The 54870-nt window shown below is 69.6% G+C and carries 52 protein-coding genes, 11 tRNA genes and 1 other RNA gene (1 of these 64 only partly in view); 42 read left to right on the plus strand and 22 right to left on the minus strand.

From position 1 onward, the window contains the following. Positions 1-623 (minus strand): SDR family NAD(P)-dependent oxidoreductase (locus tag KXR53_RS28025; protein ID WP_437378602.1); only part of this gene is annotated, 623 nt, incomplete at its 3' end. 145 nt (positions 624-768) lie between these two features. Here KXR53_RS28025 and KXR53_RS28030 point away from each other — a divergent pair. The 13 genes from KXR53_RS28030 to KXR53_RS28090 all read left to right on the plus strand — a co-directional run bounded on the left by KXR53_RS28030 (position 769) and on the right by KXR53_RS28090 (position 4285). Further along, positions 769-2439 (plus strand): DEAD/DEAH box helicase, encoded by a 1671-nt coding sequence (locus tag KXR53_RS28030; protein ID WP_437378603.1) that lies wholly within the window; start codon positions 769-771, stop codon positions 2437-2439. A gap of 442 nt (positions 2440-2881) precedes the next feature. Beyond that, positions 2882-2958, plus strand: a tRNA-Met gene (locus KXR53_RS28035). Between the two features lie 16 nt (positions 2959-2974). Continuing rightward, positions 2975-3259: RNase P RNA component class A (gene rnpB / locus KXR53_RS28040), an RNA gene on the plus strand. Between the two features lie 13 nt (positions 3260-3272). Continuing rightward, a tRNA-Leu gene (locus tag KXR53_RS28045) sits at positions 3273-3357 on the plus strand. 8 nt (positions 3358-3365) lie between these two features. Beyond that, a tRNA-Gly gene (locus tag KXR53_RS28050) sits at positions 3366-3440 on the plus strand. Positions 3441-3485: 45 nt separating this feature from the next. Beyond that, a tRNA-Pro gene (locus tag KXR53_RS28055) sits at positions 3486-3562 on the plus strand. Between the two features lie 15 nt (positions 3563-3577). Further along, positions 3578-3671: transfer RNA gene (locus KXR53_RS28060), tRNA-Ser, on the plus strand. Positions 3672-3707: 36 nt separating this feature from the next. Next, a tRNA-Gln gene (locus tag KXR53_RS28065) sits at positions 3708-3781 on the plus strand. A 23-nt stretch (positions 3782-3804) separates the two neighbouring features. Then, positions 3805-3890 (plus strand) — tRNA-Tyr (locus tag KXR53_RS28070). A gap of 18 nt (positions 3891-3908) precedes the next feature. Continuing rightward, a tRNA-Leu gene (locus KXR53_RS28075) sits at positions 3909-3995 on the plus strand. A 12-nt stretch (positions 3996-4007) separates the two neighbouring features. Further along, positions 4008-4091, plus strand: a tRNA-Leu gene (locus KXR53_RS28080). A gap of 24 nt (positions 4092-4115) precedes the next feature. Next, positions 4116-4189, plus strand: a tRNA-Cys gene (locus KXR53_RS28085). A gap of 1 nt (position 4190) precedes the next feature. Continuing rightward, positions 4191-4285: transfer RNA gene (locus KXR53_RS28090), tRNA-Ser, on the plus strand. A gap of 86 nt (positions 4286-4371) precedes the next feature. On the opposite strand, the gene KXR53_RS28095 is transcribed toward KXR53_RS28090, so the two are convergent. Further along, positions 4372-4902: a dihydrofolate reductase family protein gene (locus tag KXR53_RS28095; RefSeq protein WP_437378604.1), complete on the minus strand. Its 531-nt coding sequence runs from the start codon at positions 4900-4902 to the stop codon at positions 4372-4374. Between the two features lie 630 nt (positions 4903-5532). Here KXR53_RS28095 and KXR53_RS28100 point away from each other — a divergent pair. The 5 genes from KXR53_RS28100 (at position 5533) to KXR53_RS28120 (ending at position 11584) form a co-directional block, all read left to right on the plus strand. Next, complete coding sequence (locus tag KXR53_RS28100; protein WP_437378605.1) at positions 5533-6405, plus strand: alpha/beta fold hydrolase; 873 nt, start codon at positions 5533-5535, stop codon at positions 6403-6405. After that, positions 6405-7763: a dihydrolipoyl dehydrogenase family protein gene (locus KXR53_RS28105; RefSeq protein WP_437378606.1), complete on the plus strand. Its 1359-nt coding sequence runs from the start codon at positions 6405-6407 to the stop codon at positions 7761-7763. Before KXR53_RS28100 ends, KXR53_RS28105 begins: the two co-directional genes overlap by 1 nt. Before the next feature lie 256 nt (positions 7764-8019). After that, complete coding sequence (locus KXR53_RS28110; RefSeq protein WP_437378607.1) at positions 8020-8487, plus strand: YbhB/YbcL family Raf kinase inhibitor-like protein; 468 nt, start codon at positions 8020-8022, stop codon at positions 8485-8487. Between the two features lie 3 nt (positions 8488-8490). Further along, positions 8491-9963: an FAD-dependent oxidoreductase gene (locus KXR53_RS28115; protein WP_437378608.1), complete on the plus strand. Its 1473-nt coding sequence runs from the start codon at positions 8491-8493 to the stop codon at positions 9961-9963. 40 nt (positions 9964-10003) lie between these two features. After that, entirely contained in the window at positions 10004-11584 is a 1581-nt protein-coding gene (locus tag KXR53_RS28120) for an aldehyde dehydrogenase (NADP(+)) (RefSeq protein WP_437378609.1), read from the plus strand. Here KXR53_RS28120 and KXR53_RS28125 read toward each other — a convergent pair. The 4 genes from KXR53_RS28125 to KXR53_RS28140 all read right to left on the minus strand — a co-directional run bounded on the left by KXR53_RS28125 (position 11491) and on the right by KXR53_RS28140 (position 15215). After that, positions 11491-12522: a Clp1/GlmU family protein gene (locus KXR53_RS28125; RefSeq protein WP_437378699.1), complete on the minus strand. Its 1032-nt coding sequence runs from the start codon at positions 12520-12522 to the stop codon at positions 11491-11493. The two genes, KXR53_RS28120 and KXR53_RS28125, sit on opposite strands and share 94 nt — an antisense overlap. A 15-nt stretch (positions 12523-12537) precedes the next feature. Beyond that, entirely contained in the window at positions 12538-12819 is a 282-nt protein-coding gene (locus KXR53_RS28130; protein ID WP_437378610.1) for a hypothetical protein, read from the minus strand. A 138-nt stretch (positions 12820-12957) separates the two neighbouring features. Continuing rightward, complete coding sequence (locus KXR53_RS28135; protein ID WP_437378611.1) at positions 12958-14463, minus strand: GMC family oxidoreductase; 1506 nt, start codon at positions 14461-14463, stop codon at positions 12958-12960. Positions 14464-14498: 35 nt separating this feature from the next. After that, the gene (locus KXR53_RS28140; RefSeq protein WP_437378612.1) at positions 14499-15215 is read right to left on the minus strand and encodes a FadR/GntR family transcriptional regulator; all 717 of its coding nucleotides are present in this window, start codon (positions 15213-15215) and stop codon (positions 14499-14501) included. A gap of 244 nt (positions 15216-15459) precedes the next feature. On the opposite strand from KXR53_RS28140, the gene KXR53_RS28145 reads away from it, so the two are divergent. The 9 genes from KXR53_RS28145 (at position 15460) to fhmpcd1 (ending at position 24281) form a co-directional block, all read left to right on the plus strand. Beyond that, the gene (locus tag KXR53_RS28145; RefSeq protein ID WP_437378613.1) at positions 15460-17199 is read left to right on the plus strand and encodes a GMC family oxidoreductase; all 1740 of its coding nucleotides are present in this window, start codon (positions 15460-15462) and stop codon (positions 17197-17199) included. 33 nt (positions 17200-17232) lie between these two features. Beyond that, positions 17233-18375, plus strand: coding sequence for a cupin domain-containing protein (locus KXR53_RS28150; protein WP_437378614.1), 1143 nt, complete (start codon positions 17233-17235; stop codon positions 18373-18375). Positions 18376-18417: 42 nt separating this feature from the next. Beyond that, a complete protein-coding gene (locus tag KXR53_RS28155) occupies positions 18418-19545 on the plus strand; it encodes an LVIVD repeat-containing protein (protein WP_437378615.1) in 1128 nt (375 codons plus the stop codon). 11 nt (positions 19546-19556) lie between these two features. Then, positions 19557-19955: a RidA family protein gene (locus KXR53_RS28160; protein ID WP_437378616.1), complete on the plus strand. Its 399-nt coding sequence runs from the start codon at positions 19557-19559 to the stop codon at positions 19953-19955. A 22-nt stretch (positions 19956-19977) separates the two neighbouring features. Beyond that, entirely contained in the window at positions 19978-20580 is a 603-nt protein-coding gene (locus KXR53_RS28165) for a glutathione S-transferase family protein (RefSeq protein ID WP_437378617.1), read from the plus strand. 71 nt (positions 20581-20651) lie between these two features. Continuing rightward, positions 20652-21488, plus strand: a complete 837-nt coding sequence (locus KXR53_RS28170; RefSeq protein ID WP_437378618.1) for an ABC transporter ATP-binding protein — start codon at positions 20652-20654, stop codon at positions 21486-21488. Beyond that, positions 21485-22288: an ABC transporter permease gene (locus KXR53_RS28175; protein ID WP_437378619.1), complete on the plus strand. Its 804-nt coding sequence runs from the start codon at positions 21485-21487 to the stop codon at positions 22286-22288. The genes KXR53_RS28170 and KXR53_RS28175 overlap by 4 nt, the downstream gene beginning before the upstream one ends. Positions 22289-22323: 35 nt before the next feature. Further along, a complete protein-coding gene (locus tag KXR53_RS28180; protein ID WP_437378620.1) occupies positions 22324-23322 on the plus strand; it encodes an ABC transporter substrate-binding protein in 999 nt (332 codons plus the stop codon). A 17-nt stretch (positions 23323-23339) separates the two neighbouring features. Further along, the gene (gene fhmpcd1, locus KXR53_RS28185; RefSeq protein WP_437378621.1) at positions 23340-24281 is read left to right on the plus strand and encodes a 5-formyl-3-hydroxy-2-methylpyridine 4-carboxylate 5-dehydrogenase; all 942 of its coding nucleotides are present in this window, start codon (positions 23340-23342) and stop codon (positions 24279-24281) included. A gap of 1 nt (position 24282) precedes the next feature. On the opposite strand, the gene KXR53_RS28190 is transcribed toward fhmpcd1, so the two are convergent. Next, positions 24283-24705: a hypothetical protein gene (locus tag KXR53_RS28190; protein ID WP_437378622.1), complete on the minus strand. Its 423-nt coding sequence runs from the start codon at positions 24703-24705 to the stop codon at positions 24283-24285. 113 nt (positions 24706-24818) lie between these two features. Here KXR53_RS28190 and KXR53_RS28195 point away from each other — a divergent pair, with 113 nt between their 5' ends. Genes KXR53_RS28195 through pldH form a run of 7 tightly spaced genes read left to right on the plus strand, consistent with a single transcriptional unit; the run spans position 24819 to position 32296 of the window. Continuing rightward, positions 24819-25859: a putative B6 ABC transporter substrate-binding protein gene (locus KXR53_RS28195; RefSeq protein ID WP_437378623.1), complete on the plus strand. Its 1041-nt coding sequence runs from the start codon at positions 24819-24821 to the stop codon at positions 25857-25859. A gap of 60 nt (positions 25860-25919) precedes the next feature. Further along, positions 25920-27482, plus strand: coding sequence for a putative B6 ABC transporter ATP-binding protein (locus KXR53_RS28200; protein ID WP_437378624.1), 1563 nt, complete (start codon positions 25920-25922; stop codon positions 27480-27482). Further along, a complete protein-coding gene (locus KXR53_RS28205) occupies positions 27479-28567 on the plus strand; it encodes a putative B6 ABC transporter permease subunit 2 (RefSeq protein WP_437378625.1) in 1089 nt (362 codons plus the stop codon). The genes KXR53_RS28200 and KXR53_RS28205 overlap by 4 nt, the downstream gene beginning before the upstream one ends. 2 nt (positions 28568-28569) lie before the next feature. After that, complete coding sequence (locus KXR53_RS28210; protein ID WP_437378626.1) at positions 28570-29505, plus strand: putative B6 ABC transporter permease subunit 1; 936 nt, start codon at positions 28570-28572, stop codon at positions 29503-29505. Positions 29506-29527: 22 nt separating this feature from the next. Continuing rightward, positions 29528-30334 (plus strand): 4-pyridoxolactonase, encoded by an 807-nt coding sequence (pldA, locus tag KXR53_RS28215; protein WP_437378627.1) that lies wholly within the window; start codon positions 29528-29530, stop codon positions 30332-30334. Between the two features lie 10 nt (positions 30335-30344). Next, entirely contained in the window at positions 30345-31520 is a 1176-nt protein-coding gene (gene ppaT / locus KXR53_RS28220) for a pyridoxamine--pyruvate transaminase (RefSeq protein WP_437378628.1), read from the plus strand. A 29-nt stretch (positions 31521-31549) separates the two neighbouring features. Further along, complete coding sequence (pldH, locus tag KXR53_RS28225; RefSeq protein ID WP_437378629.1) at positions 31550-32296, plus strand: pyridoxal 4-dehydrogenase, SDR-type; 747 nt, start codon at positions 31550-31552, stop codon at positions 32294-32296. 35 nt (positions 32297-32331) lie between these two features. Here the strand turns inward: pldH and KXR53_RS28230 are convergent, their stop codons facing one another. Genes KXR53_RS28230 through KXR53_RS28265 form a run of 8 tightly spaced genes read right to left on the minus strand, consistent with a single transcriptional unit; the run spans position 32332 to position 39734 of the window. Then, complete coding sequence (locus KXR53_RS28230) at positions 32332-32646, minus strand: L-rhamnose mutarotase (RefSeq protein WP_437378630.1); 315 nt, start codon at positions 32644-32646, stop codon at positions 32332-32334. 14 nt (positions 32647-32660) lie between these two features. Further along, positions 32661-33425: an acetoacetate decarboxylase gene (locus KXR53_RS28235; protein WP_437378631.1), complete on the minus strand. Its 765-nt coding sequence runs from the start codon at positions 33423-33425 to the stop codon at positions 32661-32663. Continuing rightward, entirely contained in the window at positions 33422-34234 is an 813-nt protein-coding gene (locus tag KXR53_RS28240) for a sugar phosphate isomerase/epimerase family protein (protein ID WP_437378632.1), read from the minus strand. The genes KXR53_RS28235 and KXR53_RS28240 overlap by 4 nt, the downstream gene beginning before the upstream one ends. Positions 34235-34237: 3 nt before the next feature. Further along, entirely contained in the window at positions 34238-35284 is a 1047-nt protein-coding gene (locus KXR53_RS28245; RefSeq protein ID WP_437378633.1) for a Gfo/Idh/MocA family protein, read from the minus strand. After that, on the minus strand, positions 35281-36000 hold the full coding sequence (locus KXR53_RS28250; protein WP_437378634.1) for a FadR/GntR family transcriptional regulator: 720 nt from the start codon (positions 35998-36000) through the stop codon (positions 35281-35283). Before KXR53_RS28250 ends, KXR53_RS28245 begins: the two co-directional genes overlap by 4 nt. A gap of 2 nt (positions 36001-36002) precedes the next feature. Beyond that, on the minus strand, positions 36003-36989 hold the full coding sequence (locus tag KXR53_RS28255; protein ID WP_437378635.1) for an ABC transporter permease: 987 nt from the start codon (positions 36987-36989) through the stop codon (positions 36003-36005). After that, a complete protein-coding gene (locus KXR53_RS28260) occupies positions 36986-38533 on the minus strand; it encodes a sugar ABC transporter ATP-binding protein (RefSeq protein ID WP_437378636.1) in 1548 nt (515 codons plus the stop codon). Before KXR53_RS28260 ends, KXR53_RS28255 begins: the two co-directional genes overlap by 4 nt. Positions 38534-38540: 7 nt before the next feature. After that, complete coding sequence (locus tag KXR53_RS28265; protein ID WP_437378637.1) at positions 38541-39734, minus strand: sugar ABC transporter substrate-binding protein; 1194 nt, start codon at positions 39732-39734, stop codon at positions 38541-38543. Between the two features lie 153 nt (positions 39735-39887). On the opposite strand from KXR53_RS28265, the gene KXR53_RS28270 reads away from it, so the two are divergent. From KXR53_RS28270 to rhmD, 3 genes are read left to right on the plus strand one after another with little or no spacing between them, the layout of a single operon-like run. Further along, positions 39888-41015 carry a mandelate racemase/muconate lactonizing enzyme family protein gene (locus tag KXR53_RS28270; protein ID WP_437378638.1) on the plus strand — a complete coding sequence of 376 codons (1128 nt, stop codon included), beginning with the start codon at positions 39888-39890 and terminating at the stop codon, positions 41013-41015. A gap of 14 nt (positions 41016-41029) precedes the next feature. After that, positions 41030-41785 carry an SDR family NAD(P)-dependent oxidoreductase gene (locus KXR53_RS28275; protein WP_437378639.1) on the plus strand — a complete coding sequence of 252 codons (756 nt, stop codon included), beginning with the start codon at positions 41030-41032 and terminating at the stop codon, positions 41783-41785. A 29-nt stretch (positions 41786-41814) separates the two neighbouring features. Further along, positions 41815-43005, plus strand: coding sequence for an L-rhamnonate dehydratase (gene rhmD / locus KXR53_RS28280; RefSeq protein WP_437378640.1), 1191 nt, complete (start codon positions 41815-41817; stop codon positions 43003-43005). Positions 43006-43032: 27 nt separating this feature from the next. On the opposite strand, the gene KXR53_RS28285 is transcribed toward rhmD, so the two are convergent. Genes KXR53_RS28285 through KXR53_RS28300 form a run of 4 tightly spaced genes read right to left on the minus strand, consistent with a single transcriptional unit; the run spans position 43033 to position 46514 of the window. After that, positions 43033-43797, minus strand: a complete 765-nt coding sequence (locus KXR53_RS28285) for an SDR family NAD(P)-dependent oxidoreductase (protein WP_437378641.1) — start codon at positions 43795-43797, stop codon at positions 43033-43035. 13 nt (positions 43798-43810) lie between these two features. Then, on the minus strand, positions 43811-44836 hold the full coding sequence (locus KXR53_RS28290; protein WP_437378642.1) for a ketopantoate reductase family protein: 1026 nt from the start codon (positions 44834-44836) through the stop codon (positions 43811-43813). After that, on the minus strand, positions 44833-45534 hold the full coding sequence (locus tag KXR53_RS28295; protein WP_437378643.1) for a creatininase family protein: 702 nt from the start codon (positions 45532-45534) through the stop codon (positions 44833-44835). Before KXR53_RS28295 ends, KXR53_RS28290 begins: the two co-directional genes overlap by 4 nt. Next, positions 45531-46514 (minus strand): GntR family transcriptional regulator, encoded by a 984-nt coding sequence (locus KXR53_RS28300; RefSeq protein ID WP_437378644.1) that lies wholly within the window; start codon positions 46512-46514, stop codon positions 45531-45533. The genes KXR53_RS28295 and KXR53_RS28300 overlap by 4 nt, the downstream gene beginning before the upstream one ends. Positions 46515-46723: 209 nt before the next feature. On the opposite strand from KXR53_RS28300, the gene KXR53_RS28305 reads away from it, so the two are divergent. Genes KXR53_RS28305 through KXR53_RS28325 form a run of 5 tightly spaced genes read left to right on the plus strand, consistent with a single transcriptional unit; the run spans position 46724 to position 52142 of the window. After that, positions 46724-48304, plus strand: a complete 1581-nt coding sequence (locus KXR53_RS28305) for an ABC transporter substrate-binding protein (RefSeq protein WP_437378645.1) — start codon at positions 46724-46726, stop codon at positions 48302-48304. 46 nt (positions 48305-48350) lie between these two features. Next, positions 48351-49289, plus strand: coding sequence for an ABC transporter permease (locus KXR53_RS28310; RefSeq protein ID WP_437378646.1), 939 nt, complete (start codon positions 48351-48353; stop codon positions 49287-49289). After that, positions 49286-50125, plus strand: coding sequence for an ABC transporter permease (locus KXR53_RS28315; protein ID WP_437378647.1), 840 nt, complete (start codon positions 49286-49288; stop codon positions 50123-50125). Before KXR53_RS28310 ends, KXR53_RS28315 begins: the two co-directional genes overlap by 4 nt. Continuing rightward, positions 50122-51111, plus strand: coding sequence for an ABC transporter ATP-binding protein (locus KXR53_RS28320; protein ID WP_437378648.1), 990 nt, complete (start codon positions 50122-50124; stop codon positions 51109-51111). The genes KXR53_RS28315 and KXR53_RS28320 overlap by 4 nt, the downstream gene beginning before the upstream one ends. Continuing rightward, on the plus strand, positions 51108-52142 hold the full coding sequence (locus KXR53_RS28325; RefSeq protein WP_437378649.1) for an ABC transporter ATP-binding protein: 1035 nt from the start codon (positions 51108-51110) through the stop codon (positions 52140-52142). The genes KXR53_RS28320 and KXR53_RS28325 overlap by 4 nt, the downstream gene beginning before the upstream one ends. A gap of 131 nt (positions 52143-52273) precedes the next feature. Here KXR53_RS28325 and KXR53_RS28330 read toward each other — a convergent pair whose 3' ends face one another. The 3 genes in view from KXR53_RS28330 to KXR53_RS28340 are tightly spaced (at most 14 nt apart) and all read right to left on the minus strand, a layout consistent with a single transcriptional unit that may run on beyond the window. Continuing rightward, the gene (locus KXR53_RS28330; RefSeq protein ID WP_437378650.1) at positions 52274-53935 is read right to left on the minus strand and encodes a serine hydrolase domain-containing protein; all 1662 of its coding nucleotides are present in this window, start codon (positions 53933-53935) and stop codon (positions 52274-52276) included. Between the two features lie 14 nt (positions 53936-53949). Further along, positions 53950-54822: an ABC transporter permease gene (locus tag KXR53_RS28335; RefSeq protein ID WP_437378651.1), complete on the minus strand. Its 873-nt coding sequence runs from the start codon at positions 54820-54822 to the stop codon at positions 53950-53952. After that, positions 54819-54870, minus strand: partial view of an ABC transporter permease gene (locus tag KXR53_RS28340; protein WP_437378652.1) — the 3' end only. It continues 986 nt past the right edge of the window; only the last 52 of its 1038 coding nucleotides appear in the window; the start codon falls outside the window, past its right edge; the stop codon is at positions 54819-54821. Before KXR53_RS28340 ends, KXR53_RS28335 begins: the two co-directional genes overlap by 4 nt.

Here is a 54870-nt window from a genome sequence, read left to right on the forward strand (position 1 = left end):
ATCGACGCGTTGTTGATGAGGACGCCGTGGCCCTGTTCGCGGAAATGGGGCAGCGCTGCACGAGCGCCATGGATATACCCGAACAGATTCGTCTCGATCACGCGCCGATAGGCGTCCATCGGCGCCTCCTCGAAACGCGCGAAGAGCGTCACGGCGGCGTTGTTCACCCACACGTCGATCCGCCCGAAATTCTCGATGGCCGCACGGGCGAGGGCCTGCACGGCCTGTGGATCCGTCACGTCGGTCGGCACCGCGATCGCCCGCGCGCCGAAATTGCGGCTTTCCTGGGCCGCCTCCTCCAATGCCCGTTCCCGCCGCGCCGCCAGGACCAGGGCGGCGCCGCGCTTGGCGAAGGCATGTGCAGCGGCGCGGCCGATGCCGCTCGAGGCTCCGGTGATAACGACGACCGCATCCTGGAGTTTCCGTGCCATCGACCGCCCCGAGAACACCGTTTCCCGGCGTAAGTGCTGCCGGATGAAAGCTTGCAAAGGGTTCAATCGGATCGTCGCGATCGAAGTTCCGCCTTCTGCGCCGGTCGTCAGGATCTTTTGGCCCGGCTCGTGGTAGCGGGCGTCGCCACCTTCCCGGCGCGGCGAAGGCCTGTGACGTCGCACGACCGGCACCGCTCGAAGCTCCCGTGATCACGACTATCTTCTTGCAGAGCCCTGGTTCCAGACTCCTTCACGTCGGCCGGGCCGCCGCATGGTACATGATGCCGTGGCCCATGAGTTCGCCATGGATGCCGCATATCCGAGGATCAGGCGCGACATGCCGTTTTCCAATGCCCCCGCCAGCCTTCTCCGCGCCCTGTCCGAGCGCGGCTACGCCGAGCCGACCCCGGTCCAGGCCGCGGTGCTTCAGCCCGACAGCATGGACCGGGACCTGCTGGTCTCGGCGCAAACCGGCTCCGGCAAGACCGTCGCCTACGGCCTCGCGCTCGGCGCCACGCTGCTCGGCCTGCCATCGGCCGACGGCGCCGAGCGGTTCGGACCCGCCAAGGCTCCGGTCGCTCTGGCGATCGCCCCGACCCGCGAGCTCGCGCTCCAGGTCCAGCGTGAGCTCGACTGGCTCTACCAGCCCGCCGGCGCCCGCGTCCTCGCCTGCGTCGGCGGTATGGATGCGCGCCGCGAGCAGCGCCTGCTCGCGGCGGGATGCCATATCGTCGTTGGCACGCCCGGGCGCCTGCGCGACCATATCGAACGCGGCCAGCTCGACCTCTCGGAACTGCGCGCCGTGGTGCTGGACGAGGCCGACGAAATGCTCGATCTCGGCTTCCGGGAGGATCTCGAGGCGATCCTCGACACCGCGCCGGCGCAGCGCCGGACCCTGCTCTTCTCGGCGACCCTGCCGAAGGAGATCACCGCGCTCGCGCGGCGCTATCAGCATGACGCGCTGCGCATCGCCATGTCGCCGCGGGACGAGCCGCATGGCGACATCGAATACCGGGCGATGCCGGTCGCGCCGCACGAGGCGGAGCGCGCGGTGGTCAACATCCTCCGCTTCTTCGAGGCGCGCGGCGCCATCGTGTTCTGCTCGACCCGGGAGGCGGTCCGCCGCCTCCAGGGCAATCTCCTCGAACGCGGCTTCGCCGTCGTGGCGCTTTCGGGCGAGCTCAGCCAGATCGAGCGCAATCGGGCGCTGCAGGCGCTGCGCGACGGCCGCGCCCGGGTCTGCGTTGCCACCGATGTCGCGGCGCGCGGGCTCGATCTTCCCGATCTCGGCCTTGTCATCCACGCCGAGCTACCGCACGACCGTCAGGTCCTCCTGCACCGCAGCGGCCGCACCGGCCGGGCCGGCCGCAAGGGGGTCTGCGTGGTGCTGGTGCCCTACAACCGCCGGCGCCAGGCCGAACGGCTGCTCGCCGCGGCGCAGATCGAGGCGGTCTGGTCGCCGCCGCCGGCAGCGGACGAGATCCGCGGCCGCGATCAGCAGCGCCTCGCCGGGGACATCGGCCCGACCGAGCCGGCGACGGAGGAGGATCTGGCCGGGGCCCGGGCGCTGCTGGCCGAGCACGGCGCGGAGAACCTCGCTCTGGCGCTGGTCCGCCTGCATCGCAGCCTTCTGCCCGCTCCTGAGGAGCTCACGCCGCAGCCCGAGCGCGTGCCGTCGGCCGAGCGCCGCCCGTCGCGCCAGGCGAAGGAGGGCGGCGACGGTTCGGCCTGGTTCCGGCTGAATGTGGGCCGCAGCAACAACGCGGATCCTCGCTGGCTGCTGCCCTTCCTGTGCCGGCGCGGCCATGTCACCAAGGCCGAGATCGGCCGGATCGAGATCGCCGAGCGGCAGACCCGGGTCGAGATCGCGCGCCACGCCGCCGGCCGCTTCGCCGCCTCGATCCGTCGGCCGGACACTCAGGACGACCATATCCGGATCGAGGAGGAGCGAGCCTTCCGCCCCGCGCCGAAAGGCAGGTCTCCCCGGCCGAAGCCGGCTAGGCACTGAACGGGCAGACCGCCGGGCAGCCCTCGCAGGCGGCAAGCTCGCCAGTATAGGAGTGATGAGAAGCTCCGGCCTCACTTCCCTTGACTGACCCCCAGCAGACCCCATATTGGACCTTGCAATCCTCGCACCGGAAAACTTTGACTCCCCTGCCCTCTTGACTGAAGGTGGGCAGCACCGACATGAGAGTGGCGAGGATGATCGCTCTCCTTGAAACGTGGGAAGTGATCACCATATTTGATGCCAGGCACCGATGCTTGAATCCGGCGCCGCCGCTTCTCAGACAGCGCAAAGATCTGCAATCCCGGCTCCAGCCAGGCGACGATCCTTGTCCGTGAAGCAAATGGTTCTTGCACAGGTGAAGAAGAAGGAGAAACGCGCTGCTCGGTGCGCGTCGTCGTTTTTCTTTCCTCTTGCCCGGGCTGGCATCCTGCCCGGGCATTGTCGCGGGGTGGAGCAGCCCGGTAGCTCGTCAGGCTCATAACCTGAAGGTCGCAGGTTCAAATCCTGCCCCCGCAACCAAATTGAACATCGTACATCGGATTTCCGGACTGCCGCGCCACGCGCGAGGAAAGTCCGGGCTTCACCGGCACACCCCAGCAGGTAACGCCTGCCCGCCGCAAGGCGAGTCACGGCAACAGAGACGAGCCGTTCCGACCGGAACGGGTGAAACGGGCGACAGGATGGGGGAAGCGACCGCAAGAAAGGCCCTGTGACCCGTGTCGGGGAGGGCCATGGTGGCGGGCAAGGAGACGGCTGGCGACAGCGGTCCAAGAGGAATGGCAGTCCTAGACAGAACCCGGCTTACAGGAAATCCGATACCCGATCTCGATTCCGCGCCCGTGGCGGAACTGGCAGACGCGCATGGTTCAGGTCCATGTGCCGCGAGGCGTGGGGGTTCGACTCCCTCCGGGCGCACCAACTGGAGTGCGGGCGTAGCTCAGTGGTAGAGTACGACCTTGCCAAGGTCGGGGTCGTGGGTTCGATCCCCATCGCCCGCTCCATCGGTCGGAAAGCTCGAGCGCGAACCGGTTTGCGCGCGTGAGAGGCGGAGTGTGGCGCAGCCTGGCAGCGCACCTCGTTCGGGACGAGGGGGTCGCAGGTTCGAATCCTGCCACTCCGACCAGCGCGAAACCATCACGGAGGGGTGGCGGAGTCCGGCTGAACGCGCCCGCCTCGAAAGCGGGAAGGCCCGGCAAAGGGCCTCGGGGGTTCGAATCCCTCCCCCTCCGCCACCCTCCGCCTTCGGCTTCGGGTGGCAAGCCACGCGGTCGGGGCTCGTCTAACGGCAGGACGCCTGGCTTTGGCCCAGGTGATCGAGGTTCGAATCCTCGGCCCCGAGCCAAAGCGTCTTCTCGAAGTGACATTGGAGGGGTGGCCGAGCGGTTAAAGGCAGCAGTCTGTAAAACTGCCCTCACCTGAGTTCGTAGGTTCGAATCCTACCCCCTCCACCATCGTCATCCAGCTCCCTTGCGACCGTGGCGGAACCGGTAGACGCGCAGCGTTGAGGGCGCTGTGGGCGAGAGCTCGTGGGAGTTCGACTCTCCCCGGTCGCACCAACGCTAGGCTCTGCGGCCGTGGCGGAATTGGCAGACGCACCGCACTCAAAATGCGGCGCCCATGGCGTGCCGGTTCGAGTCCGGCCGGCCGCACCAGATCTAGCGATACATTCACGTCAAGGCGCTGTGGGAGAACGGCTATCCAGCGGACTGCAACTCCGCCTATGCCGGTTCGAGTCCGGCCGGCGCCTCCATGGAAGGGTGGCCGAGCGGCTGAAGGCGGCGGTTTGCTAAACCGCTATAGGGGCCGAAAGCCCCTATCGAGGGTTCGAATCCCTCCCCTTCCGCCATAAACCGCCGGTTCTACGCTATAGCGCGATATACGACCCCAAAGCGATCTGACCCGTCGGCGCAGTCCGTCGGACGAGTCGCGCGATTAAGCAGGAACGTACGTCAGCCTAACCGTGTCCTCGCCAACGAGATCGGTGGAAACAAGGCGGAGCGGCGGCCGTGGGCCGGCAAAGAATGGCTTGCCGCGACCAAGCACGATAGGGTGGAAGTAGAGTCGATACTCATCGATAAGACCAAGGTCAGCTAAGCTTCGTGCTAGGTCTGGTCCGGAAACTGCAATCTCCCCAACGAGCCGAGCCTTCAGGCTTCGTATCACCGCCTCGACGTCATCCTCGACAAGAGTCGCGTTGGGGCCGACCGACTTCAATGAGCGCGACACGACCCACTTCGGTTGGCGCCGCCACGCCGCCGCGAACTCGTGTTGCTCCGCACTCCACTCAGGACGGTCTTCGTCCCAATAACGCATGACCTCGTACATGCGCCGACCATACACACTGCCGGTCAGGTCGCGCACGTGCTCTATCCAGTGGCGAAAGAGCGCGGGGCCTGTCTGGATTTCCATGTGGTCGACGTAGCCGTCCAGAGATAGGTTCATTCCAAAGACAAGCTTCGCCATGCTACTAAATCTCCACCCCGAGATCTTCAGAATAGCTCAAATCGCCGTTTCGCTGAAGTGAGGTTGGCCGCAAACTGCGCGTCGCGTTGTCGGTTTGACGAACAGCCAGATGCCCGCTTGCCATCCAGTATTGCCGTTCGCTCGTAGGTATATCCAGGAGTGATGGAGGGCTATGGCGTAGGTATAGTTCTCATCGCTATCCCGTAGGCCCGCCACCCTGCGCCTTCGGCTTCGGGTGGCAGGCCCTATCTCGGTCTGATCGCCCTCTCGCACGCCTCCTTCGCTGCGCGGATCACATCGCCGTAGTCTTGTCCCGGCCCCGGTCCATTCTCCCAGGTGATCTGCACCACGCCGGCCCGGTCCACCTCGAACCGCCCTTTGTACGCGCCGCATGAAAGCGTCCCGCTGTTGCCGGCGAATTCGACAGTCCAATCAATCGGGGTACGGCACGTGGTCATGTCATGCCTCTCGCATTCGGCCGCTGCAGCTCGACGGGCCTTTCCGCCGAAGCAACGGCGGCTGCCGCCCAGGAGTTTCCCCTGAGCGCCTGTTCTCCGCCGCCCCTGCCCCATTCCGTTGAAACCATCCTCGGGCCGCCCGAGTTGACCTGCCGGGGGTCAGGCCTCGCAGATGATGTGCCCGCCGGAGCTTCAGGAGCGAGACTCGAACCGTTCGAACCGTGACCAGGTCCGGTTCCGCAGCGCGGCGGTGGACGTGAACGGCCTGTCGGTTCACATGATGGTGTCGGATCGCGAGCTTCCGCCCGAGGCGCCGCTTCTGGTTCTGGTGCATGGGCTCGGGCTGTCGCATCGCTACATGATGCCCGTGGCCAGCGAGCTCGCCATGGATTGCCGCGTCTACGTTCCGGACCTGCCGGGGTTCGGAAACAGCGGCCACCCCGAGCAGGTTCTGGACATGATGGGCCTGGGCGACGCCCTGGCCGATTGGATGCGCACGGTCGGGCTCGCCCGGGCAGCCATCCTCGGCAATTCGCAGGCATGCCAGGTCATCGGCCATCTGGCTGTCCGCCACCCCGACCTCGTCGGCCGGGCTATCCTGCAGGGTCCGACGACGCCGCCGGAGGAGCGGTCGTGGTTCTGGCAGTTCGTCCGCTGGCGTCAGAACGGAAAATACAATCCGAAGTCGCTGGACCCGATCTGCTGGGATGACTACCGGAGATGTGGCTTTCTCCGGGTATTGCGGACCTTCCAGCATTCGCTGAACGATCATCTCGAGGATCAGGCGCCGCACATCCGGGCGCCGACGCTGGTCGTGCGCGGGGAGTGCGACCCGATCTGCCGATCGGGCTGGACCCGGCAATTGGTGGATCTCCTGCCGGACGGGCACTTCGTCGAGATCCCGCGCGTCGCCCACACTCTGGTGTATACCGCCCCCCGGGAGTTGGCGGACGTCACCCGTTCATTCATCCCCGAGCATACGGGTCTGCTGAGGTGGCCGGCCGGTCAGGAACCGTCCCCGGGCCTGCGCTATTGGTCGCGGTAATGGTCGAGCGATACCATCTCACCTACGACCTCGTGGTCATCGGCACCGGCGTTGCGGCGACGACCGTGGCGACGGCCTGCCGCGCCGCCGGCTGGCGGGTCGCCGTGATCGATCATCGCCCGTTCGGCGGCACCTGCGCGCTCAGGGGGTGCGATCCGAAGAAGATGCTGGTGAGCGGCGCCGAGACCTTCGACCGGGCGCGGCGCATGCACGGCAACGGCGTCGCGGGAGATCTGCGCATCGGCTGGCCCGAGCTGGTCGCCTTCAAGCGGAGCTTCACCGATCCCGTTCCCGCAAGTCGCGAGCAGCAATATGTCGATGCCGGGATCGACGCCTTCCACGGCCTTGCCCGGTTTACCGGCCGGAACAAGCTGGAGGTCGACGGCAACGATCTCGAATCCCGGCACGTTCTGATCGCTGCCGGCGCCGAGCCGGTGCGGCTCGGCATTCCGGGCGAGGAGCACCTCGTGACCCATGAGGCGTTCATGACGCTCGACGAGCTGCCGCCGCGCATCCTGCTGGTCGGGGGCGGCTATATCGCCGCGGAGTTCTCGCACATCGCGGCCCGGGCCGGCGCGCGGGTGACGGTCCTGCAGCGGGGCGACCGCATGCTGAAGCGCTTCGATCCGGACCTGGTCGCCTGGCTGATGCAGAAGTTCCGGGACATCGGCATCGACGTGCATACGAACACGGCGGTCGAGGCCATCGAGAGGACCGAGACGGGCTTCTCGATCCTGACCCGGTCGCAAGGCGCGACCGAGCGCTTCCAGGCCGACCTCGTGGTCCATGCCGCCGGACGGGCGCCGGCGATCGATGCGCTCGATCTCGCCGCCACCGGGGTGGAGACGCAGGACGGCCGGATCCGGCTCGACGACCATCTGCGCAGCGTCTCGAACCCCACGATCTATGCGGCGGGCGATGCCGCCAATGTGGGGCCGCCGCTGACCCCGGTGTCGAGCCACGACGCCGAGGTCGTCGCCGCCAACCTGCTGGAGGGCAATCGGCGGAAGCCGGATTATCGCGGCGTGCCCAGCGTGGCCTTCACCGTTCCGCCGATCGCCGCGGTGGGGCTGAGCGAGGCCGAGGCCCGCGAGCGCGGATTGGCGTTCCGGGTGCAATGCCGGAAGACCTCCGACTGGTTCACCGCGCGGCAAGCCGCCGAGCCGGTGTCGGGATTCAAGGTGCTGGTGGAGGAGAAAACCGGCCGGATCCTCGGCGCCCATCTGCTCGGCCCCCACGCCGAGGAGATGATCAACCTGTTCGCCCTGGCGATCCGTCACGACCTCACGGCGGGGCAGATGAAATCCACCATGTTCGCCTATCCGACCGGCGCCTCCGACATCGCCTACATGCTCTGACCGGCAACTCTCACCGCGCCTGCTGGAACCGAGGGCCGCGGCCGCATGTTCGCTGGTCGGACGGCCGCACGACCGGCCGGCATCTCGATGAGCCTCCCCATGAACGTCTTAAGGGATCGGCGAGATCGGCATCGTCGGCGTGAACGCCGCCATCGCCAACGCCGTCTTCCACGCGACCGGCCGGCGCATCCGCCAGCTCCCGATCCGGATCGAACACCTGCTCTGATCAGCATATGAGACACCGACGGAGGAACCCATGGCATTCGCGCTCGAAAGCCCTGCGTTCCGCAGCGGCGAACGGATTCCGGACAGATACGCCCGCGATGGCGAGAACCTCTCGCCCCCGCTCGTCTGGAAGGACCCGCCGGCCGGAACCAAGAGCTTCATGCTGGTGGTGGAGGATCCCGACGCGCCCTCCGGCACGTTCCGTCACTGGGGCCTCTACGAGATCGACGCCAATCGCGATCGCCTGCCGGAGGGCGTCACGGCCGGCGCCAAGACCGAGAGCCTCGGCCACGGGGTGAACGATTTCGGCAATCCCCACTACGACGGGCCGCAGCCGCCGAAAGGCCACGGCGTCCACCACTATCACTTCCGCCTCGCTGCCCTCGATGTCGAGACGCTGCATTGCGACCGCAAGGCGAAGATCACCGGCGTGCTCGATGCGGCGAAACCCCATGTCATCGCCGAGGCGGAGCTCGTCGGCACCTACGAACGCAGATAGGCCATGCACAGGCTTCCGGGAAAGCCCGGCTCCTGCTGGACCGGGACGGCCGAAGGGACGGGCTACCCACCGCTGGAGGGCTCCGCGCACGCCGAGACGGTGGTGGTGGGCGCCGGCATCGTCGGCCTCACCACGGCCCTGCGCCTCCTCGAGGCGGGGCGCCCCGTCATCGTCGTCGAGGCGCTGCGGATCGGGCGACAGGTGACGGGCCGGTCGACGGCCAAGATCACGACGCAGCACCGGCTGATCTACCGCGACCTGATCGACAGCCTGGGATTCGACCGCGCCCGCGACTATGCCCAGGCCAACAGCGCCGGGGCGGAGCAGATCAAGCGCTGGATCGCCGAGCACGGCATCGGCTGCGATCTGGAGACGAAGCCCGCTTACGCCTATACGCAGGACCCGGCGCTGCGCGCCCGGATCGCGGCGGAGGCTGACGCCGCGCGGCAGCTGGGGCTGGCGGCGGAGGTGCTCGACAGCGCCCCGCTTCCCTTCGACACCGCAGGCGCGCTGCGCTTCCCGGATCAGGCCCAGTTCAACCCGGCCCGCTATCTGACCGGCCTCGCCACCGTCGTGGAGGCCCTCGGCGGGCAGATCCACGAGAACAGCCGTGTCCAAGCCATTGACGAGGCGAGCCGCTGGCGCGTCGCCACCGACGGCGGCACGGTGGAAGCCGGCAACGTGGTCGTCGCGACCAATATGAGCATCAAGAGCCCCGTCGACATGTCGGGCCGGACGCAGCCGCGCAGCCACGTCGCGATGGCCTTCCGCATCGACGATCCGTTGGTGATCGACGGCATGTTCATCACCGTCGAGGAGCCGACGCGGTCGCTGCGGACCGGCCGCGATGCCGACGGTCCGCTGCTCGTCGCCCTCGGGCCTCACTTCGCCACCGGCCAGGACGGGAATGTCGCCAGCCGGTTCGCCGAGCTGCAAGGCTGGGCCCGGACCCATCTGCCGGTCCGGAAGGTGGCGTGGCGCTGGTGCAACGAGGATTACGACACGGCGGACCGCATCGCCTATGCCGGCGAGCCGGCCCCGGAGAAGGCGCCCGGCTTCCACGTCGCCACGGGCTTCAACGCCTGGGGCATCACCAACGGGACGGCGGCTGGCCTGATGATCGCCGATCGGATCGCCGGCCGGCCGTGCCCCTGGACGGCGCTCTACGACCCCACGCGCCCTTATCCGGAGGACTTCCACAAGAGCGGCGACAGCCAGTCGATCGTCTCGAGCCCCGACGAGATCGCGCCCGGCCAGGGCGGCGTGATCATGCGCGGCGAGGACAAGATCGCCGCCTGGCGGGACGAGGCGGGAACGCTCTCCCTGCTCTCCGCGACCTGCACCCACAAGGGCTGCACGGTCACCTGGAACAACGCGGACCGCACCTGGGACTGCCCGTGCCACGGCTCGATCTTCGCCGCCGATGGGACGGTCATCCATGGGCCTGCGAAAGAACCGCTGCCGAACTTCGAATGAGAGCCCGAGATCCTCGACCGCCCGAAACGGGACCAACGCCATGCTATCGAAGACGATCACCGGCGATATTCTGATCGGCGCAGTCGCGATCAGCCCGGCCGAACGGCCGCTGCGCGCCGTGAACCCCGACACCGGCGCCGGGCTCGATCCCCCCTTCGCCTTCGCCGGCGAGGCGGAGGTGGCGCAGGCCTGCGAGCTCGCCTGGTCCGCCTTTCACGCCTATCGCCAGACCGGCCTCGAGGAGCGGGCGCGGTTCCTGGAGGCGATCGCCCGCAACATCCTCGAGCTCGGCGACATTCTCGTCGACCGCGCGATCGCCGAGACCGGGCTGCCGAAGCCCCGCATCGAGGGCGAGCGGGCGCGCACCGTGGGACAGCTGCGCCTGTTCGCCCAAGTGGTCCGAAGTGGCGAGTGGCTCGACCTGCGCATCGATCCGGCCCAGCCGGAGCGGCAGCCGCTGCCGCGCGTCGATCTGAAGCTGCGGCAGATCCCGCTCGGCCCGGTCGCGGTGTTCGGCTCCAGCAATTTCCCGCTGGCCTTCTCGGTGGCCGGCGGCGACACGGCCTCGGCGCTGGCCGCCGGCTGCCCGGTGGTGGTGAAGGGGCACCCGGCGCATCCCGGCACCGGCGAGCTGGTCGGCCGCGCCATCCTGGCGGCGGCCGGCGAATGCGACATGCCGGAGGGCGTGTTCTCGCTGCTCCCCGGCGGCGTCGACACCGGCACGGCTCTCGTCAGGCACCCGCACATCAAGGCGGTCGGCTTCACCGGGTCGCGCCAAGGCGGGCTGGCCCTGGTCTCGGTCGCGGCGCAGCGGCCGGAGCCGATTCCGGTCTATGCCGAGATGAGCAGCGTCAACCCGGTGTTCCTGCTGCCCGCCGCCCTCGCCGCCCGGGCCGAGGCGATCGCCGCCGGCTTCGTCGACTCGCTGACGCTGGGCGCCGGCCAGTTCTGCACCAATCCCGGCCTGATCTTCGCCATCGACGGGGCCGATCTCGACCGCTTCGCCGCGGTGGCGGGCGCGGCGCTCGCGGCCCGGGAGCCCGCGCCGATGCTGACGGCAGGCATCCACAAGGCCTTCGCGGCGGGCGTGCAGGCGCTCGAGAGCAATCCGGCCGTGCGGACGGTGGCGCGCGGCCAGGCCGGCGACGGCATCAACCGCAGCCCGGCCGCTCTGTTCAGCACGGAGGCGGTCAGCTTTGCCGCGGATGAGCGGCTGGCGCATGAGGTGTTCGGCGCCTCCTCCCTGATCGTGTGCTGCACGACTGTCGAGGAGATGGTGGCCGTGGCCGAGCGGCTGGAAGGCCAGCTGACCGCGACGCTCCATGTCGAAGCGCCGGATGCCGACCTCGCCCGCCGTCTGATCCCGATCCTGGAGCGCAAGGCCGGCCGCATCCTCGCCAATGGCTGGCCGACGGGGGTCGAGGTCGGCCATGCCATGATGCATGGCGGGCCTTTCCCCGCCACCTCCGACAGCCGTTCGACCTCCGTGGGGACGCTGGCGATCCGGCGCTTCCTGCGGCCGGTCTGCTACCAGGACCTGCCGGAAGAGCTGCTGCTGCCGGAGCTGCGGCCGGAGGGCTTCAGGAGGCTGCCGCATCTTGTCGACGGGATGCGCCGCTGACGAGAGAGGCGACGCCCCGCGCCTCCCGTTTCGTCCCGCTTCAAGCACCCGGCTTCCCTTCTGTCCGGACCGGGCTCATGTGGCATCGGCAGCTCGCGAAAGATCTCGTCGAGGCGCAGCTTGCCGGGCAGAACGCGCGACGCAGTCGCCTGAGCATCGGGTCCGAACAGCCTCAGCCGACGTTCAGCCGGTTGCACTTCGATCAGAATCGCCAGGGCAATATCGCGGCCGGCCTCGTCCGAAACACCGACGAGCAGCCGAGGGGGGAGGTCGCGTGGGCCGATTCCGGCCAGGCTGTCCGTGCTCAGGCGCCAGACCGAGCTTCCCTCGAAATACCGTCGGAACGCATTTCGGCGGGCCTGCTCGCGCTGAGATCGGGTCTTGCGTCGTGCGTCGGGAGAGGGAAGAAGCCGCAGAACGGGTCTGTCCTCCTCCTGGGCGATAAGGGCATCCAGATGCCGCCCGCTGCCCAGGGCGACGACGAGATCGGGGCGCACGGCCGCCAGCTTCGCCGCTTTGAGACGCTGGCCGACGCCGCTGAGCAATCCGCTGGTGTTCACCGCGACGAGATCGGCTTCGGCCTCGTCCACGAGCCGCCGCGTGCCGGTCACGACCTGTGCGAACCCATGAACCGGGTTGGTCGTGCCGACGAATGCGAGGGCGGCGGTCTTCGCAGGATCGTCCTCATGGCAGAGCGTGACGGCGGCAGGCGGTCCGACCGTCTTCTGACCCACATCGGCATCGACGAGAGCGGTGCTGCGCCGCCGCCGGAGCGCCTGAGCCAGGAGAGCACGGCAGAAGCTGCTCTTTCCGACATCGGCCGCTCCGATAACGACGATCCGGCGGATGCCTCCCGCGAGGATCGCATGGAGGGCCCGGCTCCAGTCGTCAGGAATGTCGAGCACCGGACGGGACTCGCCGTTCTGATCCCCTGACATGAACGCCAAGGCCGCCTACTTCCTTCCCGCGACGCTCACCAGCTGGTCGAGATCGTCCAGCGCCAGGCGCGCTCCCATGGCTTCGAGCCATTGCACCGCCCGCACCCGAAGATTGCTTCCGACGCGCGCGGCGCCCGCGTCGTCCGTCGCGTGCAGATACCGCATCAGTTGCAACGCGCCTTCACGCAGATGCGGCTCAACGCTGGATCCGGAGGACGGCCCGATGGTGCGGTCGATATAGGAGAGCAGGTCCGCCGCCGTGTACAGCGCCTCGCTTCGGCCGCCGATCGCGAACACCAGGGGTGGCTCGAACGCCGCCGAGTGAAGCCTCGAGCTCCCGACTCTGAACATGCTTGCCTCCGCGGCCGACGCCAGCTTCGCCTCTGGCCACGCAGATGCAACACGGGATGCGGCGAAATCGTTTCCCGCCAGCCGTCAGCCGGCGGCCCAGGTTTCGGCGATCGCGATCACCGCGGCATTGATCGGACCGCTCGTGACCGAGGGAATCACCGAAGCGTCGACGACGAAAAGATTGTCGATGCCGCACACCCGCAGCGAGCCGTCGACCACCGGCCCCAGGCTGCAGGTGCCCACCGGATGATGATGGGTCATCGCTGCCCTAGCCAGGAAAACGTCGAGATCCTCATCCGTTTCCACCCCCGGGCCGGGCAGGATCTCGCCGTCGCTCCAGTCCGAGAGCGGTGCGGCCCGGCCGACTATGCGGGCCAGGCGCAGCGCCGCCCGGAAGGTTCGGCGGTCGTGCTCGGTCGAGAGATAGGCGGGATCGATGATCGGATCGTCCGTGACCGAAGGCCCGCCGGGCCGGATCGAGCCGCGGCTGGTCGGATGGGTGACGCCGCACATGATCGTATAGGCGGTGCCGGCCGCCGGCCGGTCGAAGGCCTCGGTCACCACCGGCAACACGACGTAGGCCAGGACGACGTCCGGCGCCCCTTCGGCCCGGACGGGATCGTCGCTGTCCAGATACATCAGCGATTCCGAATGCTGCAGCCGCGACCGCGCGACCGGCCGCCTGGAGCGGTAGACGTTGCCGGCGGCGAGCAGGTGGTCGTGCAGGTTGCGGCCGACCTCCGGCAATTCGTGCCGGCAGGCGATGCCGGCCCCACGCAGGGTCTCCGGGTCGCCGATGCCGGACCGCATCAGGAGCAGCGGCGAGGCGACCGCGCCGGCGCAGAGCACGATCCGGTCGGCGGTCACGATCTCCTCCGCCCCGTGCCGGGTGACCCGCACGCCGCGGACCCGGCCGGACTGCAATACCAAGTCATGGACCAGGATCTCGGTCAGCAGCGTCAGGTTCGGCCGTCCGAGGACCGGCGCGAGATAGGCGTCGGCGACGCTGAGGCGCCGTCCATCGCGGATCGTCAGCTGGTTCGGCGCCACCCCGGCCAGCGGCCCGGCATTGTGGTCGCCGAGCCAGGGCGCGCCGATCGCCAGGCCCGCCTCCATATAGGCGCGGACCAGCGGATGGATCTGCTCGTCCGGCAGCAGCACGTCGAGTGGCCCAGCATCACCGTGAACGGCCGATGCCCCGCCCGAGAAGCGCTCGCTGCGGCGGAAGGCCGGCAGCAGCGCCTCGTAGGACCAGCCCGGGCCGCCCGCCGCCGCCCAGGGCGCGAAGTCGTCCGGATGGCCGCGGACATGCGCCATCGCGTGCAGGCAGCTGGAACCGCCGACGACGCGGCCGCGCGGCCAGTCGTGGACGCGGCCGGCGGTGCCAGGCTGGGCCACGGTGCGATAGGCCCAGTCGTAGGCCCGTCCCTGCAGGAAGGGCCATTGTGCGGGCACGGCGATGTCCGGATCGGTCGGCATCGCCCCGGCCTCGATCAGGCCGACGGACTGGCAGGGATCCTCGCTGAGCCGCGCCGCCACCACCGAGCCGGCGGAGCCGGCGCCGATCACCAGCACGTCGAAACCGGCCATGACCGCGTGCTCCGCTGCGATGGGGGGAAGGGCCGTCAGGCCACGGCCATGCCAGGGCCGAGGCGGTCGAAGATCTGGCGCTGCACCGCCCCGAGATGGGCCCGCATCGCCTGTTCCGCCGCAGCCGGATCGCGCGCCGCGATGGCGTCGGCGATCGCCTTGTGCTCGGCGTCGCGCTGCCGCAGTCGGTTCGGGCAGCTCGGGTTGTCGCTGTTGCCGAAGCGCAGCCGGGCGTCGGTCGCCACCTGGCGGATCAAGGCGTAGAGCTCGGTCGCCAAGCTGTTGCGGGCGCCGGCCGCCACCGCCTTGTGGAAGGCCAGATCGACCGCCCCAGCAGACGCCCCCGCCGGCGTGCTCGCGGCACGCTGGATGCGCATGATCTCGAAAGGTGAGGCGCGCAGCGCGGCCAGCCGGGCCAGCGCAGGTTCCAGCATCATGCGCAGCTCGATGATCTCGACCGGATTGGTGTCGCGGGCGAGGTCATCGCCCCGCCGCGGAGCCGAGGTCCGCGGCCGCCCGGTCCGCGCCGGCCCCAGCTCCCCCGCCGCGCGCAGCTGGTCGAGGGCCCGGCGCAGCCGGTGCCGCTTGACATTCAGCCGCTCCGCCAATGCCCGCTCCGAAGGCGTGCCGCTGCCCTCGGCCAGAATGCCGCGCAGCGCCGCGACGATCTCGGCGAGGCTGTCGTCGCGGGTGGAGGGATCTGGCGTCTGATCGTCGGCGTTCTGGTGATCGGAAGGCGCCGATCGGTTCATCCTGGTCCCTCTGGCTTGCTTCGGTTTCTTGACGTCTGTTCCGGCGGCCGGTCCACCACAGCCGCAGCATCGGCAGTTCCGACCACATGGGCCACCATATCAACCATTCGCCATGGTTGACAAGAATGGTTGGCAGTGGTCGAGTTGTTCCCGGCAAGCGCCGCCCAGATCGGCGCAGCCCCGACAGGAGGCTTCCGATGCCCGGACAACCGGTCGACCGCGCCCGGTCGACGGACCCGACGGAATGGGGGACGCCGTGAGCCCCGCCGCCGGCTACGACACCATCATCGTCGGCGCCGGCTCCGCCGGCTGCGTCCTCGCCGCGCGGCTGAGCGAGGATCCCGCCCGCCGCGTGCTGCTGCTGGAGGCCGGCGGCTGGGATCGCGACCCGTGGATCCACATCCCTCTCGGCTGGGGCAAGATCCTGCAGAAGCGGCTGCACGACTGGATGTATTTCTGCGAGCCCGAGGCCAGTGTCGACGGTCGCCGCGTGGAATGCGCCCGCGGCAAGGTGGTCGGCGGCTCCTCCTCCACCAACGCCATGGCCTATGTCCGCGGCAATCGCGGCGACTACGACCGCTGGGCCGCCTCCGGGCTGGAGGAATGGTCCTACGTCCACGCCCTGCCCTATTTCCGGCGGCTCGAATCCTGGGAAGACGGCGCGGATGCCTGGCGTGGCGGCGACGGGCCGATGCGGGTGCAGCATTGCCGCTACCAGGACCCGCTGCTCGAGGCCTATGCCGCCGCCGGGCAGGCCGCCGGGCATGGCTGGACCGAGGACTACAACGGCGCCCGGCAGGAGGGCTTCGGCCGGCTGCAGATGACCATTCGCGACGGCCGGCGCTGCAGCGCGGCGACCGCCTATCTACGGCCGGCGCTGCGGCGGCCGAATCTGACCGTCTCGGTCGGGTCGATGGCCACGCGCATCCTGTTCGAGGGAACCCGCGCGATCGGCATCGAATACGTCAAGGACGGCCAGATCAGGACCGCCCGGGCGGATCGCGAGGTGATCCTGTCCGGCGGCGTCATCAACAGCCCGCAGCTGCTGATGCTGTCCGGCATCGGCGATCCCGACCGGCTGGCGGCGCAGGGCATCGGCACCCGCATCCCGCTCAAAGGCGTCGGCCGCAACCTGCAGGACCATGTCTCGACCATCCTGATGTACCAGCGGCGCGAGCCGGGGCCGTTCCACCGGATGATGCGGGCCGATCGGATCGTGCTGGAGCTCGGCAAGGCCTATGCCTTCGGCAAGGGCTTCGCCGCCGATGTGCCGGGCGGCGTGGTCGCCTTCCTGAAGAGCCGGGCGGAGCTGTCGCTGCCGGATGTGCAGTTCCTGCTGACTGCGGCGCCGCTCGGCGCCTGGCCCTATTTCAAGCCGTTCAAGCAGCCCTTCACCGATGCCTTCGCCTGCCGTGTGGTGGCGATCCAGCCGGAGAGCCGCGGCACCGTCTCCCTCGCCTCCGCCGATCCGATGGCGGCACCGGTGATCCGCCAGAACTTCCTGGCGACCGACGGGGATTGGAAGAGCCTGCGCGCCGGCATCCGGATGGCGCGGGAGGTGATGGCGCAGGGCCCGATGGCCCGCTTCGTCGCCCGCGAATCCGCACCCGGCGCGGCCAAGGCCTCGGATGCCGAGATCGATGCCTACATCCGCGCCACCTCGATCACCGTGCATCACCCGCTCGGCACCTGCCGGATGGGCGTGTCGGCCGATGACGGAGCGGTCGTCGACCCGCAGCTGCGGGTGCATGGCGCCGAAGGCCTGCGCGTCGTCGACGCCGCGGTGATGCCCGACCTGACCTGCGGCAACATCAACGCCCCGGTGCTGATGATCGCCGAGCGCGCCGCCGACCTGATCCACGGCGTGCCCACTCTGGCGCCGGCGGCGATCCCGACCAATGAAACAACCAATCATCAACCAAACACCGCTCAACCAAACAATACGGTTGAAACGGTCGACCAGAGGGCATACGGTCGTGGTTAAGGTTGAACGACAATCCAAAAACAGGGGTGCGACATGACGGACACGCGCGCCGCGGCGCAAGGGGCGTCCAATCGCGACGCCGCCCTGAAGGCGCTGTACGATGACGTCTTCAACAAGAACATGTTCCCGTTCTGGGCCAGCTCGACCGACGTCGATCACGACGAGATCAGGCAGCTGATGGGCACCCAGAAGGCCGTGCCCTTCCTGTGGCGCTACCGGGAGGACATCGCGCCGATCCTGCAGCGCTCGGCCGAGCTGATCCACATGGACGATTCCGAGCGGCGCTCGCTGATCCTGGTCAATCCCGGCCTGTCGCCGCGACGGGCGACGGTCAGCACCATGTACACGGCCTACCGGCTGAACGACCCGAACGAGGTGATGCCGCCGCACCGGCATTCGCCCAGCGCCATCCGCTTCGGCCTGACCGGCAAGAGCAACTTCACCGGCGTGGAGGGCGAGGACATCACCTTCGGTCCGGGCGACATGGTGCTGACGCCGATCGATGCCTGGCACAACCATGGCAACACGGGCGACGAGCCGGCGGTCAATCTCTCGGTGCTGGACCTGCCGCTGGTCGAGACTCTGAACGCCGTGTATTTCGAGCACGATTACGCCGAAGCCGGCGTCGCCAAGAAGGTGCAGAGCGCCCGCTTCCCCGACGACTATTCCGCCCGCGTCTACGGCGCCGGCGGGCTGCGGCCGCGCTTCATCGACCACCATCGCGGCTCCGGCCTGTCGTCGCCGATGTATGTCTATCGCTGGGACGCGATGCGGGAGCAGTTGGAGCGGTTCAAGGACTGGGACGGCGACCCGTATGAGGCGCTGATGATCGAGTATGTCGACCCGCTGACCGGCGGGCCGGTGTTCAAGACCATCACCTTCTTCGCCCAGATGCTGCGGCCGGGCGAGCGGACCCGCCCGCTGCGCCAGACCGCCAGCCTCCTGGTGGCGCCGTTCCAGGGCAGCGGCCATTCCATGGTCGACGGCAAGCGCTTCGACTGGACCGAGTTCGACACGCTGGCGGTGCCCGGAGGGTCGTGGTGCGAGCATGTGAACGGGTCCGGCACCGAGCCCGCGATCCTGTTCGTCGCCAGCGACGAGCCGGCGCAGAAGGCCTTCGGCCTGTTCCGCAAATGGGGCCGCGACGCCAGCGGCGACGTGGTCCGCATGATCTGACGGCCCGCCGGCCTCTCCCGTCCCGAACCATCCGAGGCCATCTTGCCGAGCTCCGCCAACACCACCCTCGTCTCGCATATCGACTGCCCCGGCGGCGGCCAGGTCTGGGTCGAGGGCACGACCCTCTATATCGGCCATATGCGCTGGCCCAGCGGCACCACCATCGTTGACGTCGCCGACCCGCGGAACCCGAAGGTGGTCGCCCGGCTGGAGCTGCCCGAGGGCTGGCATTCGCACAAGGTGCGCGTGGCCGGCGACATCATGATCGTCAACCACGAGAAGCTGGGGCAGAGCGGCCCGGCGGATTTCGGCGGCGGCATCGCGATCTACGATGTCTCCCGCCCCAGCCAGCCCCGCCTGATCTCGAAATGGATGACCGCCGGCCGCGGCGTCCACCGCTACGACTTCGACGGGCGCTACGCCTATATCTCGCCGACCGCCGAGGGCTATGTCGGCAATATCGTCATGATCCTCGACCTGGTCGATCCGGCCCGGCCGGTCGAGGTCGGGCGCTGGTGGATCCCCGGCCAGTGGACCGGCGGCGGTGAGGAATACCCCTGGGCCGAATGGGTGCCGCCGCGCTGCCACCATCCGATCCGGGCAGGCGACCGGCTCTATGTCAGCTACTGGCACCACGGGCTGTTCATCCTCGACATCGCCGACATGGCGCGGCCGAAGCTGATCTCGCAGCTGAACACCAGCCCGTCCTTCCCGCACCCCACCCACACCTGCCTGCCCATCCCGCAGCCGCTGAAGGGCCGGAAGATCATGGTCGTGGCCGACGAGGACGTGGCCAAGCTGCGCCCCGCCGCGCCCGCCTTCACCTGGATCTACGACATCACGGAGGAGCGGCTGCCGCTGCCGATCGCGACCTTCCAGGTGCCGGGGCTGGACCGGGACGGGGCGCCGCAGCCGCCGATGACCGGCTGCCATCAGCCGTCGGAGCGCTTCACCGGCACCGTCATTCCCTTCGCCTGGTTCGCGCAGGGGCTGCGGCTGGTCGATATCGCCGACCCCTTCGTCCCGCGCGAGGTCGGCCATTTCCTGCCCGACCCGCCGGCCGGCGAGGAGCGGGCGTCGTCGAACGACGCCACCATCGACGACCGCGGCCTGATCTACCTGATCGACCGGATCAACGGCGTCGACATCATCGAAACCAGCGTCTTCTGAAGGGGGCTGCCTTGTCCGACACCGCAGACGCCGCGCCGCGCTACGCCATCGGCCGCAAGAATCCGAACCTGCCGTTCCACCCCGCGGTGCGGGCCGGCGACTTCATCTTCGTCTCCGGCCAGGTCGGCAAGGACGCCGAGGGCAACATGGTCCACGGCACGATCGAGGAAGAGACCAGGGCCACAATCGAGGCGATCCAGCGGGTTCTGGCGGAGGACGGTGCGACTCTGGCCGATGTCGTCCGGGTCACGACTTATCTCGAGGATGCCCGCGACTTCGGCCGCTACAACAAGATCTTCGCCGAATACTTCAAGGACGCGGCGCTGGCGCGAACCACCGTCGAGGCGCGCGCCGTGATCAACACCAAGATCGAGATGGATGCCATCGCCTACCGCCCGCTGAGGGGCTGAGGCGCGAGTTCGGGAGGCAAGGATGATCAGATTGCTGGGCCGGCACACCTCCGGCAACGTGCAGAAGGTGCTGTTCCTCCTCGAGGAGCTGGGCGTCGCCTATGAGCGCGAGGACTACGGCCGCCAGTTCGGCAACACCCAGACCCCTGAGTACCTGGCGCTGAACCCGAACGCCAAGGTGCCCACCCTGGTCGACGGCGACACCGTGATCTGGGAATCCCACACTATCCTGCGGTACCTGGCGGCGCTGCACGGCCCGACCCTGACCGGCGCGAACCCGGCCGAGAAGGCCGATGTCGAGCGCTGGATGGACTGGCTGCTGGCCAGCGTCAACAGCCCCTACGTCGCCATCTTCAAGGACGCAAAGAAGCCGCCGGAGGAGCGCGGCGCCGAGTTCGCGGTGCAGGGGAAGGAACTGGCGGATCTGCTGGCGATCGCCGACCGGCACCTGGCCGGGCGCGACTGGTTCGCCCTCGGCCGCCTGACCGTCGCCGATATCGCGCTGGGCCCGATCCTGAAGCGCTGCCTGGGCTTCCCGATCGAGCGACCGGCCTTCCCCAACCTGGATCGCTGGATGGCGGCCCTGGAGGCCCGGCCGGCCTTCCGCAAGGCAACGGCGGGCTAGGAGGTGCCGGCTGTGACGGCCGCGGCCGAACGGGTGCCGGATTGGATGGACCGGATGGGAAGAGCTGGACCATGCCCGTGGCGAGACTGAAGGAGCCCCCGGCGGCGCCGTCGACTGACGCCGCCCAGATCGCGGTCGAGGGGGTGTCGGTGACCTTCGAAATCCTCGGCATCCGGCAGCAGGTGCTGTGCGACATCAGCCTGACCGTGCCCAGGGGATCCTTCGTCTGCCTGATCGGCCCGTCCGGCTGCGGCAAGAGCACGCTTCTCAAGATGATGGCCGGGCTGCTGCCCCCGACCGAAGGCCGGGTCCGCGTCGCCGGTCTGCCGCCGGAGGAGGCGGTGCGGCGGCGGATCATCGGCCTGGTGTTCCAGGACGCGAATCTGCTGCCCTGGAAGAATGCGCTCGACAACGCGGCGCTGCTGCGCGAGGTGGCGGACCGGTCCCTGCCGCGGGCCGAGGTGCTGGAGCGGGCGCGGGCGATGCTGAAGCTGGTCGGGCTGGAGGACGCTGCAGCCAAGCGGCCGAGCCAGCTGTCAGGCGGGATGCGCCAGCGCGTCGCCATCGCCCGGGCGCTGACACTCGAGCCCGACATCCTGCTGATGGACGAGCCCTTCGGCGCCCTCGACGCGATCACGCGGGAGGAGATGAGCCGGTCGCTGCTGGAGATCTGGGAGCGCACCGGCAAGACCATCGTGCTGGTCACCCATTCGATCGATGAGGCGGTGCTGCTGTCGCGGCACGTCCATGTCATGGGCGTCGGGCCGGGCCGGATCATCGACAGCATCGAGATCCCCCTGCCCTATCCCCGCGGCGAGGAGAGCTACGCCGATCCGCGCTTCCGGGCGACGGAGAGCCGGCTGCGGTCGCTGCTGGTCCAGAGCCACGCTATGAGAGGCCGGTCATGAGCGGCGCCACGGTCCTCGCCCGCCGGGGCGCGGCGACGGCCGAGTGGCTGCCGGCCGTCGTGCTGCTGCTGACCACCATCGCCGCCTGGGAAGCCGCGATCTGGATCTTCGAGGTCTCCAGCTTCATCGTGCCGGCACCGTCGGCGATCGGGGCCACCCTGGCGCGCGAGGCCGGGCCGCTTCTCGAGGCGACGCGGGTGACCGCGGTCGAGATCCTGGTCGGATTCCTGGTCGCGGCCGTGGTCGGCATCGCGCTGGCCATGGTGATCGCCCGGTTCCGGCTGCTCGGCCGGGCGCTGTATCCGTTGATCGTGCTGTTCCAGACCGTGCCGAAGGTGGCGCTGGCGCCGATCTTCATCCTCTGGTTCGGCTACGACCTGGCGCCGAAGGTCGGGCTCATCCTGGTGATCGCCTTCTTCCCGGTGACGCTGTCGATGCTGGCCGGGCTGGAGGCCGCCGATCCGGGCCTCCTGTCGCTGATGCGGTCGGTCGGCGCCAGCCGGACCACGATCCTGCTGCGCATCCAGATCCCTTATGCCCTGCCGCAGCTGATGGCCGGGCTGAAGATCGCCGTCACCTTCAGCGTCATCGGCGCCATCGTCGGCGAGTTCGCCGGCGCCTCGGCGGGCCTGGGCTATCTGATCCAGTTCGCCTCGACCCAGCTGGACACGCCGATGGTGTTCGCGGCGCTGCTGGTCGTGTCGGTCGTCGGGGTCGTCTTCTACTACGCGATGGAGCTGCTGGAACGGCTGGTGGTGCCCTGGGCTCCGAAATTCGATCCGGCGCTGCGGTCCGCCTGATCCGAGCAAACCCGAAAGGCCGCGGGAGGCTGACGATGGTGAGGAGATCGGTCTGTGGGGTCCTGATCGGCTTGGCGGCGGCGATCCTGGCGGCCCCGGCCCTGGCCGCCGACCAGGTGAGCGTCCAGCTCGACTGGGTGGTGCGCGGCAACCACGCCATGTTCTTCGTGGCGAAGGAGAAGGGCTATTTCGCCGAGAACGGGATCGAGGTCACCGAGATCCGCAAGGGCACCGGCTCGCCCGACGCCATGCGGCTGGTGGCGAACGGCAACGCCGAATTCGGCTTCGGCGACCTGCCGACCCTGGCCGTGGCGCGGTCGCAGAACGTGCCGGTGGTGGCGCTGGTGGCGGTGAACCAGCGCTCGCCGCTCGGCATGATCGCCCTGGCCAAGAGCCATCAGCTGAAGGCGCCCACCGACATCAAGGGGCTGAACATCGGCATCCATCCGGCCGGATCGACCTACATCTTCTTCAAGGCATTCCTTGCCGCGAATGGCATGTCCGAGGCGGACATGAAGATGAGCAGCGTGTCGCCGCCCTATGAGAGCTATCTGCTGCTCGGCCGGGTCGATGCGGTGCCGGGCTACATCGATGCCGAGGTGCCGGAGCTGGAGGCCAAGGCCGGGGGCCCGGGCTCGCTCAGCATCCTCCTCGGCGCCGATTACGGCTACGACGTCTACGGCTCCGGCCTGTTCACCTCCGAGGCCATGCTCAAGGACAAGCCGGACGTGGTGAAGCGCTTCGTCGCCGCCTATCTCAAGGCCTTCCAATTCACCGCCGAGCATCCGCAGGAGGCCGCGGCGATCACCGCCAAGGCGGCACCCGGCTACTCCGGCAAGGAGGACGTGCTGGCGGCGCAGCTGCAGGCCGATATCGACCACACCTTCACCGATGCCGACACCAAGGCCAATGGCCTCGGCTGGATGACGAAGGAGAAATGGGCCAAGACGATCAAGGTGCTGACCGACCAGGGCGCGATGAAGGGTACGATCGCGGCGGATTCCGCCTTCACCGACGCCTTCCTGAAGCCCTGAGCGGCGGGAGCGGGACAATGCCGGACGGAAGCCTTCAAGTCGCAGTGATCGGCCTCGGCACCATGGGCCCGGGAATTGTGGCGACGCTCGCCCGCGGCGGCATGGCGGTGCGGGCGCATGACACGTCGCCGGCCGCGATCGAACGCGCCCGCGCCGCGGTTCCGCAAGCCGGCGCGGTGCTGGACCGGCTCGGCATCGCCCCGCCGGCCTCCGGCGAGGGCGCAGTCAGCTTCCACGAGGACCTGGCCGGGGCCGTCTCCGGTACCGGGCTGGTGATCGAGAACGTGCCGGAGAAGGTCGAGATCAAGGCCGAGCTCTATCGCACGCTGGACCCGCTGCTGCCGGCGGACACCATCGTCGCCTCCGACACCTCCGGCATTCCGATCACCACGCTGCAGGCATTCCTGTCGCATCCCGAACGGCTGGTCGGAATGCACTGGTCGAACCCGCCGCACATCATCCCGATGATCGAGGTGATCGCCGGCGAGCGGACCGCACCGGCGACCGTGAGCTTCATCACAGATCTGATCCGGTCGCTGAAGCTGCTGCCGGTGGTGGTGAAGAAGGACGTTCCCGGCTTCGTCGAGAACCGCATCCTCTACGCCCTGCTGCGCGAAGCGATCGACTTGGTCGACCAGGGGGTGATCGATGAGGAGGGCATGGACACCTGCGTGTCCTGGGGCATCGGCTACAAGCTGAGCGTGGTCGGCCCGATGCGGCTGCTCGACATGGCTGGGCTGGACATCTACCAGTCGGTCGCCAGCTTCCTGAACGCCGACCTGTCGGATCGCAAGGACGTGGCGGGCTATGTGACAGACCGAACCAGGGCGGGCAAGCTGGGGATGAAGAGCGGCGAAGGCATCTTCCCCTACACGCCGGACCAGATCCGGGAGCTGCAGGCCGAGCGGGCCCGGCGCCTGGTAGCGGTGCGGCGGATCCTGGAGGGGCGCGACGGATGAGTCAGCGGCAGGCCAGCCGGTCGCCGGCCGGCGCGCAGTCCACCGCGATCGGTGTTGCGGCCGCGACCGGACCGGCATGGCGCGGCAGGTCGATCATGCTGCGCGTCGCCCAGCTGCGGCCGGCGACGCCGCACCACAGCGTCTCGATCGGCAGCCGGTCCTGCTTGTCATTGAGCAGGTACACGGCGCCATCCGGGCCGAACCAGAGCCGGGCGCTGACCGACCCACCCGGGCCGGCCTGCCCGAGATCGACCGAGTACCAGTGGGCGATCGCGGCGCCGCACGCGATCCGGCCGTGGCCGCGGTTGTCCGCGCGGAACATCCGTTCGGTCAGCCCATCCGGCCCGAGCCCGGCCGCGAAGGCCGGCATGGCCGCAAGCGCCAGCGCGATCGTCGGAAGGACGCGGGACTGGAACCGCACCATCGGATCACTCCAAAAAGGCGACTTGCGAGAAGAACAATATCCAATACTACAGTCCTGCAAGAAACCAAATAGACAATATAATTGCTCCACAATAACAAACAGGGAGTCGAGACATGATGAAGAGCTTGTTGATCAGGGCCGGCTTCGGCGCGCTGTTGCTGGGGCTGGCTTCCACCGCGGGCAGCGCCGCGGAGGTGAAGAGCATCGCCATCCTGGCGCCGGAACAGGGCACCGATTTCGGCTGGAACCAGCAGGGCGTCGCCGCGGCCAAGGCGGCTGGCGCCAAGGCGGGCGTGGAGGTCATGGTGGCCGAGGGCCTCGGCTATGGCGACGTGCGGTCGACCATGCGCGAGCTGGTGGCGGACGGGGCGAACCTGCTGATCGCCCATGCCAGCGGCTACAACACCGCCGCCCCCGAGATCGCGGCCGAGACCGGCGTGCCGGTCGCGATCGTCGACCGGCCGGACCTGCTGAAGCCCGGCCTGATCGCCGATTACACGCTGAGCGGCCATGAGGGCGCCTATCTGGCCGGCCGGCTGGCGGCGAAGATGACGCGGACCGGCACGGTCGGCATCGTCGTGTCGGGCGAGCCGCCGTCCTGGAACTCGCAATCCGCGGCATTCGCCCAGGGCGCGAAGGCGGAGAAGCCGTCGGTGAAGATCCGCTATGCCGTGATCGGCCCGGCCGCCTACAGCGACGCGGCGGGCGGCAAGCGGGTCACGGAATCGGTGATCGCAGCCGGGGCCGACATCATCTTCGGCCAGGGCAACGGATCGAGCTTCGGCATGATCCAGGCGGTCGAGACCAGCAAGGCGACCGACGGCGGCAAGGTCTATTTCATCGACGTGATCGGCGACAAGTCCAGCATCGACAAGGGCAATCTCCTGTCCTCCGTCATCTGGAACATCACCCCGGTCTATACGGCGATGATCGAGGACCTGAAGGCAGGCACCTTCGGCACCAAGCCCTACGCCATCGGCCTGGCCGACGATTCCGTCCAGCTCCTCAAGACCAAGGCCATTCCCGACGATGTCTGGACCCAGCTGCAGGCGATCCGCGCCGATATCGTCAGCGGCAAGGTCAAGGTCGAGCCGATCTGGGAGGCGACCGCAGTCCGCGCGCTGATGTCGGATGTCTCGGCGGCGACGCAGTAATCCGGCCGATAACGCGGCGATCCGCCGGGATATGCCGGCGGATCACGGAGCGACGGAGCCATGACCGCATCACCGCCACCGGACCCCGGCGCGCCGATCATCGCGCTGCGCGGCATCACCAAGCGCTTTCCGGGCGTCGTCGCCAACGATCGGATCGATCTGGCGATCCGGCCCGGCGAGGTGCATGTGCTGCTGGGCGAGAACGGGGCCGGCAAGTCGACGCTGATATCGATCCTGTCGGGCGTCCTGCAGCCCGATGAGGGCACCATCCTGGTCGATGGGCACGAGCAGGCCATCGCCTCTCCCCGCCACGCCCTCGGCCTCGGCATCGGCACGGTGTTCCAGCACGTCATGCTGGCCCCCACCCTGACGGTCGCGGACAATCTGGCGCTCGGTCTGCCCTGGTGGCGCCGCCCCGACCGCGCCCGGCTGGCCGCCGATCTCAGGCGCACCGCCGAGGGGCTGAGCCTGGCGATCGACCCGCAGGCCGTCACCGGCGAGCTGTCGCTGGGCGAGCAGCAGCAGGCCGAGATCGTGCGCGCGCTGCTGCGCGGCAGCCGATTGCTGATCCTGGACGAGGCGACTGCGATGCTGACGCCGAAGGGGGTGGAGGAGCTGGGCGCGCTGATGCGGCGGCTGGCCGGGCGCGGCATCGCCGTCGTCTTCATCACCCACAAGCTGAAGGAAGCCTTGGATTTCGGCGACCGCATCACGATCCTGCGCCTCGGCCGCAGGGTCGGTGAGATCCCGCCCGAGCGGCTGCGAAGCCTGGGCGAGCGCGAGGCCACGACCGAGATCGTGCATCTGATGTTCGGTGTGGCCGCCACCGACGAACCGAAGGTCGGCGGCCGGCGGCACCCCCCCGCCCCGTCCGCGCCGCCACGCCTGGTGGTGCGCGGCCTCAGCGTGCCCGGCCAGGGTGCCGCGGCCGTCGCCGACATCGCGCTGGAGGTGGCGCCGGGCGAGATCCTGGGCATCGCCGGGATCGACGGCAACGGCCAGCAGCAGCTGGCCGAGGCGCTGGCGGGGCAGCGGCCGGGCAGCGGCGGCACGGTGCTGCTGGACGGCCGGCCGATCGAGCATCTGGATGTCGGCGCGCGGCGCCGGCTGGGCCTGCGCTATGTCACCGACGATAGGCTCGGCGAAGGCACGGTCGGCGCCTTCCCCGTCTCCCTCAACCTGCTGCTGAAGCAGATCGGCGAAGCGCCCTTCTGGTCGCGTGGGCTGGAGCGGCCCGACGAGATCGACCGCCATGCCCGCGCCCTGGTCACCGCCTTCGACGTGCGAACACCGAGCGTCCGGACGCCGGTCGGGCGCCTGTCCGGCGGCAACATCCAGAAGGTGCTGCTGGCCCGCGAGCTGTCCGGCGCTGCCCGGGTCGTGATCTACAGCAAGCCGACCCACGGCCTGGACGTGCAGAACATCATCGCCGCGCGGCGGCGGATCCGCGACGCCGCCGATGCCGGGGTCGCCACCATCCTGATCTCGACCGACCTGGAGGAGCTGCTGGAGCTGGCGGACCGGATCGCGGTGATGTCCCGCGGCCGCATTGCCGGAACGGTCGCCAATGACGATCGGGCGCGCCAGCGGGTGGGAGAGCTGATGATCGGATCCGCGTCATGACGGCGGACACGGTGAACGGCACCGCCCAGAAGCCGCCGGCGAAACCCGGCGCGGCCGGCGGCGCCCTGCACTGGGCCCTGGTCACGCTGGGCCCGATCCTGGCAGCGCTGCTGCTGTCGGGTGGGGTGCTGCTGGCGCTGGGTACTGATCCGCTGGCCTATTACGGGCTGGTACTGCAGCGCGGCCTCCTGTCCTGGCTCGGGCTGCAGGCGTCGCTGTCGCGGATGGCGCCGCTGCTGTTCCTCGCCGCCGGGCTGATCGTCGCCTTCCGGGCCGGCATCTGGAATCTCGGCACCGACGGCCAGTTCCTGCTGGCCGCGGTGATCGTCGCCGCGGCCGGGCCGCCCCTGGCCGCGGCGCTGCCGGGCTGGATCGCGCTGCCGCTGTGCCTCCTTCTGGCCGCGGCGGTCGGCGCCGCCTGGTCGCTGCTGCCGGCGCTGCTGCGCGCCTATCAGGGCGTGAACGAGATCATCACCACACTGATGATGACCTTCCTCGGCACCTCCTTCGCCAATGTCCTGGTGAAGCTGGCCTTCCGAGACCCGGCGACGACCGTGCCGCAGACCCGGACCCTTGCGGTGGACGACCGGCTGCCGCGGCTGTTCGGCACCACGATCAGCGGCGGACTGGTGCTCGGTCTCGTCGCGGTCGTGCTGGTCCATCTGATGATGACCCGCACCGCCTTCGGGCTGAGGCTGCGGGTGGTCGGCGCCAATGCCCGTGCCGCGATCCATGCCGGGCTGCCAGTGCCGCGGCTGACCGTCGCCGTCTTCGCCATCTCGGCCAGCCTCGCAGCCATGGCGGGCGCGGTCGACATCATCGGCGTGCAGGGCAATGTCCGCGCCGACTGGAACCCGGCCTACGGCCTGGCGGTGATCCCGCTGGTGTTCCTGGCCCGCTTCAACGGCTTCGCCAGCATCGCCTTCGTCTTCCTGTTCTCGGTGCTGTCGATCGGTGGCGAGAGCGCGGCGCGGCGGCTGGGCGTACCGCATTTCTTCACCCTGGTGGTGATGGCGATCCTGCTGATCGTCCTGGCGCTGGTCGAGTATGTCGACCACCGGCGCCGCGAGCGGATGAGGGCCTGAGCATGGACGGGCTCTTGACCCAGGCCTTCCTGACCTCGCTGGTGCTCGGCGCCGTCACCGCCGGCGTGCCGCTGCTGCTGGCCGGGCTGGGAGAGCAGATCTCGGAGAAGGCTGGCGTGCTGAATGTCGGCATCGAGGGCATGATGCTGACCGGCGCCTATCTCGGCTTTCTGGTCGCCTATTCCAGCGGGTCGATCTGGCTCGGCTTTCTCGGCGGCGCCGGCGGCGGGCTGCTGGTCGCCCTGCTGATGGCGCTGCTCTGCGTCCGGCTCGGCCTCAACCAGATCGTCATCGGCATCGCCCTGACCCTGGGGGCGGAGGGCATGACCGCCCTGCTCCATTACTTCCAGTTCTCTCAGAGCTATCCGCGGCTGGAGGGCGCGGCCACCCTGCCGATCCCGATCCTGTCGGCGATCCCGGTGATCGGCCCGGCCCTGTTCGACCGCCACCTGGTGGTCTATCTCGCGGTCGCCCTGACCTTCGTCCTCGCCTGGGTGTTCCGGCGCACCGCGCTCGGCCTCGACCTGCAGGCGGCGGGCGACAAGCCGGAGGCGCTGGACGCCGCGGGGGTCGACGTGATCGGCGTCCGCACCGCCGCGGTGCTGGCGACCGGCACGCTGGCCGGCGTCGGCGGCGCCTTCCTGGCCAATATCGGCGCCGGCCTGTTCATCCCCTTCATGACCAACGGCGCCGGCTTCATCGGCATCGTGCTGGCGATGCTGGCGCGGGGCCGGCCGGTCTGGGTGCTGCTCGGCGCCCTCTTGTTCGGCGCCTGCCTGTCGATGACCACGGCGCTGCAGGTCGCCGGCGTCGACGTGCCGACCGACGTGATCCAGATGCTGCCCTTCGCCGCGGTCATGGCGGTGCTGGTGCTGTTCGGGCGGCGCGCCAGCCTGCCCGCGGCGCTGGGCCTGCCCTATGTCCGAGGTGCCCGCTGATCCCTTCCGGAGGAACCCTGCCATGACAGACACCAAGGTCTACCTACTCGACGGCGGCTCGCTCGTCCTCGACGGCTATCACGTCTTCTGGAACCGCGGGCCCGGCGGCGAGATCCGCTTCCCGGTCTATTCGATCCTGGTCGAGCATGCCGAGGGCCGTTTCCTGATCGACAGCGGCTTCGACTACGACCACGTGATGAAGGTGCTGCCCTTCGAGAAGCCGCAGCAGACGAAGGAGCAGACGATCCCCGGCGCGCTGGGCCTGCTGGGGCTGGAACCGAAGGATGTCGGGGTCGTCGTCAACTCCCACTTCCATTTCGACCATGTCGGCGGCAACAAGTACTTCCCGCACGCCAAGAAGATCTGCCACCGCGACGAGATCGCCCAGGCGGCGACGCCCCAGCCCTTCGAGGTGCTGGGCTATTCCGACCTGAGCTTCTCGGCCGAGGCCGCCGCCGCTCGGGGCAAGACGGACCAGCTGCTGCCCGGCACCACCGAGGCCAATTCCCGCTTCGAGACGGTCGAGGGCGATGTCGAGCTGGCCAAGGGTGTGCATCTGCTGTTCACACCGGGCCATGCCATCGGCCATTACAGCCTGTTGGTCGAATTCCAGACCCGGCGGCCGATCCTGTTCACCATCGACGCCGCCTACACCCAGAAGAGCCTGGAGACTCTGTGCCAGGCGTCGTTCCACATCGATCCGGTCAAGGGCGTCGCCTCGATGCGCCGCCTCGCCAAGCTGGCGGAGGAGCGGGAGGCGGAGCTGATGTTCTCGCACGACGCTGAGAACTTCGCCCACTACCAGACCGGCCCGAAATTCTACGGATGAGGTCACGGCCATGCCCGACCCGACGATCCGCGAACCCGCCTTCACCCTCACCTCCGGACCGGTCGACGCCTATCCGGCGGTGCTGCGCGGGCTGTCGCGCACCATCCACTACGATTTCGACCCGTTCTTCCAAGCCTTCTATGAGCAGGTGACCGAGAAGGCGCGCACGGCGATGCGCCTGTCGACCCCGCCGGTGATCCTGCACGGCGAGCCGGTGCTGGGGCTGGAGGCAGCCGCGGCCTCGCTGATCGCCCGCGACGACGTGGTGCTGAACCTCGCCTCCGGCGTCTACGGCAAAGGCTTCGGCTACTGGGCCAAGCGGTATTGCGCCGAGCTGGTCGAGATCGAGGTGCCATACAACGAGGCGATCGATCCGGACGCCGTCGCCCGCATGCTGCAGGAGCGTCCCGAGATCCGCATCGTCTCGGTCTGCCACCACGACACGCCGTCCGGCACGATCAACCCGGTCGAGGCGATCGGCCGGATCGTGGCGGAGCATGGCGCCTATCTGATCGTCGACGCGGTGTCCTCCTTCGGCGGCATGGACGTGCATCCGGAGGACTGCCACGCCGACATCTTCGTCACCGGCCCGAACAAGTGCCTGGGCGGCGCGCCTGGCTTGAGCCTGCTCGGCGTCTCCGACCGCGCCTGGGCCAAGATGAAGGCCAATCCCGACGCGCCTCGCGCCTCGATGCTGAGCATCCTGGACTGGGAGGACGCCTGGCACCACGAGAAGCCCTTCCCCTTCACCCCCTCGGTTGCCGAGGTCAACGGTCTGGACGCGGCGCTGGACCAGTATCTGGCGGAGGGGCCGGAGGTGGTGTGGGCCCGCCACGCGCTGACCGCCCGGGCCTGCCGCGCCGGGCTGCAGGCGATGGGGCTGGCGCTATGGCCGGCGCGCGAAGCCATCGCCTCGCCGACCACCACGGCGGTGCGCGTGCCGGACGGCGTGGCCGACGAGGCGCTGCGCCGGGCGGCACGCGAGCGCTACGGCGTCACCTTCTCCTCCGGCCGCGGCGAGACGCTGGGGAAGCTGGTGCGCATCGGCCATATGGGGCCGACCGCCCAACCGCTCTACGCCGTGGTGGCGATCAGCGCGCTCGGCGGGGCGCTCGGCGCGCTGGGCCACCCGGTCGACATCGGCCGGGGTGTGGCGGCCGCGATGGAGGCCATCGACGCCGGCTGACAATCAATCAAGACAGAAGGAACAGGGACATGGCTTCGGATCTTTCGGGCAAGGTCGCGATCGTGACCGGGGCGGCGCAGGGCATCGGCCGGGCGATCGCGGAGCGGCTGGCGGCCGACGGTGCACGGATCGTCGTCGCCGATATCAACGCCGATGGCGCCGCAGCGGTGGCCGCGGGGCTGGGAAACGACAGCTTCGCCGTCGCCTGCGACGTCTCCGACCCCGCTTCGGTGGCGGCACTGCACGAGACCGTGGCGACGCGGGCCGGCGGCGTCGACATCCTGGTCAACAACGCCGCCATCGTGCCCTTCGTTGCCTGGGACGAGGTCGACCTGGCGCATTGGCAGAAGATCGTCGCGGTCAACCTGACCGGCGTGTTCCTGATGTCCCGGGCCTCGTCGGACATGATGCGCCGAGACGGCCGCAAGGGCCGCATCGTCAACATCTGCTCCAACACCATCTTCGCCGGCACACCGAACATGGCGGCCTATGTCGCGGCCAAGGGCGGCGTGTTCGGCTTCACCCGGGCGCTGGCGACCGAGCTGGGGAAGCACGGGATCACGGTGAACGCGGTGACGCCGGGGCTGACGGCGTCGGACGGGGTCATGGCCAGCCCGCACGCCCAGGCCTTCGGCTTCGTCGAGATGCTGCAGGCGATCCCCGGCCAGGGCCAGCCGCGCGACATCGCCCCGGCGGTCGCCTTCCTCGCCTCCGAGGAAGCGCACTGGATCACCGGGCAGACCCTGAATGTCGACGGCGGGATGGTGCGCTGGTAAGCGGCACGGTTCCCGATGCCGCACCCGGGCGGGCCTCAATCCATGTGCCACTGCAGCGGCAGCAGGAAGGGGAAGCCGGTGCGGCTGTCGATCTCGACCTTCATGATCGGCGCCATGTATTCGCCCCAGCGCCGGTTGACCGGGTCGTCGCGCAGCGCGGCGATGGTGCGGTCGAGGTCGTCGGTCTCGAAATGGCCGAACAGGGTCAGGCCGTATTTGAAGATCGAGTAGTTGCGGATCCCGGCCGCCTTCAGCGCCGCCACCATCTCCGGCCAGATCTCGTCGTGGCGGCGCTTGTACTCATCCTCATAGCCGGGGCGGATTTCGAGGATCCAGGCGTGCTGCGTCATCGCGGTCTCCGTCGTCAGCCGGCGAGATAGTCGTGCAGGATGCGGCCGGGCGCCAGGGTGAAGTCGGCGCGCCAGTAGAAGCCGTCGAGCATCTCCCGCACCGGCAGCCGGTAGACCGGTGCCTGGATGTTGGGCCTCAGCTCGACCGTGCACGGGCCGCTCCAGCATTCATGCACCGCCACCTCGGCCAGGCGGCGGGCGGTGAGCTGGCGGATCGCCGGCCGGCCGTCGATATGGTCGATCGCCTTCAGGTTGATGTTGGTGGCGAAGTCGAAATGCGCGGCTAGGCTCTCGATCCGGTCGCGCCGCTGCTTGTAGGCGAGCGTGCCGGTGATGACGTCGATGCCGTTGCGGGCGACGGTGCCGACCCAGGCGTCGCCGCGCGCCTCCAGCACAGGCGTGCCGAACTTCTTCGGCTGGCCGTGCACCTCGCGGCCATGGGCGACGCCGATGTCGGAAGACAGGAACAGATAGGGCGAGTAGGACCCGGCCTCGCCGGTCGCGGGCAGCCGGCAGCCGACCATGACGTTGGACTCGCCATAGGGGCCGAGCCAGTCGGTGTCGTTCATCTTGTAGATATGCGCCAGCACCACGTCGCTGGTCGGCTCCAGCGGCGGCGGCAGCAGCCGTTCGACCGCCTCCGGATCGGTGCGCCAGGCCAGGGTCAGCACCTCGACATCGCGGAAGCTGAAGGGGAAAGGCGGCACCATCGGCGCGTCCCAGGGCGTCGAGAAGCCGCTCCGGCAGATCTCCTCGACCGTCAGCCGGTGCCCGGTCATGCCAGCCAGGCCCGCACCTGATCGCGCAGGCGGATCGTCTCCGTCAGCACGTCGTCATAGAGCGTCGCCATATAGTCCTGATGCACGTATTCGAGCGCGAGGTGCCCCTGAAACCCGGCGTCGCGCAGGGTGGCAAGCTGGGCCTCGATGTTGATCGTGCCCTCGTGCCCCTTGGCCTGCAGCGCCCCCGGCCGGGCCTGGCGCAGATGGACATGCGCGGCATGGCGGGCCAGCGGATCGATCTCCTCCTGCCGGTAGCCGAGGCAGACGAAATGAGCGTAGTCGAGCGTCAGCCTCAGCCCCTCGACCCGGCCCAGCAGTTCCTCGACCAGCGTCGGAGTTTCGAGGAAGGAGTGGACATGCGCCTCGATCGTCGGCGTCACCCCGGCCTCGCGCGCGATCGGCACCAGGGCGTTGAGCGAGCGGGCCGATTCCTCGAGCGCCTGCGCCCTCCCCTGCCCCGGGTTGCACACGCCGGGCAGGATGAAGACGGTGTCGATGCAGGCGCGGGCGCAGAAACGCATCACCTGGCGGAAATCCGCGATGTTGCGGTCGCGATGGCGCGGATCGGCCAGATTGCGGTCGGACAGGCCATCACCGAAGAGATGATAGAAGCTGGGCACATGGATGCCGAGCGCCCGGACCGCCTCCGCCATCCCGTCGGGATCGGCCAGGAGCGCCGCCTTGTCCAAGGCCGGTCCGTAGAAATAGCCGAGGTCGAGCGCGCCGATGCCGAGCGCCCGGGCGATGCCGGCCGCCTCCTGCAGCGAGCAGGCGCGCAGGGACCAGGAGGTGAGCGAAAGCTGCATGGGTCAGACCCTCTCGACTTGGCCGCTGGCGGCGGAGCGGTACATGGCGTCCAGCACCTCGACCGCGCGCATCCCGACCTCGCCCGGCGCGTCGTTCTCGACCGCGCGGCCGAGGCAGAGGTCGACGAAGACGTCGACCGGTCGCTCGCAGCCATAGGCGCCGTCGCCCGGCGCCATCGGCGCCACGGTATCGCGACCGTCGCGGCGCCGCACCTCCAGCCGCTCGCGCTCGATGTCGAGCAGCAGCAGGCCCTCGGAGCCGTAGATGCGTAGGTCGATATGCGGACCGCGATGCTTCGGCACGGTGGAGGCGCCGGACAAAGCGGCGGTGGCGCCGCCCTCGAACCGCACCGTCGCGGCGTCATAGTAGTCGACGCCGGTCGGCGAGGCGCCGGTCATGGCGAAGACCTCGCGTGGCACGAGGTCGGCGATGCGGAACAGCAGGCCGAGCGCATGGACGAGCTGGCCCCAGCCATAGCCGCCGGCGCGCTTCGGGTCGGCCCAGGTCGAAGGCGGCGGCCGGAACATGTGGTCCTTGGTCTCGACCATCGGTTGGCCGGCGAACAGGTCCTCCAGCGCCGAGCCCATCTGCAGCACGACATGCTCGACCCTGCCGATCTGTCCCTCCCCGACCAGCCGGCGGGCCTCACCCACCCAGGGCAGGAAGTTCCAGCCATAAGGCACGACGATGGCGCGGCCGGCCCGGCGCGCACGGGCGACCAGGTCGCGGGCGTCGGCGGCGCTGGTCGCCAGCGGCTTCTCGACCAGCACGTGGCAGAAGCGGTCGAGCGCGGCGGCGGCATGCTCATGGTGCAGCACATGCGGCGAGGCGACCACCACCCCGTCCGGCTTCACCCGGTCGAGCAGCTCAAGAGTGTTCTCCGAGCCTTCCGGAATCTCGAAGCGCTGCTGCAGCGCCGCCAGCTCCGCCGCCCCCAGCCGGCTGACGCCGACGACCTCGCAATCGGGATTCCGCTTCAACACCGGGATGTGGTTCTGCGCCGCCCACCAGCCGGCACCGACCACGGCGACCCGTGCTTTCTTCGTCATCGCGCCTTCTCCATCGCCGCCAGCGTGGTCTCGTAGACGCTGGTCATGTGGCGCCGCATCGCCTCCCCCGCCACCTCGGCGTCGCGGGCATCGAGCGCCGCCAGGATCGCCTCGTGGTCGGCGAAGCTGCGCTCCAGCACGCCCGGCGTCTCGGAGGCGATGCGGCGGTACTCCATGCCCAGCACGAAGAAGGAACCGGCGACCCGCTCCAGGAACGGGTTGCCGGAGCCGGCGTAGATGATGCGGTGAAACTCCATATCCGACACGCGGAAGCCGACCGGGTCGCGCAGCAGGCCGCGCTGCACCGAGAGCAGCGCGTGCAGCCGCGCCAGCGAGGCGGCGTCGATCCGCTCCGCCGCCAGCCGGGCAATGGTGCCTTCGACCAGGATCCGCGCCTCGTGCAGCGCGTCGACCGTCGGCGCGTTCAGCTCCAGGAGGAACTGCAGCGGCGCCAGGAGGTCCGACGCCTCAAGCGCCGTGACATAGACGCCGCCGCCCTGCCGCATCTTGACCACGCCCAGGATCTGCAGGCCCCGCAGCGCCTCGCGCACGCTGGGCCGGCTGACCTGCAGGATCTGCGCCAGCTCGCGCTCCGGCGGCAGCTGGTCGCCCGGCTTCAGGCTGCCGGTGCGCACCAGCTCCAGCAGCTTCTTCGCCACCTGCTCGGCGACCGACTGCCGCTCGATCGGGGCGACAGTGTCGAGGCCGACGACCACGCTCAGTCTCCCGCCGCGCGGCTGCGGATCTGGTCGAGGCTGACCGCCAGCAGCAGCACGATGCCGCGGGTCACGTCCTGCCAGAAGCTGGAGACGTTGAGGAGGGTCAGCCCGTTGTTCAGCGTGCCCAGGATCAGCACGGCCAGCAGCGTGCCCCAGACGCTGCCGCGGCCGCCGAACAGGCTGGTGCCGCCGAGGATGATGGCGGCGATCACGGTCAGCAGGTGCTTGCCCGCCGCGTCCGGCGCCGCCGCCCCCAGCATCGCCGCCAGCACCAGCCCGGCGACGGCGCCGCTGACGCCGGACAGGACGTAGAGCGTGATCTGAGTGCGCGCCACCGGCACGCCGACCAGGCGGCTGGCCTCCGGATTGCCGCCCGAGGCGTAGACGAAGCGGCCGAAGCGGGTCTTGGCCAGCACCACCCAGAGCGCGCCGTAGCACAACAGCATCAGGATCAGCGGCACCGGGATGCCGAAGAGGCGGCCGCTGCCGATCCAGTTGAAGCCGGGCACCATCAGCGGCCGGGTCAGGCCGCCGGTCATGACGAGCGCGCTGCCGGTGATGATGCTCATGGTCGCCAGGGTGACGATCAGCGGGTTGAGGCGCAGGCCGGTGGTGAAGATGCCGTTGACCAGGCCGATCGCGGCGCCGAACAGGATCGCCGCCACGGCCGCCACCCAGATGTCGAGCCCGAGACCATGGAGGAGCGCCAGCACCACGCCGGTCAGCCCTGCCACCGCGGCGACCGAGAGGTCGAGCCCGCCGGCGATGATCAGCGGCGTGCCGGTCGCCGCCATCAGCCCGATGAAGGCGACGTTGGAGCCGATGCTCATCATGTTGTTGAAGGACAGGAACCAGGGCGACAGCAGCGAAAAGGCGACCAGCAGCGCCACGTAGAACAGCAGCAGCACCGCCACGCCGGACCAGGTGCGGCCGAGCGCGCCGCGGGCCAGGCCCTGGGCGCGGCGGGGAGTGTCGATCGTCGTCATGCCCTCAGCTCCCCTTCCGTCGCTGCGGCTGGCGCGCTGGCCGCGACCGGTCCGCCGGCAGCGGCCATCAGCTCCGCCGGCGCCCTGCCGCGCGGGAATTCCGCCACCGCCCGGCCGCGGTCGAGCACGATGGCGCGGTCACAGAGCCCCGCCACCTCCTCGACATCGGAGGACAGGACCAGAATCGCCCGGCCGGAATCGGCCAGCCGTCGCAGCTCGGCATAGATCTCGCGCCGCGCGCCAACATCGACGCCGCGGGTCGGCTCCTCCAGGATCAAAAGCCGCATGCCCTCGACCAGCCAGCGGGCGATGCAGACCTTCTGCTGGTTGCCGCCGGACAGGGTACGCAGGCGCTGCTCGCTGCCGCGCGTGCGGATGCCGAGCTGGCCGATCCAGCTTTCGGCGTGCCGCCGTTCCGCCGCCACGTCCATGAACGGGCCGGCGCGGAAGCGCTCCAGGAACGGCAGGGCGATGTTCTCCCGCACCGTCAGGTCGGCGACAATGCCCTCGCGCTTGCGCTCCGCCGCGATGAAGCCGATGCCGGCGGCCTTGCCGGCCTGCGGTGTGCGCGGCGCATAAGGGGCGCCGCCGATCGCGACCCGCCGCGCCGCGACCGGTCCGAGCGCGCCGTACAGCGCCCGGCCCAGGCTCTCCACCCCGGACCCGACCAGGCCGAAGATGCCGACGATCTCGCCGGCCCGGACGGTCAGGTCGACATCCTCGACCTCGCCCTCGATCCGCAGCCCCTCCACCGCCAGCACGGCGTCGCCCGCCGGCGCGGCCGGGCCGGAGCCATACAGGTTGTCGACCACGCCGCCGAGCATGGCGCGCAGCACCTCGGCCGGCGTCGCATCGGCGGTGCGGAAGCTGCCGGCGTTGCGGCCGTCGCGCAGCACGGCGATGCGGTCGGAGACCGCGAACACCTCGGACAGGTAGTGCGAGATGTAGATGACCGAGACGCCTTGCGCCTTCAGCCGGCGGATGATGGCGAAGAGCGTCGCCGACTCCTGTTCGGTCAGCGACGCCGTGGGCTCGTCCATGATCAGCACCCGCGCCTTGCCGGCCAGGGCCCGGGCGATCTCCACGATCCGCTGTTCCGGCACGCTCAGGGTCTTGACCCGGGCACCGGGGTCGATGCCGGCATAGCCGAGTTGCTGCAGCAGCTCTTCCGCCTGGCGGCGCATCGCAGCCGTGTCCACCACCCGGAAGCCGGGGCCGGCGCGCATCGGCAGGTCGCCGATGCAGATGTTCTCGGCCACGGTCATGTCCGGGATCACCGAGATCTCCTGCGGCAGCAGACGCACCCCCGCGGCCACGGCCTGGCGCGGCCGGTCGAAGGTGACATCGGCGCCGTCCAGCCGCACCGTCCCGGCGTCGCGGCCATAGCTGCCGGCCAGGATCTTCACCAGGGTTGACTTGCCGGCGCCGTTCGAGCCCAGGAGCGCCAGCACCTCCCCCGCCTCGACCGTCAGCTCGACCTCGCGCAGCACGTCGACGCCGCCGAAGGCCTTGCGGATGCCGCGCATCTCGAGACGGGGGCTCATGCAGCCGTCACTCCTTCGGGATCAGGGTCTCGTAGCCCTTCAGCTCCTCCAGCCCGCGCAGGGAGGCGAGATGCTTGGCGAAGGCCTCCTGCGGGAACTTGTAGTCCAGGACCTTGGCGTCCTTGGCGCAGGGCGTGTCCGGGTAGAACTCGCAGATATTCGCCTTGGTCACCATGACGTGGTTGACCAGCACCGCCGGCGGCATGGTCTTGCCGGCCAGGGTGGCGAGGGCGATCGGGATAAGGTAGTTGCCGTAGCGCTCCGGGAAATAACCGACCGAGGCGACGAAGCGCGGCTCCTTCGCCAGGGTCTCGGTCTCGTCCGCGCCCATGCCGACGACGATGGTGTCGGCCTCACGCCCCGCCTGCTGGGCGGCGCGCAGCATGCCGGTCGCCGATTGATCGTTGATCGCCGTCACCATGATCGGCACGCCGGCCGGGATGCGGCCGATCAGGTTGCTCATCTGCTGAAAGCTTTCCTGCAGCGTGTTCTTGGTGTCGATCTTCAGGATGTGGTCGGCCGGGAAGTCCGGCAGCACCGCCTGGAAGCCGGCGACCTGGCCGCCGGTCCGCATCGCCGGGATGGCGCCAGATTGCGGCAGCTCGCCGACCACGAGATAGCCCTGCGCCACCTTGTCGGCGCCGAATTCGGCGACCGCCGCCTGTGCCAGGTAGGAGCCGCCCATGAAGCCGGAGCGCGGGTTGTTGGCGCCGAAGAAGGTGGCGTTCGGCATCGGGATGTCGATCGCCGCCACCTTGATCCCGGCAGTGTCGAACTGGTTCATCACCGCCGGGCCGAAATTCACGTCGGTCTGGAATTCGATGACGAAGTCGACATTGCGGCGGACGAAGCTTTCGGCATTGGCCAGGGCCGTCGGCCCGTCCAGCCGGTTGTCGGCGACCGCGAGCTCGACCCCCGCGGCGTCGGCATTGGCCTTGATCCCGGTTTCGACCTTCACCCCGAAGGCGATGTCGCGCTGTAGATTGGCGAAGCCGATGACGTAGCCGGAGCCGTTGCGCGGCGGCGTCACCGCCTTGGCGTCCGCCGCCATGGCCTTGAGCTGGTCGGCCGACAGCATGGCGCCGGAGAAGGCGGCCGGATCGAAGCCGTGGAAATCCTCGGCCCAGGCCGCGGCACCCGCGGCGAGCATGACGGCGGCGATGACGAAACCCGCCGGGCGGAAGCGGTGCGCGCGGATCATCCTTTCCTCCCCTGTGTGCGGCCCCATTGGTCAATTGGACAGGCCAATTCTTTTCGGGCATCGTAGTGTCGGTTCCGCCGCCCTGGCAAGGGGCTGTGCGCGGGCCAACGAGGGACGAGCCGCCGAAGCGGCCGGCCGGCGGGGAGGAGGAACATGCGCATCCAGGGCATCACCCCGATCGTGCTGCGCTATCCGGAGCCGAACGACCACGGCAACATCCGGCACACCGTGCTGCTGCGGCTGGAGGCCGAAGGCGGGCTGACCGGCTGGGGCGAATGCATCGCCATGTGGCCGGAGGCCTGCCGCGCCGTGGCCGTGCTGATCCAGGGCGGCCTGGCCGACATCGTCGCCGGGATGGATGTGCGCGAGCCCGAGGCGGTGTGGCAGGCGCTGAAGCGCCACACCTGGTGGTACGGCGAGGGCGGCCTCGCCACCATGGCGCTGGCCGGCATCGACATGGCGGTGTGGGACGCCTGCGGCAAGGCGGCCGGGCTGCCGCTGTGGCGCCTGTTGGGCGGCCGCGCCCATGAGGAGCTGCCGGCGATCGCCAGCATGCATGTCAACCGCGCCACGATCGAGGAGGGTGCGGCCGAGGTGGCGGGCCACATCGCCCGCGGCTTCCGCGGCGCCAAGCTGGGCTTCGGCAAGCGCGGCCTGTCGCGGGTCGGCCAGGACCCCGACCACGATGTCGACTATGTCCGCGCGGTGCGTGAGGCCGCCGGACCCGCCACCCGGCTGATGGTCGACATCGGCAACGGCGTGCGCTGGGACGCCGCCACCGCCATCGCGACCATCCGCCGCTTCGAGGCCTTCGGCATCGACTGGGTGGAGGAGCCGCTGCATCCCGACGACCTCGATGGCCTGGCCCGCCTGCGCGCCGCCATCGCCACCCGGATCGCCACCGGGGAGCGGGAATGGACCCTGGCCGGCTATGCCCGGCTGATCCGGACCGGCCTCGTCGACGTGCTCGGCATCGACCCCGCCCGGGCCGAGGGGATCACCGGCTTCCGCAAGGTGGCGGCGCTGGCCGAGGCGGCTCGCATCGCCGTCAACGCCCATGCCTGGAGCACGGCGGTGACCAGCGCCGCCAGTCTGCACTTGTCGATCGCCAGCCCGGCGGCGCGGCTGTTCGAGCTGAAGCCGCTGGAGAACCCGATGCAGCACGAGCTGGTCGAGACGCCGATCTGGCACCAGGATGGGCTGGTGCGGCCGCCCGAAGGGCCCGGCCTGGGCGTCGAGCCGCGCCCCGCCTGCATCGAGACATACCGGCTGCCGCTGTGACGGAGAGAGCGGACATGACCGACGATCTGGGCCTGGCCGGCCGCATCGCCGTCGTCACCGGGGCGGCGAGCGGCATCGGCCGGGCGACTGCGCTGCTGCTGGCCCGGCTCGGCTGCATCGTCACCGCCGCCGACCGCGACGCCGCCGGGGCGGCTGAGACCGCACGGCAAGGAGCGGCCGGCCGGATCGCGCCGGCGGTGTTCGACCTGGCCGACCCGGCCGCCTGCCGGGCGCTGATCGAGAGCACCGCTCAGACCTACGGCCGGCTCGACATCCTGGTGAACGCGGCGGCGCTGATGATCCGGCAGCCGATCGACGAGGTCACGGACGACGCCATCGACCGGCAGATCCGGGTCAACCTGGCCGGCCCCTTCCATCTCTGCCGCGCCGCCCATGCCGCGATGGCGCCGCAGGGCCACGGCCGGATCGTGCTGTTCGCCAGCCAGGGCGCCCACACCGGCGGCTATGTCGGCTCCGCGATCTACGCCGCGACCAAGGCCGGCGTGATCGCGCTGGCCAAGTCCTTCGCCCGCGCCTGGGCGCCGGACGGGATCACGGTCAATGTCGTGTCCCCGGGCGCCGCCGACACGCCGATGCTGCGCAACGGCGTGGCCCCGGACGCGCTGGCCCGTTTCCTCGCGACCATCCCGCTCGGCCGCGCCGCCACGCCCGAGGAGGTGGCGCGCTGCGTCGCCTTTCTGGCCAGCGACTGGGCCGGCTACGTCACCGGCCATACCCTCGACGTCAATGGCGGCCAGCTGATGCGCTAGCCGTTCCCGCCACCCTCCGGACACATGTCATGACCGCACCGCGCATCGCCGACATCCGCACCTATCTGGTCGAAGGCACCGGAGACGGCGGCGACTATCACCGCCAGAAGGGCGGCCACTGGATCGTCGACACGCTGATCGCCAACCCGATGTCGGGCTACGCACCCTATAAGGCGTCGCGCCTCAGCTGGGGTATCGACGTGCTCGGCTCGATCCTGGTCGAGATCGAGGACGACCAGGGCCGCATCGGCTTCGCCACCGGCTTCGGTGGCCCGCCGGCCTGCTGGCTGATCGAGCGGCATTTCCGCCGCTTCCTGGTCGGCGCCGATCCGCGCGACGTCAACCTGCTGTGGGACCAGATGTTCCGCGCCAGCATGTTCTACGGCCGCAAGGGGCTGCCGCTGGCCACCATCAGCGTGGTCGACCTGGCGCTGTGGGACCTTGTCGGCAAGGTCCGGCAGGAGCCGGTCTATAAGCTGATCGGCGGCCGGACCAAGCCGGATCTCGCCTTCTACTGCACCGGCCCATTGCCGGCGGAAGCGAAGCGTATGGGCTTCTGGGGCGGCAAGGTGCCGCTGCCGCACGGGCCGGCCGACGGCCGCGAGGGCGTCCGCACCAACCGAGACTTCCTGGCCCGGCACCGCGCCGCCGTGGGGCCGGACTTCCCGCTGATGGTCGATTGCTACATGGCGCTCGACGTGCCCTATACGGTCGAGCTCGCCACCGCCTGCGCCGATCTCGGCATCCATTGGTGGGAGGAGGTGCTGCACCCCGACGATGTCGAGGGGTATGGCCTGCTGAAACGCGCCCTGCCCGCGGCACGCTTCACCACCGGTGAGCACGAATATTCCCGCTATGGCTTCCGCCGGCTGATCGAGGCACGGACCATCGACATCCTGCAGCCGGACGTGATGTGGGCCGGCGGCCTGACCGAGCTGCTGCGCATCGCCGCCCATGCCGCCGCCTACGACATCGCCGTGGTGCCGCATGGCAGCGGCCCCTACAGCTATCACTATGTGATGTCGCAGACCAACGCACCCTTCTGCGAATATGTGGCGAACAGCCCCGACGGGCGCAGCGTGCACCCGGTGTTCGGCAGCCTGTTCCGGAACGAGCCGGTGCCGCAGGGCGGCCGGCTGGACGTTTCGGACGCCCCCGGCTTCGGCCTCGAGCTCAACTCCGACGCCCCGCTCCGGCAGTTCGACGCCTCTGGACTCTGAGATGGATCCCGACTCCCGGGATCGCGCCTATTTCCCGCCGTCGACGCTCAGCACCTGACCGGTGATCCAGCCGGCCGCGTCGGAGGCGAAGAACAGCACGGCATTGGCGATGTCGTCGACCGTGCCGAGGCGGCGCAGCGCAATCGACGCCACGAGCCGGGCCTGCCCCGCCTCACCCATCGCCGCCCATTGCCGCTCCGTCGTCGGGTTGGAGCGAACAAAGCCGGGCGCGACGTTGTTCACGGTGATGCCCCAGGGCCCGAGCTCATGCGCCAGCTGCCGGGTCAGGCCGATCTGCCCGGCCTTGGCGCTGGCATAGGCCTGGATCCCGGTCAGGCTGACGCCGAGCCCGGCGCCGCTGGAGATGTTGACGATGCGGCCGCCGCCGCAGCGTTTCATGCCAGGCGCTACCGCCTGGCTGCACCAGAACGCGCCGGAGAGGTTGACGTCGAAGATCGCCTGCCAGGCCTGCGGTCCGATCTCCTCGATCGGCCGGCCGACCTGGCCGAGCACGCCGCCGGCATTGTTGACCAGAACGTCGACCGCGCCCGTGGCCGACGCCGCCTCGGCCTCCGCCACCAGTGCCCGCACCGCGCCGCGGTCGGTGACGTCGACGATACGCACCGCCCCGTCCGGCCCGATCAGCCGCCCGGTCTCGGCCAGCTCCTCCCCCAGCACGTCGCAGGCCCAGACCCGGGCGCCGCGCCCGGCGAAGGCGGCGGCGATCGCCCGGCCGAAGCCGTGGGCGGCGCCGGTCACGATCACCGTTCTGCCGGTGAAGTCCTGCGTCATGCTCGCCTCCCGCTCAGGCCGACACGGTGTCCAGCTCGTCCAGCAGGGCCAGCGCCATCTCGCGCCGGCCGGCCTCGATGTCGTGCACCAAAGCGATCAGCCGGGCCGTGATCGGGGTCGGCACACCGTGCCGCGCCCCGATCTCAACCACCGGGCCGAGCTGGGCGTCGACCTCGGTCGGGCGGCGGCGCACCGCCAGGTCGCGCCAGATGCCGGAATGGGTTTTCGCCGAGCGGCGGTTATGCGCCACCATGTCGGCGAAGGAGCGGTCGACCGCCTCAGTCGGCGCGCCGGGGCTGAAGGCGGCGGGGTCGAAGCCGTCGAACGCCTCCGGCCGGATCCCTTCCGCCGCAGCGACGGCGCCGACCTCCAGCGCCAACCGGGTCAGCACCGGCCGGTGCCGTGGCGCCTCCAGCACATCCGCGATCGAGTCGGGAGTCACCGCGGTAGCGAACAGGAGCGCGCCGTAGATCAGCTTGCCCCAGAGATAGCCCCAGATGTTGGTGGTCAGCACGGCTTGCGGCTCGAATCTGCGCAGCAGGCTGTGCAGCTGCTCGATCCGCGGCGTGCGCTCGCCGTCCAGCTCGCCGACCACGACAGCGCCACGGCCGCCGTAGTGGATCACGCCGGGCTCGAGGTAGTCGGCGCCGAAATTGACGAAACAGCCGAGCGTGCGGGCCCTGTCGATCCGGGCGGCGATCACCCGCTCGTTCAGCCCGTTCTGCAGCGAGGCGACATAGCCGCACCGGGTCAGGTGCCGAGCCACATCCTCCATCGCCGCGGCGGTGTGATGCGCCTTGACGCAGAGGAATATCCGGTCGAACTCGCCTTCGACCGCCTCCGGCGTGACCGCGCGGGCCGGAACCGCGTATTCGGCGACCGGGCCGGTGATGCGCAGGCCCCGGGCGTTGATCGCGGCGACATGATCGGCGGCCTGGTCGACGAACAGCACATCCACCCCGGCGCGAAGGAGGGCGGCGCCCACCGTGCCGCCGATGGCGCCGGCGCCCCAGACCAGGATCGGCGAGGGCGCGCTCATGCCCAGGGCCCTTCGATCAGGGCCCGGGTCTCGGCCACCGCCACGTCCCAGATCGCCTGCATCTCCTCATCCGAGCGCTGGTAGTGGCCGCCGAAATTGCCGTCGCCGAGATAGCGCCTCAGCGCCTCCGGCCCCATCAGCCGCATCCGGTCGAAATCGATCATCGGCTTGCGCTGGGTTGGCTGGTCGACGCCGGGCAACCGGGTCCAGGGAAAGTTCTCCATCCAGGAGGCGTGCGAGGCCTGGCTGTCGATCGCCTGCACCTTGGCCCAGGTCTTCGGCGCGTTCCACCAGTTGTGGAACTTCACCGCCGCCCCTTCATGCGTGGTCATCCATTCGATCGCCACCGACTGGGCCGGCTGGTTGCCGCCATGCCCGTTGACGATCAGGATGCGGCGGAAGCCGGTGCGGTACAGGCTGTCCAGGATGTCCTGCACCAGCCGGACATAGGTCTCGACCCGCAGGCTGACCGTGCCGGGATAGGCCAGGAAATACGGGGTGATGCCGTAGGCCACGACCGGAAACACCGGCACGCCCAGCGGCTCCGCCGCCTCGGCCCCGACCCGCTCGCTGAGGATGCTGTCGACCGACAGGCTCAGCCCCGCATGCTGCTCGGTACTGCCGAGCGGCAGCACGGCGCGGTCGTCGCGCTGCAGATAGGCCTCGACCTGGCTCCAGTTCATCTCGCTGATCTTCACGGCAAGGCCTCCTGCGGTTCCGCGATCCCGTCGGCGTCCGGCGAGAGCAGTGGCGCGATCTGCTGGTCGACATCCACCGGATCCGGGCTGTGCCGGTACTCGATCGCCCTTACCCCGGGTCGCAGCCGGGGCAGCACGCTCTCGGCGCCGGTCGACAGGACGACGACATCGGACTGGTCGATCACGGCGTCGAGCGCCGGAGTGCCCAGCGCGGCGGCGGCGATCTGACGGACATGCGGGGCGAAGCGCTGCACCCCGGATTTCATGATCGGCAGGAAATCGGCGAAGCGCGAGGCGATGCCGAGGCGGGCCAGCGGGTCCAGCCCGGCCAGGGCCCGCCGGGTCTCCTCCGAGGGGATAAAGCGGATCGCCACCACCCGGCTGTCCGGCAGCAGCGCCGCGGCCTCGCGCTGGCGGTTCGGGAAGGTCACCACCAGCTCCGCCTCGGCGGCGCCGCGCCGCGCAATCTCGTCCCCACGCAGCCGGTCCATGGTCAGCGGCTGCACCGTGGTCCCGGGCGGCAGCCGAGCCTGGATGGCGCCGGCATAGGCGCGGGTGGCCTCCTCGAAAAGGCCGAGCATGACGACGGAGCGGGCCCGTCGCCGGGGCCTGCGTCGCGCCAGCCGGGCCTGGACCATACCGGTCAGATCGGCCGGGTTCAGCCCAGCCGCCATCGCCTCGTCGATCAGTTGGTCGACCCGGCGCTGGATCTCGGCGATCTGGGGCCGCCGGCCCGTCCCGCCGCTTTCGGCGACGAAGCTGCCGCTGCCGTGGCGGGTCTCGATCAGCCCGGCCTCGCGCAGGCCGCGATAGACCGTGGCCACGGTCATCGGCGCGACCGCCAGCGACTCCGCCAGCTCGCGTACCGACGGCAGCCGCTCCCCCGGGCTCAGCTCGCCGCAGGCGATGCCGTATTCGATCAGGCCCTTGACCTGAACGCCGATGGGCACCGGCAGTTCACGGTCGATCTGCAGCTTCATGACGCCGGCACCCTCCTGTACCAGTCAACTAGCACACTGGCGGAGCCCGCGACAACGCGGATCGCAGGACGACTGCAGACTATTGCAAACACGGCGGTATTCATCATGTCCAGCTCGATTGACTCGGCCGCCGCCGCGGCGCTAGCGTTCTAGCACGCCAGAACACATGGCGGTCCGGGAGGGCTTCACACAAACGAGTGGAGGTCGCGATGAGGATGCTGCTGAAGGCAGCCGTGGCGGCGGCATTGCTGGCGGGCACCAGCGCGGGAGCGCTGGCGGTCGAGCGCGGCGGGGAGATGCGGTACGGGCGCTACGCCGACAGCCTGTTCCTCGACCCGGTGCTGAACGACGCCAATGTCGACATCTGGATCCTGACCAATCTCTACGACACACTGCTGCAGCCATCGGCCGACGGCCTGTCGGTGGAGCCCGGCCTGGCCACCGCCTGGAAGGTGGCCGACGACGGTCTGTCGGTCACCCTGACCCTGCGCGAGGGCACCAAATTCTCGGATGGCAAGCCGATCACGGCCGAGGACGTGAAATGGTCGCTGGACCGGGCGCGCAACCCGAAGAACGGCATCTGGAACGGCCTGATCGCCTCGATCGGCGACGTGGTGATCCAGGATCCGACGACCGTGGTGCTGAAGCTGCAGCATCCGGATCCGACGATCGTTGCCGCGCTGTCGACCTTCAACACCGCGATCCTGCCGAAGGCCGCCTTCGAGGCGACGCCGGGCGCCACCGACGACGAGAAGGCCCACGCCTTCGCCGAGCATCCCGTCGGCTCCGGCCCCTTCATGTTCGAGGCATGGAAGCGCGGGTCGTCGATGCGGATCGTGCGCAACCCCCATTATTGGAAGCTGGGGGAGGACGGCAAACCCCTGCCCTACCTCGATGCGGTCAGTTTCGAGATCATCCCGGACGATGCAACCCGCATCCTCAAGCTGAAGGCGGGCGAGCTGGACGGCGCCGAGTTCATCCCCTATGCGCGGGTCGCCGAGCTGCAGGCCGATCCCGAGCTGCAGATGCAGCTGTATCCGTCGACCCGGGTGCAGTTCATCACCATGAACGTGCGGCCGAAGCTGCCCGACGGCAGCGACAATCCGCTGGCGAACGAAAAGGTGCGGCAGGCGCTGAACTACGCCATCGACAAGGACGCGATCATCCAGATCGTGACCCATGGCGTCGGCAAGCCGCAGACCTCCTACATGTCGTCGACCACGCTGTACCATACGGGCGACACGCCGCTGTACCCGTACGACCCCGCCAAGTCGAAGCAGCTGCTGCAGGAGGCCGGCTATGGCGACGGCTTCTCCACCAAAGTGATGGCGCTGCCGGGCAACCAGGACCAGCTCGGCATCGGCGCCGCGGTGCAGCAGATGTGGGCGGCGATCGGGGTGAAGCTGGAGATCGAGCAGGTCGACAACGCCACCCTGACCGACCGTTATCGCAAGGGCGACTTCTCGATGCGGATGTCGGCCTGGACGAACGACATCAACGATCCCAGCCAGATCACCTCCTACTTCGCCTATTCGCCGGTGATCGACGCCCTCCATTCGGGCTGGAAGAACGACGAGGTCGACAAGCTGTTCGAGGCCTCGCAGAAGGAGAGCGACGCCAAGAAGCGGGCCGAGCAATACGCCCAGATCCAGAAGATCTACGCCGCCACCGGCCCGATCCTGTATCTGTACGAGACGCCCTATCCGGTGGCGCTGCGCAAGAATGTGCACGGCTTCGTCCAGATCCCGCTCGGCAACAACATCTTCGCCGGGGCTTATCTGACGAAGTGAGCCGGGCAGACGGCCGCTCCGATCGCCGAGACAGGAGGCGCGACCGGTGCCGAACCTGAACCACGTGGCCAAGCGGCTGATCCAGCTGGTCCCGACCCTGTTCTTCGTGCTGGTGGTGATCTTCGTGCTGGTCCGGCTGCTGCCGGGCGACCCGACCAGCGCCATGCTGGGCGACCGCGCCACCGACGCCGACGTGGCGCGGCTGAACGCCCAGCTCGGCCTCGACCGGTCGATCCCGATGCAGTTCCTCTTGTTCCTGGAGCGCGTCGTCCAGGGCGATCTCGGCACCTCGATCCATCTTAAGGTGCCGGTGATGCGCCTGATCCTGGAGCGGATGCCGGTCACCTTGGCGCTGACTGGCTATGCCGCGCTGCTGGCGCTGCTGCTGGCGGTGCCGCTCGCCTTCGCCGCGGCGATGCGGCGCGGGCGGGCCGCCGACACCGCGATCCGCGGCGCCTTCCAGGTCGGCCTGTCGATGCCGATCTTCTATCTCGGCCTGGTGCTGCTGACCGTGTTCGCCGCCGGGCTGCGCTGGTTTCCGGTCGGCGGCTATGGCGACGACTGGGCCGATCGCGCCTGGCACCTGTTCCTGCCGGCCCTGACCTTGGCGCTGAGCCTGTCCGCCGTGCTGATGCGCAACCTGCGCGCCTCGATCATCGAGGTGCTGGGTGCGGAATATGTCGACTTCGCCCGGTCCAAGGGGCTGGCGCCGCGCCTAGTGCTGGGACGGCACGTGCTGCGCAACGCCCTGATCTCGACCGTCACCCTGTTCGGCCTGTCGATCGGCACGCTGATCGGCGGCGCCGTGATCACCGAGACGGTGTTCGCCATCCCCGGCGCCGGCCGGCTGATGATCGACAGCATCTACGGCCGCGACTATCCGGTGGTGCAGGGGCTGACCCTGGCGATGGCGGTGCTGGTCTCGCTGGTGTTCCTGGCGACCGACCTGGTGCAGGCGGCGCTCGACCCGCGGGTGAAGGCGTGACCGCGCTCGGCCTCGCCCCGGCCCGGGTCCGGCGGCGGCTCTCCGCCCCCCTGATCGCCGGCCTCGCCATTCTCGCCTTCAGCCTCATTCTGGCGATCGCACCCGGCCTCGTGGCGCCCTACGACCCGACCGCCTTCGACTATCGCGCCCTGCTGCAGCCGCCGAGCTGGGCCCACCCCTTCGGCACCGACAATTTCGGCCGCGATATCCTGAGCCGGGTGATCTGGGCCTATCGCGTCGACATGCAGATCGCGCTGTTCACCACCCTGTTCCCGGTCGTGTTCGGCACCGCGGTCGGGGCGCTGGTCGGCTATTATGGCGGGATCTGGGACCCGATCTTCGGCCGCGTCGTCGACGTGGTGATCACCTTCCCCTTCCTGGTGCTGGTGATTGCCATCGTCGCCGTGCTCGGGCCCGGCCTCGTCAACATGTACATCGCGGTCGGTGCTGTCGGCTGGGTGTTCTACGCCCGGCTGACCGCGGCCGAGATCCGAGTGCAGAACCGGCTCGACTACGCCGCTGCCGGTCGGGTGATGGGCTATGGCGACGCCCGCATCATCCTGCGCCATCTGCTGCCCAACGCCGCCGCCCCGGTGCTGGTCTACTGGATGACTGACATGGCGCTGTCGATCCTGCTCGGCTCCAGCCTCGGCTATCTCGGGCTCGGCGCCCAGCCCCCCGCCGCCGAATGGGGCCTGCTGATCGCCGACGGCAAGAACTTCATGACCCAGGCCTGGTGGATCACGATCTTCCCGGGGGTCGCCATCGTCCTGACCGGCTTCGGCTTCAGCCTGCTGGGCGACGGCGTCGCCGACCTGCTGCGGCCCGACGCATGACGGACGCCGTGCTGTCGATCCGCGGCCTGACCGTAACCTTCCCGACCGCGCAGGGACAGGCGGCCGCGGTGGCCGGCGTCGATCTCGACCTGCGCGCCGGCGAGGTGCTGGGCCTCGTCGGCGAATCCGGCTCGGGCAAGAGCGTCACCCTGCGCGCCGTCCTCGGCCTGGTGCCGCCGCCGGGCCGGGTCGGCGGCCAAGTGTTCTGGCAAGGCCGCGACCTGCTGGCGCTGCCGGAGCCGGCGCTGCGCCGGGTGCGCGGCCGCGAGATCGCGATGATCTTCCAGGAACCGATGACGGCGCTGAACCCGGTGCTGCCGATCGGGCTGCAGATCGATGAGAGCCTGCGGGCGCACACCGGCCTGGGCCGCCGGGCGCGGCGCGACCGGGCGCGCGAGCTGCTGGATCTGGTCGGCATCCCGGCCGCGTCCCGACGGCTCGACGACTACCCGCACCAGTTCTCCGGCGGCATGCGCCAGCGGGCGATGATCGCCATCGCCCTGGCCTCGGAGCCGAAGCTGTTGCTGGCGGACGAGCCGACCACCGCGCTCGACGTCACTATCCAGGACCAGATCCTGACCTTGCTGCTGCAGCTGCGCGACCGGCTGGGAATGAGCGTGATCCTGGTCACCCACGACCTCGGCGTGGTGGCGCAGAGCTGCGATCGCATGGCGGTGATGTATGCCGGACGGGTGGTGGAGAGCGGGCCGGTCGCCGCCGTATTCGAACAGCCGCGCCATGCCTACACGCTGGGGCTGCTCGGCTCGGTGCCGCGCGGCGGCGGGCCGCGGCTGCCGCTGCGCTCGATCGAGGGGGCGCCGCCGCCTTTGACCGGGCGGCCGTCCGGCTGCGCCTTCACCCCGCGCTGCGCCTTCGCCGGACCGCGCTGCCGGACCGACCTCCCGGAGTTGGAGCCGGCAGGGCCGGACGCTGCCGTCGCCTGCTTCGAGAGCGCCCGCGTCGCTGCCGCCCGGGGCGCCGCATGACCGCACCGCTCATCGAAATCATCGGCCTGCACAAGCTCTTCCGGCTGGAGCGCACGGTGGCCGATGCACTGCGCCAGCGGCCCGCGCCCTCGGTGCACGCGCTGAACGGCATCGACCTGACGGTCCGGCGCGGCGAGACCCTGGGCATCGTCGGCGAATCCGGCAGCGGCAAATCCACCCTGGCCCGCTGCATCGTCCGGCTGATCGAACCGGACGAGGGCATCATGCGCTACGACGGCGTCGACATCCGGGCGCTGGCCGGGGCCGAGCGCCGCGCCTTCAATCGCCGCGTGCAGATGGTGTTCCAGGACCCGCGCAGCTCGCTGAACCCGCGCATGACCGTGCGCCAGACCCTGGCCGAGGCGCTGTCGGTGCATCGGATGCGGCCGAACGCCCAGATCCCGGCCCGGATCGCCGAGCTGCTCGACATGGTGCGGCTGCCGCGCGAGGCCGCCGACCGCTATCCGCACGAATTCTCCGGCGGCCAGCGCCAGCGGATCGGCATCGCCCGGGCCTTGTCGGTGGAGCCGGAATGCCTGATCGCGGACGAGCTGGTCTCCGCCCTCGACGTTTCGGTCCAGGCCCAGATGGTGAACCTGCTCTTGGAGCTGCAACAGCGCCTCGGCCTGACGGTGCTGTTCGTGGCGCACGATCTGCGCCTGGTCCGCCATCTGTCGCACCGGGTGGCGGTGATGTATCTCGGCAGCGTCGTCGAGACGGGGGAGACCGAGGCGCTGTTCGCAGCGCCACAGCACCCCTACACCCAGGCGCTGCTGGCGGCGGCGCCCGATCTCGATCCGGCCAGGCGCCACCGCGTCGCGGCGGCGCGGGGTGAGCTGCCCAGCCCGGTCGACCTGCCCTCCGGCTGCCCCTTCCATCCGCGCTGTCCGCACGCCTTCGACCGCTGCCGCAGCGAGGTGCCGCAGCCGCGGCCGACCGCGACCGGCGCCGCTACCTGCCACCTGCTGGACCAGGCACTGCTGCCCGCCGCCGCGCCGATGCCGTACAGGGAAGCCGCCCACGGGCTATGACCGCTTCGCCGAGGAACCCGGCCGGCCGAGGATGTGCTGAACGCCGTCCCGGCGATGCGCGACGCCTTGGCCGCGGCCAGGGACGAGGTGGCGGACACCGGCAGGCTGTCACGGACATCGTAGAATGGCGGTCACCATGCTGTTCGGTTCGCGTGCCGCGCCAGGAACATCGGGCCGACGCGGATGCCGATACGACCGTCCTCGTCCCGGGCCGCCAGTTCCAGCGTCTCGCCCTCGTACAGGATCCCGTGCATGCGCCAGCTGCCGTCCGGCAGCTGCTCGCAGTCATGGGTGCAGAAATACTCGATCAGGCATTTCAGCCGGCCGTCGGCGTAGAACAGATGCGTCGGGTTGAAGTCCGGGCCATAGACGCCGAGATGCGACGCCAGCTCGGCCGGCGCGTCGGAGTCCACGGCATTGCGCCGGGTCCAGTCCTTGCCCTTCCAGACCAGCGCCCCGTCGCCGGTCCGGAAGGTCACGTCGAGATGCGGATAGTCCGCTCCCTCCCCATAGATGCGGCCGTCGATGGTGAAGGCGTCGCCGCCGCGCCATTTCAGCTCCAGCGGCACGCCCTCGCCCATCAGGTACAGCCGGCCGTCCTTCGCCCGCAGCTCCACGCTCTCGCTGCCGTCCGCCGCCTGATAGACGCCGGGCATCGCCGTTAGATGCACCGCGGCCGGCGGCAGGTGCTTCGCCGGCGGGGCCGGCGCCCGGCCCATCTTCCGGGATGCCAGGGCCAGCCGCAGCGCCTGCCTCGCCAGCCGGGTGCCGATCTGGTTGCTGAAATCGAGGGTGCAGAAGATCAGCGCCGCGAGGCCGGCCTGGGGCAGCGCCACCATCTGGGTGGCATAGCCGTAGACCGCGCCGCCATGGCCGATCGAGGTCCAGCCGTCGACCTCGCCGACGCCGAAGCCCAGGCCGTAGCCCTTGCTGCTGCTGTGGCCGGCCAGCGGCCGGCCCATCACCGTCCACATCTGCTTCAGGCTGGCGGGCGACACGACGGACTGCCCGTCCGGGGCGAAGCCGCTGCGCAGCATGCAGGCCGCGAACTTCGCCATGTCCGGCACGGTGGAGACGATGGCGCCGGCCGGCGACCCGCCGAGGTCGAAGACCGGTGCCGGGAAATCGTGGTCGAAATCCCACATCCAGGCCGGGGCCAGCCGTTCCTGCAGCCCGGCCATCGGCGCAGCGCTGCTCTCGGCCATGCCCAGCGGCTGCAGGATGTGGCGGTCGACATAGTCGCTATAGGTCATGCCGCTGACACACTCCAGCACCGCCCCCACCACGGCGATGCCGGCATTGGAATAGTGCGTGATCCCGGCGCTGGGATCCTCCTTCAGCACAGAGGTCTTCAACCCCTCGACCGTCACCGCCAGCCCCGGCCGCCGGTCGTCCAGGTAATGGCCGTCCTTCGGCTCGCGCACCAGGCCGGCGGTGTGGTTCATCAGCTTGCGCAGCGACACCTGGGCGCCATACGGACCGCTCTCGCGCCCGGCGAAGGGGTTCACGGGACGGAAGTCGGGGATGTAGGCGGATATGTCGGCATCGATGTCCACGAGTCCCCGTTCGGCCAGCTGCATGATGCCGATCGCCGTGAACATCTTGGTCAGCGACCCGATCCGGAACAGCGAATGCTCGTCCAGCCGGTGACCAAGGTCGGGCCGCACCACATGGCCGGTGGCCAGCAGCCCGTCGCGGTCGACCACGGCGTAGGAGATCGACGGGATTCGCTTGTCCCCGACCTCGTGAGCGATGGATTCCTCCAGGCCGGCGGCCAGGGCACGAGTGTCCATTCGGTTGTCTCCTCTCAGGTCCGGAGGCGGGGGTCGAGGATGTCGCGCAACGCGTCGCCCAGCAGGCTCCAGGACAGCACGAACAGGAAGATCGCGGCGCCGGGGAAGGCCAGCGTGTACCAGTAGCGGAATGGGCTATCGCCGCGGCCGACGATCCAGTTGCGGGAATAGCTGATCAGCTGGCCCCAGTCGGCGTAGCCGGGCTCGACCCCGACGCCCAGGAAGCTGAGGGCGGAGGCGGTCAGCACCATCGACCCCGTCATCATCGTGGCCAGCACCAGCACCGGGTAGAAGGCGTTCGGCAGGATGTGCCGCAGCAGCAGCCGGATGTCGCGCGTGCCGTAGGACCGCGCGGCCTTGACGTAGTCCAGCTCCTTCACCCGCAGGATTTCGCTGCGGATGACGCGGGCATAGTTCATCCAGCCGAAGGCGGTCAGCGCGATCGTCATGGGCCCGATGCCCTTGCCCAGCAGCGTGGTCAGCACCATCGCCGCGATCAGGAACGGCACGGCCAGGAAGACATCGACGACGCGCATCAGCACCTCGTCCACCATGCCGCCATAGAAGGCCGACACGGCCCCCACCACGGCGCCGATCAGGGTCGAGATCAGGACGACGCCGAGGCCGATCTTGAAGGCGGTGCGGGTGCCCCAGACCAGGCCGTAATAGATGTCGAACTGCCCCTCGGTGGTGCCCAGCAGGGCCCGGGCCGAGGGCGGCTGCGGCGTGGCGCGGAAGCCGCTGCGCGGGATCTCGTAGGGCGAGGTCTGGTAGGGCTCGGGCGGCGCGATCACCGGGGCCAGCACGGCGATCGCGACGAAGCCGGCGAGCACCAGGATGCCCAGCAGCGACAGCGGGTTGCGCAGCAGATAGACGATGATCCTCATGCCAGCCTCACCCGGGGGTCGAACAGCGGGTACAGCAGGTCCACCACC

The sequence above is a fragment of the Inquilinus limosus genome, from assembly GCF_051487185.1.
Lineage (GTDB): Bacteria > Pseudomonadota > Alphaproteobacteria > DSM-16000 > Inquilinaceae > Inquilinus > Inquilinus limosus_F.

What these genes read in the sequence shown, in the direction of transcription:
- KXR53_RS28245 (WP_437378633.1), bottom strand. Translation starts at nt 35,284, where the DNA reads ATGACGAAGAAAGCACGGGTCGCCGTGGTCGGTGCCGGCTGGTGGGCG.
- KXR53_RS28175 (WP_437378619.1), top strand. Translation starts at nt 21,485, where the DNA reads ATGAGCGGCGCCACGGTCCTCGCCCGCCGGGGCGCGGCGACGGCCGAG.
- KXR53_RS28140 (WP_437378612.1), bottom strand. Translation starts at nt 15,215, where the DNA reads ATGAACCGATCGGCGCCTTCCGATCACCAGAACGCCGACGATCAGACG.
- rhmD (WP_437378640.1), top strand. Translation starts at nt 41,815, where the DNA reads ATGACCGCACCGCGCATCGCCGACATCCGCACCTATCTGGTCGAAGGC.
- KXR53_RS28180 (WP_437378620.1), top strand. Translation starts at nt 22,324, where the DNA reads ATGGTGAGGAGATCGGTCTGTGGGGTCCTGATCGGCTTGGCGGCGGCG.
- KXR53_RS28205 (WP_437378625.1), top strand. Translation starts at nt 27,479, where the DNA reads ATGACGGCGGACACGGTGAACGGCACCGCCCAGAAGCCGCCGGCGAAA.
- KXR53_RS28270 (WP_437378638.1), top strand. Translation starts at nt 39,888, where the DNA reads ATGCGCATCCAGGGCATCACCCCGATCGTGCTGCGCTATCCGGAGCCG.
- KXR53_RS28030 (WP_437378603.1), top strand. Translation starts at nt 769, where the DNA reads ATGCCGTTTTCCAATGCCCCCGCCAGCCTTCTCCGCGCCCTGTCCGAG.
- KXR53_RS28195 (WP_437378623.1), top strand. Translation starts at nt 24,819, where the DNA reads ATGATGAAGAGCTTGTTGATCAGGGCCGGCTTCGGCGCGCTGTTGCTG.
- KXR53_RS28265 (WP_437378637.1), bottom strand. Translation starts at nt 39,734, where the DNA reads ATGATCCGCGCGCACCGCTTCCGCCCGGCGGGTTTCGTCATCGCCGCC.
- KXR53_RS28115 (WP_437378608.1), top strand. Translation starts at nt 8,491, where the DNA reads ATGCACAGGCTTCCGGGAAAGCCCGGCTCCTGCTGGACCGGGACGGCC.
- KXR53_RS28320 (WP_437378648.1), top strand. Translation starts at nt 50,122, where the DNA reads ATGACGGACGCCGTGCTGTCGATCCGCGGCCTGACCGTAACCTTCCCG.
- KXR53_RS28325 (WP_437378649.1), top strand. Translation starts at nt 51,108, where the DNA reads ATGACCGCACCGCTCATCGAAATCATCGGCCTGCACAAGCTCTTCCGG.
- KXR53_RS28110 (WP_437378607.1), top strand. Translation starts at nt 8,020, where the DNA reads ATGGCATTCGCGCTCGAAAGCCCTGCGTTCCGCAGCGGCGAACGGATT.
- KXR53_RS28330 (WP_437378650.1), bottom strand. Translation starts at nt 53,935, where the DNA reads ATGGACACTCGTGCCCTGGCCGCCGGCCTGGAGGAATCCATCGCTCAC.
- fhmpcd1 (WP_437378621.1), top strand. Translation starts at nt 23,340, where the DNA reads ATGCCGGACGGAAGCCTTCAAGTCGCAGTGATCGGCCTCGGCACCATG.
- KXR53_RS28235 (WP_437378631.1), bottom strand. Translation starts at nt 33,425, where the DNA reads ATGACCGGGCACCGGCTGACGGTCGAGGAGATCTGCCGGAGCGGCTTC.
- KXR53_RS28240 (WP_437378632.1), bottom strand. Translation starts at nt 34,234, where the DNA reads ATGCAGCTTTCGCTCACCTCCTGGTCCCTGCGCGCCTGCTCGCTGCAG.
- KXR53_RS28190 (WP_437378622.1), bottom strand. Translation starts at nt 24,705, where the DNA reads ATGGTGCGGTTCCAGTCCCGCGTCCTTCCGACGATCGCGCTGGCGCTT.
- KXR53_RS28135 (WP_437378611.1), bottom strand. Translation starts at nt 14,463, where the DNA reads ATGGCCGGTTTCGACGTGCTGGTGATCGGCGCCGGCTCCGCCGGCTCG.
- KXR53_RS28335 (WP_437378651.1), bottom strand. Translation starts at nt 54,822, where the DNA reads ATGAGGATCATCGTCTATCTGCTGCGCAACCCGCTGTCGCTGCTGGGC.
- KXR53_RS28105 (WP_437378606.1), top strand. Translation starts at nt 6,405, where the DNA reads ATGGTCGAGCGATACCATCTCACCTACGACCTCGTGGTCATCGGCACC.
- KXR53_RS28305 (WP_437378645.1), top strand. Translation starts at nt 46,724, where the DNA reads ATGAGGATGCTGCTGAAGGCAGCCGTGGCGGCGGCATTGCTGGCGGGC.
- ppaT (WP_437378628.1), top strand. Translation starts at nt 30,345, where the DNA reads ATGCCCGACCCGACGATCCGCGAACCCGCCTTCACCCTCACCTCCGGA.
- KXR53_RS28210 (WP_437378626.1), top strand. Translation starts at nt 28,570, where the DNA reads ATGGACGGGCTCTTGACCCAGGCCTTCCTGACCTCGCTGGTGCTCGGC.
- KXR53_RS28120 (WP_437378609.1), top strand. Translation starts at nt 10,004, where the DNA reads ATGCTATCGAAGACGATCACCGGCGATATTCTGATCGGCGCAGTCGCG.
- KXR53_RS28100 (WP_437378605.1), top strand. Translation starts at nt 5,533, where the DNA reads ATGATGTGCCCGCCGGAGCTTCAGGAGCGAGACTCGAACCGTTCGAAC.
- KXR53_RS28095 (WP_437378604.1), bottom strand. Translation starts at nt 4,902, where the DNA reads ATGGCGAAGCTTGTCTTTGGAATGAACCTATCTCTGGACGGCTACGTC.
- KXR53_RS28275 (WP_437378639.1), top strand. Translation starts at nt 41,030, where the DNA reads ATGACCGACGATCTGGGCCTGGCCGGCCGCATCGCCGTCGTCACCGGG.
- KXR53_RS28170 (WP_437378618.1), top strand. Translation starts at nt 20,652, where the DNA reads ATGCCCGTGGCGAGACTGAAGGAGCCCCCGGCGGCGCCGTCGACTGAC.
- KXR53_RS28285 (WP_437378641.1), bottom strand. Translation starts at nt 43,797, where the DNA reads ATGACGCAGGACTTCACCGGCAGAACGGTGATCGTGACCGGCGCCGCC.
- KXR53_RS28150 (WP_437378614.1), top strand. Translation starts at nt 17,233, where the DNA reads ATGACGGACACGCGCGCCGCGGCGCAAGGGGCGTCCAATCGCGACGCC.
- KXR53_RS28260 (WP_437378636.1), bottom strand. Translation starts at nt 38,533, where the DNA reads ATGAGCCCCCGTCTCGAGATGCGCGGCATCCGCAAGGCCTTCGGCGGC.
- KXR53_RS28300 (WP_437378644.1), bottom strand. Translation starts at nt 46,514, where the DNA reads ATGAAGCTGCAGATCGACCGTGAACTGCCGGTGCCCATCGGCGTTCAG.
- KXR53_RS28200 (WP_437378624.1), top strand. Translation starts at nt 25,920, where the DNA reads ATGACCGCATCACCGCCACCGGACCCCGGCGCGCCGATCATCGCGCTG.
- pldH (WP_437378629.1), top strand. Translation starts at nt 31,550, where the DNA reads ATGGCTTCGGATCTTTCGGGCAAGGTCGCGATCGTGACCGGGGCGGCG.
- KXR53_RS28145 (WP_437378613.1), top strand. Translation starts at nt 15,460, where the DNA reads ATGGGGGACGCCGTGAGCCCCGCCGCCGGCTACGACACCATCATCGTC.
- KXR53_RS28165 (WP_437378617.1), top strand. Translation starts at nt 19,978, where the DNA reads ATGATCAGATTGCTGGGCCGGCACACCTCCGGCAACGTGCAGAAGGTG.
- KXR53_RS28290 (WP_437378642.1), bottom strand. Translation starts at nt 44,836, where the DNA reads ATGAGCGCGCCCTCGCCGATCCTGGTCTGGGGCGCCGGCGCCATCGGC.
- KXR53_RS28255 (WP_437378635.1), bottom strand. Translation starts at nt 36,989, where the DNA reads ATGACGACGATCGACACTCCCCGCCGCGCCCAGGGCCTGGCCCGCGGC.
- pldA (WP_437378627.1), top strand. Translation starts at nt 29,528, where the DNA reads ATGACAGACACCAAGGTCTACCTACTCGACGGCGGCTCGCTCGTCCTC.
- KXR53_RS28230 (WP_437378630.1), bottom strand. Translation starts at nt 32,646, where the DNA reads ATGACGCAGCACGCCTGGATCCTCGAAATCCGCCCCGGCTATGAGGAT.
- KXR53_RS28125 (WP_437378699.1), bottom strand. Translation starts at nt 12,522, where the DNA reads ATGTCAGGGGATCAGAACGGCGAGTCCCGTCCGGTGCTCGACATTCCT.